The organism is Lachnospiraceae bacterium GAM79, assembly GCA_020735665.1.
Classification (GTDB): Bacteria; Bacillota; Clostridia; order Lachnospirales; family Lachnospiraceae; genus Coprococcus.
Genome location: CP085928.1, coordinates 57,672 through 115,342 on the forward strand (window position 1 = coordinate 57,672; position 57,671 = coordinate 115,342).

Annotated in this window: 61 protein-coding genes, 1 pseudogene and 1 other annotated feature (2 of these 63 cut by a window edge); of the genes and pseudogenes, 57 read left to right on the forward strand and 5 right to left on the reverse strand. The window is 45.3% G+C overall.

The features are described 5' to 3' along the window. From LK416_00250 to LK416_00345, 20 genes are all read left to right on the forward strand, one after another. Positions 1-63 carry the end of a class B sortase gene (locus LK416_00250; protein UEA74643.1) on the forward strand. The gene continues 753 nt to the left of window position 1, outside the view, so only the last 63 of its 816 coding nucleotides appear in the window; its start codon lies off the left edge, out of view; its stop codon occupies positions 61-63. Between the two features lie 233 nt (positions 64-296). Further along, entirely contained in the window at positions 297-1,457 is a 1,161-nt protein-coding gene (gene metK, locus LK416_00255; GenBank protein ID UEA74644.1) for a methionine adenosyltransferase, read from the forward strand. After that, positions 1,457-2,428 carry a DUF3991 domain-containing protein gene (locus LK416_00260; protein ID UEA74645.1) on the forward strand — a complete coding sequence of 324 codons (972 nt, stop codon included), beginning with the start codon at positions 1,457-1,459 and terminating at the stop codon, positions 2,426-2,428. The genes metK and LK416_00260 overlap by 1 nt, the downstream gene beginning before the upstream one ends. Positions 2,429-2,432: 4 nt before the next feature. Continuing rightward, on the forward strand, positions 2,433-3,206 hold the full coding sequence (locus LK416_00265; protein UEA74646.1) for a hypothetical protein: 774 nt from the start codon (positions 2,433-2,435) through the stop codon (positions 3,204-3,206). 66 nt (positions 3,207-3,272) lie between these two features. Continuing rightward, positions 3,273-4,085, forward strand: coding sequence for a site-specific DNA-methyltransferase (locus LK416_00270; GenBank protein UEA74647.1), 813 nt, complete (start codon positions 3,273-3,275; stop codon positions 4,083-4,085). Positions 4,086-4,224: 139 nt separating this feature from the next. Next, the gene (locus LK416_00275; protein UEA74648.1) at positions 4,225-4,557 is read left to right on the forward strand and encodes a hypothetical protein; all 333 of its coding nucleotides are present in this window, start codon (positions 4,225-4,227) and stop codon (positions 4,555-4,557) included. Between the two features lie 142 nt (positions 4,558-4,699). Continuing rightward, on the forward strand, positions 4,700-5,077 hold the full coding sequence (locus tag LK416_00280; GenBank protein ID UEA74649.1) for a DUF3789 domain-containing protein: 378 nt from the start codon (positions 4,700-4,702) through the stop codon (positions 5,075-5,077). A 126-nt stretch (positions 5,078-5,203) separates the two neighbouring features. Continuing rightward, positions 5,204-5,512 (forward strand): plasmid mobilization relaxosome protein MobC, encoded by a 309-nt coding sequence (gene mobC, locus LK416_00285; protein UEA74650.1) that lies wholly within the window; start codon positions 5,204-5,206, stop codon positions 5,510-5,512. Between the two features lie 3 nt (positions 5,513-5,515). Continuing rightward, positions 5,516-6,805, forward strand: coding sequence for a relaxase/mobilization nuclease domain-containing protein (locus LK416_00290; protein ID UEA74651.1), 1,290 nt, complete (start codon positions 5,516-5,518; stop codon positions 6,803-6,805). 5 nt (positions 6,806-6,810) lie between these two features. Continuing rightward, a complete protein-coding gene (locus tag LK416_00295) occupies positions 6,811-7,647 on the forward strand; it encodes a PcfB family protein (protein UEA74652.1) in 837 nt (278 codons plus the stop codon). A 3-nt stretch (positions 7,648-7,650) separates the two neighbouring features. Further along, positions 7,651-8,589: an ssDNA-binding domain-containing protein gene (locus tag LK416_00300; protein UEA74653.1), complete on the forward strand. Its 939-nt coding sequence runs from the start codon at positions 7,651-7,653 to the stop codon at positions 8,587-8,589. Between the two features lie 96 nt (positions 8,590-8,685). Beyond that, positions 8,686-9,000 (forward strand): hypothetical protein, encoded by a 315-nt coding sequence (locus tag LK416_00305; GenBank protein ID UEA74654.1) that lies wholly within the window; start codon positions 8,686-8,688, stop codon positions 8,998-9,000. A 30-nt stretch (positions 9,001-9,030) separates the two neighbouring features. Beyond that, positions 9,031-9,282 (forward strand): DUF4314 domain-containing protein, encoded by a 252-nt coding sequence (locus tag LK416_00310; GenBank protein UEA75932.1) that lies wholly within the window; start codon positions 9,031-9,033, stop codon positions 9,280-9,282. A gap of 23 nt (positions 9,283-9,305) precedes the next feature. Continuing rightward, positions 9,306-11,039: a type IV secretory system conjugative DNA transfer family protein gene (locus tag LK416_00315; protein ID UEA74655.1), complete on the forward strand. Its 1,734-nt coding sequence runs from the start codon at positions 9,306-9,308 to the stop codon at positions 11,037-11,039. After that, complete coding sequence (locus LK416_00320) at positions 11,039-11,413, forward strand: glutamyl-tRNA amidotransferase (protein UEA74656.1); 375 nt, start codon at positions 11,039-11,041, stop codon at positions 11,411-11,413. Before LK416_00315 ends, LK416_00320 begins: the two co-directional genes overlap by 1 nt. 74 nt (positions 11,414-11,487) lie before the next feature. Then, positions 11,488-12,327, forward strand: a complete 840-nt coding sequence (locus LK416_00325; protein UEA74657.1) for a hypothetical protein — start codon at positions 11,488-11,490, stop codon at positions 12,325-12,327. A 12-nt stretch (positions 12,328-12,339) separates the two neighbouring features. Further along, on the forward strand, positions 12,340-12,804 hold the full coding sequence (locus tag LK416_00330) for a DUF4313 domain-containing protein (GenBank protein ID UEA74658.1): 465 nt from the start codon (positions 12,340-12,342) through the stop codon (positions 12,802-12,804). Next, positions 12,785-13,219: a PrgI family protein gene (locus LK416_00335; GenBank protein ID UEA74659.1), complete on the forward strand. Its 435-nt coding sequence runs from the start codon at positions 12,785-12,787 to the stop codon at positions 13,217-13,219. Before LK416_00330 ends, LK416_00335 begins: the two co-directional genes overlap by 20 nt. Further along, positions 13,206-15,542 carry a TraE family protein gene (locus LK416_00340; protein ID UEA74660.1) on the forward strand — a complete coding sequence of 779 codons (2,337 nt, stop codon included), beginning with the start codon at positions 13,206-13,208 and terminating at the stop codon, positions 15,540-15,542. The genes LK416_00335 and LK416_00340 overlap by 14 nt, the downstream gene beginning before the upstream one ends. Before the next feature lie 31 nt (positions 15,543-15,573). After that, positions 15,574-17,505, forward strand: a complete 1,932-nt coding sequence (locus LK416_00345) for a lysozyme family protein (GenBank protein ID UEA74661.1) — start codon at positions 15,574-15,576, stop codon at positions 17,503-17,505. Positions 17,506-17,639: 134 nt separating this feature from the next. Here LK416_00345 and LK416_00350 read toward each other — a convergent pair whose 3' ends face one another. Then, the gene (locus tag LK416_00350) at positions 17,640-17,996 is read right to left on the reverse strand and encodes a helix-turn-helix domain-containing protein (protein UEA74662.1); all 357 of its coding nucleotides are present in this window, start codon (positions 17,994-17,996) and stop codon (positions 17,640-17,642) included. 588 nt (positions 17,997-18,584) lie between these two features. Here LK416_00350 and LK416_00355 point away from each other — a divergent pair. From LK416_00355 to LK416_00460, 22 genes and pseudogenes are all read left to right on the forward strand, one after another. Further along, positions 18,585-19,367 (forward strand): ABC transporter ATP-binding protein, encoded by a 783-nt coding sequence (locus LK416_00355; protein ID UEA74663.1) that lies wholly within the window; start codon positions 18,585-18,587, stop codon positions 19,365-19,367. Further along, entirely contained in the window at positions 19,357-21,507 is a 2,151-nt protein-coding gene (locus LK416_00360; GenBank protein ID UEA74664.1) for an ABC transporter permease, read from the forward strand. Before LK416_00355 ends, LK416_00360 begins: the two co-directional genes overlap by 11 nt. Further along, complete coding sequence (locus LK416_00365; protein UEA74665.1) at positions 21,507-22,220, forward strand: response regulator transcription factor; 714 nt, start codon at positions 21,507-21,509, stop codon at positions 22,218-22,220. Before LK416_00360 ends, LK416_00365 begins: the two co-directional genes overlap by 1 nt. Continuing rightward, positions 22,217-23,308, forward strand: coding sequence for a sensor histidine kinase (locus LK416_00370; protein UEA74666.1), 1,092 nt, complete (start codon positions 22,217-22,219; stop codon positions 23,306-23,308). The genes LK416_00365 and LK416_00370 overlap by 4 nt, the downstream gene beginning before the upstream one ends. Continuing rightward, positions 23,268-23,777: a hypothetical protein gene (locus LK416_00375; GenBank protein ID UEA74667.1), complete on the forward strand. Its 510-nt coding sequence runs from the start codon at positions 23,268-23,270 to the stop codon at positions 23,775-23,777. The genes LK416_00370 and LK416_00375 overlap by 41 nt, the downstream gene beginning before the upstream one ends. A gap of 22 nt (positions 23,778-23,799) precedes the next feature. Continuing rightward, positions 23,800-24,108, forward strand: coding sequence for a hypothetical protein (locus tag LK416_00380; GenBank protein ID UEA74668.1), 309 nt, complete (start codon positions 23,800-23,802; stop codon positions 24,106-24,108). Further along, the gene (locus LK416_00385) at positions 24,068-24,487 is read left to right on the forward strand and encodes a hypothetical protein (GenBank protein UEA74669.1); all 420 of its coding nucleotides are present in this window, start codon (positions 24,068-24,070) and stop codon (positions 24,485-24,487) included. The genes LK416_00380 and LK416_00385 overlap by 41 nt, the downstream gene beginning before the upstream one ends. Before the next feature lie 47 nt (positions 24,488-24,534). Beyond that, the gene (locus LK416_00390) at positions 24,535-24,963 is read left to right on the forward strand and encodes a metal-dependent transcriptional regulator (protein ID UEA75933.1); all 429 of its coding nucleotides are present in this window, start codon (positions 24,535-24,537) and stop codon (positions 24,961-24,963) included. A gap of 30 nt (positions 24,964-24,993) precedes the next feature. Beyond that, positions 24,994-25,713: a winged helix-turn-helix domain-containing protein gene (locus LK416_00395; protein ID UEA74670.1), complete on the forward strand. Its 720-nt coding sequence runs from the start codon at positions 24,994-24,996 to the stop codon at positions 25,711-25,713. A gap of 272 nt (positions 25,714-25,985) precedes the next feature. After that, positions 25,986-26,426 (forward strand): sigma-70 family RNA polymerase sigma factor, encoded by a 441-nt coding sequence (locus tag LK416_00400; GenBank protein UEA74671.1) that lies wholly within the window; start codon positions 25,986-25,988, stop codon positions 26,424-26,426. Positions 26,427-26,482: 56 nt separating this feature from the next. Further along, entirely contained in the window at positions 26,483-26,983 is a 501-nt protein-coding gene (locus tag LK416_00405; GenBank protein UEA74672.1) for a DUF3846 domain-containing protein, read from the forward strand. A 525-nt stretch (positions 26,984-27,508) separates the two neighbouring features. Beyond that, positions 27,509-28,234 carry a DUF4240 domain-containing protein gene (locus LK416_00410; GenBank protein UEA74673.1) on the forward strand — a complete coding sequence of 242 codons (726 nt, stop codon included), beginning with the start codon at positions 27,509-27,511 and terminating at the stop codon, positions 28,232-28,234. A 21-nt stretch (positions 28,235-28,255) separates the two neighbouring features. Next, entirely contained in the window at positions 28,256-30,232 is a 1,977-nt protein-coding gene (locus LK416_00415; protein ID UEA74674.1) for an ATP-dependent DNA helicase, read from the forward strand. Positions 30,233-30,401: 169 nt separating this feature from the next. Further along, complete coding sequence (locus LK416_00420) at positions 30,402-31,520, forward strand: tyrosine-type recombinase/integrase (GenBank protein UEA74675.1); 1,119 nt, start codon at positions 30,402-30,404, stop codon at positions 31,518-31,520. Positions 31,521-31,532: 12 nt separating this feature from the next. Then, complete coding sequence (locus tag LK416_00425) at positions 31,533-33,284, forward strand: site-specific integrase (protein ID UEA74676.1); 1,752 nt, start codon at positions 31,533-31,535, stop codon at positions 33,282-33,284. Next, the gene (locus LK416_00430) at positions 33,277-34,794 is read left to right on the forward strand and encodes a site-specific integrase (GenBank protein UEA74677.1); all 1,518 of its coding nucleotides are present in this window, start codon (positions 33,277-33,279) and stop codon (positions 34,792-34,794) included. Before LK416_00425 ends, LK416_00430 begins: the two co-directional genes overlap by 8 nt. Beyond that, positions 34,760-35,143 (forward strand): DUF6262 family protein, encoded by a 384-nt coding sequence (locus tag LK416_00435; GenBank protein ID UEA74678.1) that lies wholly within the window; start codon positions 34,760-34,762, stop codon positions 35,141-35,143. The genes LK416_00430 and LK416_00435 overlap by 35 nt, the downstream gene beginning before the upstream one ends. A 286-nt stretch (positions 35,144-35,429) precedes the next feature. Next, positions 35,430-35,852 (forward strand): cupin domain-containing protein, encoded by a 423-nt coding sequence (locus tag LK416_00440; protein ID UEA74679.1) that lies wholly within the window; start codon positions 35,430-35,432, stop codon positions 35,850-35,852. 25 nt (positions 35,853-35,877) lie between these two features. Further along, on the forward strand, positions 35,878-36,216 hold the full coding sequence (locus LK416_00445) for a carboxymuconolactone decarboxylase family protein (protein ID UEA74680.1): 339 nt from the start codon (positions 35,878-35,880) through the stop codon (positions 36,214-36,216). Continuing rightward, positions 36,194-36,592 (forward strand): cupin domain-containing protein, encoded by a 399-nt coding sequence (locus LK416_00450; GenBank protein ID UEA74681.1) that lies wholly within the window; start codon positions 36,194-36,196, stop codon positions 36,590-36,592. The genes LK416_00445 and LK416_00450 overlap by 23 nt, the downstream gene beginning before the upstream one ends. A gap of 16 nt (positions 36,593-36,608) precedes the next feature. Further along, positions 36,609-36,932: pseudogene (locus tag LK416_00455) on the forward strand (carboxymuconolactone decarboxylase family protein). A gap of 14 nt (positions 36,933-36,946) precedes the next feature. Then, positions 36,947-37,384 carry a DUF3783 domain-containing protein gene (locus LK416_00460; GenBank protein ID UEA74682.1) on the forward strand — a complete coding sequence of 146 codons (438 nt, stop codon included), beginning with the start codon at positions 36,947-36,949 and terminating at the stop codon, positions 37,382-37,384. 92 nt (positions 37,385-37,476) lie between these two features. On the opposite strand, the gene aguA is transcribed toward LK416_00460, so the two are convergent. The 4 genes from aguA to LK416_00480 all read right to left on the reverse strand — a co-directional run bounded on the left by aguA (position 37,477) and on the right by LK416_00480 (position 41,331). Continuing rightward, on the reverse strand, positions 37,477-38,574 hold the full coding sequence (gene aguA, locus LK416_00465) for an agmatine deiminase (protein ID UEA74683.1): 1,098 nt from the start codon (positions 38,572-38,574) through the stop codon (positions 37,477-37,479). Between the two features lie 205 nt (positions 38,575-38,779). Continuing rightward, positions 38,780-40,072 carry a serpin family protein gene (locus LK416_00470; GenBank protein ID UEA74684.1) on the reverse strand — a complete coding sequence of 431 codons (1,293 nt, stop codon included), beginning with the start codon at positions 40,070-40,072 and terminating at the stop codon, positions 38,780-38,782. A 166-nt stretch (positions 40,073-40,238) separates the two neighbouring features. Further along, entirely contained in the window at positions 40,239-40,859 is a 621-nt protein-coding gene (locus LK416_00475; GenBank protein UEA74685.1) for a hypothetical protein, read from the reverse strand. Then, positions 40,843-41,331 (reverse strand): sigma-70 family RNA polymerase sigma factor, encoded by a 489-nt coding sequence (locus LK416_00480; GenBank protein UEA74686.1) that lies wholly within the window; start codon positions 41,329-41,331, stop codon positions 40,843-40,845. The genes LK416_00475 and LK416_00480 overlap by 17 nt, the downstream gene beginning before the upstream one ends. A 160-nt stretch (positions 41,332-41,491) precedes the next feature. Here LK416_00480 and crcB point away from each other — a divergent pair, with 160 nt between their 5' ends. The 15 genes from crcB to LK416_00555 all read left to right on the forward strand — a co-directional run. Next, a complete protein-coding gene (gene crcB / locus LK416_00485; GenBank protein ID UEA74687.1) occupies positions 41,492-41,854 on the forward strand; it encodes a fluoride efflux transporter CrcB in 363 nt (120 codons plus the stop codon). Positions 41,855-41,896: 42 nt separating this feature from the next. Continuing rightward, on the forward strand, positions 41,897-43,105 hold the full coding sequence (locus tag LK416_00490; protein ID UEA74688.1) for an amidohydrolase: 1,209 nt from the start codon (positions 41,897-41,899) through the stop codon (positions 43,103-43,105). Between the two features lie 544 nt (positions 43,106-43,649). After that, the gene (locus LK416_00495; GenBank protein UEA74689.1) at positions 43,650-44,138 is read left to right on the forward strand and encodes a pyridoxamine 5'-phosphate oxidase family protein; all 489 of its coding nucleotides are present in this window, start codon (positions 43,650-43,652) and stop codon (positions 44,136-44,138) included. 160 nt (positions 44,139-44,298) lie between these two features. Further along, positions 44,299-44,781: an HD domain-containing protein gene (locus LK416_00500; protein ID UEA74690.1), complete on the forward strand. Its 483-nt coding sequence runs from the start codon at positions 44,299-44,301 to the stop codon at positions 44,779-44,781. A gap of 508 nt (positions 44,782-45,289) precedes the next feature. Further along, a complete protein-coding gene (locus LK416_00505) occupies positions 45,290-46,696 on the forward strand; it encodes an amidophosphoribosyltransferase (GenBank protein ID UEA74691.1) in 1,407 nt (468 codons plus the stop codon). Positions 46,697-46,783: 87 nt separating this feature from the next. After that, positions 46,784-47,048, forward strand: a binding site (T-box leader). Between the two features lie 133 nt (positions 47,049-47,181). Next, positions 47,182-48,903 (forward strand): carbon starvation protein A, encoded by a 1,722-nt coding sequence (locus tag LK416_00510; GenBank protein ID UEA74692.1) that lies wholly within the window; start codon positions 47,182-47,184, stop codon positions 48,901-48,903. A gap of 619 nt (positions 48,904-49,522) precedes the next feature. Then, a complete protein-coding gene (locus LK416_00515; protein ID UEA74693.1) occupies positions 49,523-50,086 on the forward strand; it encodes an alpha/beta hydrolase in 564 nt (187 codons plus the stop codon). Between the two features lie 315 nt (positions 50,087-50,401). Then, positions 50,402-50,788, forward strand: a complete 387-nt coding sequence (locus tag LK416_00520; protein UEA74694.1) for a MerR family transcriptional regulator — start codon at positions 50,402-50,404, stop codon at positions 50,786-50,788. Positions 50,789-50,793: 5 nt separating this feature from the next. Next, complete coding sequence (locus LK416_00525; GenBank protein UEA74695.1) at positions 50,794-52,548, forward strand: 1-deoxy-D-xylulose-5-phosphate synthase; 1,755 nt, start codon at positions 50,794-50,796, stop codon at positions 52,546-52,548. A gap of 343 nt (positions 52,549-52,891) precedes the next feature. Further along, a complete protein-coding gene (ahpC, locus tag LK416_00530; GenBank protein ID UEA74696.1) occupies positions 52,892-53,455 on the forward strand; it encodes a peroxiredoxin in 564 nt (187 codons plus the stop codon). A gap of 2 nt (positions 53,456-53,457) precedes the next feature. Beyond that, a complete protein-coding gene (locus tag LK416_00535; GenBank protein UEA74697.1) occupies positions 53,458-55,203 on the forward strand; it encodes an FAD-dependent oxidoreductase in 1,746 nt (581 codons plus the stop codon). Positions 55,204-55,375: 172 nt separating this feature from the next. Next, positions 55,376-55,723 carry a type II toxin-antitoxin system RelE/ParE family toxin gene (locus LK416_00540; protein UEA74698.1) on the forward strand — a complete coding sequence of 116 codons (348 nt, stop codon included), beginning with the start codon at positions 55,376-55,378 and terminating at the stop codon, positions 55,721-55,723. Between the two features lie 5 nt (positions 55,724-55,728). Then, positions 55,729-56,040, forward strand: a complete 312-nt coding sequence (locus tag LK416_00545) for a helix-turn-helix domain-containing protein (protein UEA74699.1) — start codon at positions 55,729-55,731, stop codon at positions 56,038-56,040. 449 nt (positions 56,041-56,489) lie between these two features. Further along, complete coding sequence (locus LK416_00550; protein UEA74700.1) at positions 56,490-57,158, forward strand: response regulator transcription factor; 669 nt, start codon at positions 56,490-56,492, stop codon at positions 57,156-57,158. Between the two features lie 25 nt (positions 57,159-57,183). After that, positions 57,184-57,671, forward strand: partial view of a HAMP domain-containing histidine kinase gene (locus LK416_00555; GenBank protein UEA74701.1) — the 5' portion only. 1,168 nt of this gene lie beyond the right edge of the window; the window shows 488 of its 1,656 coding nt (coding positions 1-488); its start codon is at positions 57,184-57,186; its stop codon lies beyond the right edge, outside the window.

Genomic DNA, 57,671 nt, shown 5'->3' on the forward strand with positions numbered 1-57,671 from the left:
GCCAGGAACATCGTCCTGGCGGTGCCGGTTTCCGGGGCAGTGTGGAGTCAGAAGTGTTCGTAAGTACCCGAAAAGTGCAGAAAATGAGACAAATAATGACCGCACGGGCAGGGATGTGTTCAAAACAGGGGGATTATGAAGGGTGTGCATTGGTAGTATTTAGGTTGAAAAAAGTGTCTGAAAGTACCAGAAAAGTGCAGAATGTGAGACAACTTATAACCCAGATCCGGCAGAAAGTGTTCCAGAAAGGAGCGTTTCCTGCCGTTATTATTTACTTGGAAAGGATGGTAACGATTATGAAACGATTTTATACAGCAGAATCCGTAACAGAAGGACATCCGGATAAGCTCTGCGACCTGATCGCAGACAGCATTCTGGACGCGTGTCTGAAAGAGGACGAAAATTCCAGAGTGGCCTGCGAGGTGCTGGCGACCAAAAGGAACATCATTGTAGCAGGAGAGATCACCAGCCGATTTGAGCCACAGGTGTTTGAAATCATCAAAAAGGTGCTGGAGAGTGCAGGCTATGAAGCAGAGGAAATCCACATGGATGCCCTCATCCACAAACAGAGTCCGGATATCGCCGGGGCAGTGGAGAGATCCAGAGAACGAAGGGCAGGGACTGTTTTTGTTCAGAGCGGACTTGCCAGCGGTACCGGGGATCAGGGCATCATGATTGGCTACGCCTGCGATGAGACACCGCAGCTTATGCCGATGCCAGTGGTTCTGGCGAACCGCATTGTAAGGGAACTGTCTGCAAGCCGTAGAAGCGGATATATCACGGGAATCTTGCCAGATGGAAAGGCGCAGGTGACCGTGGAGTATGAAGATGACAGACCTGCCCGGCTGGATACCGTCATTGTGTCCTGCCAGCATGAAAAGGAAAAATCCCTTCGGAAGCTGGAGCATGAGATCCGGGAGAAAGTGTTACGCCCGGCACTCCGTATGCTGCCACCGGATGAGGATACCAAGATCCTGATTAACCCATCGGGCAGATTTGTGTGCGGAGGTCTGGATGCAGACACCGGACTGACCGGAAGGAAACTAATGGTGGATACCTACGGCAGCCTGGTACCGCATGGCGGCGGTGCATTCTCCGGGAAGGATTGTTCCAAAGTTGACCGTTCCGGGGCATACATGGCCCGTTACATCGCCAAAAACATGGTAGCTGCCGGACTTGCCAGCCGATGCCAGGTGTCCCTTGCCTATGCCATTGGGGTTGCCCAGCCAGTCATGGTGCAGGTGGATACCTTTGGAACGGGAAAGATCTGTGCGGATGACTGCCTCGCCGCAGCGATCCCTCTGGTGTTCGGGCTTACCCCAAGCCAGATCTGTGACACCCTGCACCTGAAGCGGCCAATCTACCGACAGAGTGCGGTGTTCGGGCATTTTGGAAGAAAGGAATTCCCGTGGGAGAAAACGGATAAGGCAGAGCAGCTCCGGGATACCGTGATGTAATGCCGTGGATTCCGGAAGAAGAAATCAAACGTGCAAGGGAGATCACCGCCATTGAATACCTGAAGAAATATCAGCCAAACCGTCTGAAAAAATCTTCAGCCAGAAATGAATGGGAGCTGACAGACCACGACAGCTTTAAGATTAACGAGCAGACCAGCCAGTGGCACTGGAAATCCAGAGATATCGGGGGCACCAGTGCTTTAAATTTCCTGATTCATGTAGACGGGTGTTCTTTTCTGGAGGCAGTGCAAATGCTGAAAGATGAGTATCCCACCTATATCCCTCCTCCAGTGGAAGCAAAGCCAAAGAAGCCATTTGTCCTGCCTACGGCCAGCCCAGACTGCCGCAGGGTGTTCCGCTATCTGAAAGAGCGGGGCATCAGTGGCGAGGTCTTACAGCGGTGTGTTCATTTGGGAATCTTATATGAGAGTCTGCCCTACCACAATGCCGTGTTCATAGGACGGGATGAAAACCAGGTGGCAAGATATGCTTTCCTGCGTGGGATTTACGATGCCAGCGGAAAGTCTTTTAAGATGGAACAGGCCGGAAGTGAAAAGGCATACGCTTTTTGTGTTCCGGCGAAATCGGGATGCAGACGGGTTGCTGTTTATGAAGCCTGTGTGGATGTGCTTGCCCACATGACATTGGAACAGAGACAAGGAAGCCGGGATAAGTACCGTCTGGAGCTTGGCGGGATCAGCGCACCAAAAGAAGGGCAGAGCCAGCGGAGCATGAAAAAGCCGCAGGCATTGGAACATTTTCTGTCCCAGCACCCGGAGATCACCGAGATCGAAGTGTGTACCGACAATGACTTTGCCGGACGGTGGGCGTGTGAACATATCCGAAAAGCCTACGAGGGAAGCTATCGGATCATCGAGAACCTGCCGGAAATCGAAGGGGCAGACTGGGCAGACATGGCAAAAATGGCTGCCCGTACACCGGAGAAACGGCAGAATAGGGAAGCGAGGTGATGCTTTGAAAGATAAAATAGAAGTGGGAATGCTGTCACCTCTGATGGCAGAGTTTATTCCGGACTATTCAGACATTGTGGATCTGGATGATGCGGAGCCATTGGAAGGACCTGACCTGGTGCAGTATCAGACATCCATCGCAGAAAAGGTTGACGAGATCAATCGGCTCGGTATGCCTGACAACCAGCCATGCAACCTGATCGATTATTTTGACCAAAACAAGGACATTAAGGAAAAAGTGGAACGCATTACAATGGCGGTAAAGGAACAGGAGGGCGTTTTATATGGCTGTGCAAACCTGACACTCCGGGAGAATCTGACACCAGAGGAATACCGTGTGGTGGGGCAGTATCTGAGAGGGCAGTACAGCGATGGCTGGGGAGAAAGTCTGGAACAGCGGGAGATCAAGGTAGACGGTGGTGAATTATACTTACATTTCTATGTTGGTGCCGGCTCGGATTTCCAGATACAGGTGAAAGCACCGGAAAACGGTGTGCAGGAAAAGCAGCCGGAACAAAAGCCGTCCCGTCCAGAACTTAAGCTCTTAGGGCATGACGGAAATATTTTCTCAATCCTTGGGGATGCCGCAAGACTGCTTAGACGTGCTGGGATGTCCGAACAGGCCAACGAAATGGCGGATCGTGTCCACAAGAGCAGCAATTACTATGAAGCGCTGGGAATCATCAGCGAATACGTGGAAACCGAGCTGTCGGACCACCGTGAACAGCCCAGAACGCCAAGAAAAGAAACACTGAAAAAAGAGGATACCTGCCGATGAGCAGTTCCATAAAGAAAAGCACTTCCAGAGAAATCTGGAAAATAAGCGACCGAAAGGATGATGCCTATGGGAAATACCCTGAAACTTGAAGATCTTTTAAAACCGGACTGTGTGCCGGATGAGTCTGCCGGAGGGGAGAACTGGCGTATCCTGCATGGAGATACCTTAAAACTGGTCAAAGGATTCCAGCCGGGGATCTTTGATGCAGTTATAACCGATCCGCCCTATGCGTCCGGGGGAACCAAGCAGAACGAACGCAACCGAACTACCAACCAGAAGTACAGCAGCATGAAAGCAGAAAATGCCCTGCCGGATTTTGATGGGGATAATAAAGACCAGCGTTCCTGGACCCACTGGATGGCAGAATGGCTGTACGATGTGCGGAAAGCCTGCAAGAGAGGGGCTCCGATCTGCCTCTTTATTGACTGGAGACAGTACCCGTCCATCACCGATGCCCTCCAGTGGGCAGGGTGGATCTGGAGAGGGACTGCCGTCTGGGACAAGGGGAACTCCCGTCCGCAGAAAGGCAGATTCCGCCAGCAGGCAGAATATATTGTATGGGGAAGCAACGGACCGATGCCGATCAACCGCCCGGTGTCCTGCCTTCCGGGTGTGTTCCGTTATGGGAATCCCCAGAACCGCATCCATGTGACAGAAAAGCCGCTCCAGCTGATGAAGGATGTCATCCAGATCTGTGAGCCGGGCGGCCTGATCTTAGACCCGTTTGCCGGAGCTGGTACTACCATCCTTGCGGCGGCAGAGTCGGGGTTTCAGGCAGTCGGCATTGAAGTGACCGATGCGTATTATAAGCTGGGAAGCGACCGTGTCCGCATTGCACTGGAAGCTGGGGAAGAAGCGGAAAACAAAGAACCACAGTAGCCGGATGTCTGGCAGACATCTGAAAAAGAGAAGAAAAGAATCCAGATGTCCACAAGACATCCACAGAGCGGAATGCTTTGTGGGTGTTTCTTTTTGGAAAAACGCCGGGCAGAGGAAACCTGTCCGGCCAGGAAAGGAGATGGTCGTATTGGAACAGGCACTTGCTTATGTCTGCTGTTCTGCAGAAGAAGGAAAGACCAAAGTACAGCGGTACTGCCGGAAGATCTACGAACTGGGATATGTGCCGATCTGCCCGCAGTACAGCTTTTCCCCATTCCTTGATGACGGGGATGCAGAGGATATGCAGGCCATGCGGAGAATGTCCCACCAGATATTAAGGCGGTGCAGGATGGTGGTTGTCTGCGGAAAAGAGACCACCGGGACGATGAACACGGAGATCAGCATGGCTGACAGACTCCATATCATCTGTACCACACTGGATGGGTTGAGCAAAATCAAGGAAAATGAATGATTCAGAAAAACGACTGGTTCAGAGGGGACGAAACCGGATGCGACTGGTTTTGCAAGCATAGCGTTTGGATATCCAAACGCACTTTGGGGAGAACCCCAATCCCCCATACCGAGCCGTAAACAGACGAAAGGAGAACGAAAAAATGTTGGGATTTATACTTGGCACAATGACCGGAGGAGTAATGGGCGTTTTTGCAATGTGTCTTTTCATAGCTGGAAAACGTGAGGATGAGGCACTGGAGCGGTGCCGGATGAAACCAAAGGAGATCATTGACCACGGCGTGTGCATCTGTTTTGTAAACAGCCAGGGAGAGGAACTGTTCCGTCTGGCAGACGGGGAAAGCCTTGTGCAGAATGCCCCAAATGGAGAGCGGAACGTATCCACCTGCCACTATCTGGATGCCGATTCTGCTATGATTGATGGGAAAAAATGGAACCTCCTGGAATTCGCAAAAGAGATGGAAAAGAGAGGGATCATGTTCGCCCCGATGGAGCTGTGCCAGGTATCGGAAAGGGGGTGAGGCCCATATGAAGAAAAAGATCATTGCTGCAGCGGTAGCCATCGGCGTTCTGGCAGGTTTCCTGATCTGGAAAAATCGTGAAATGTAATGACGCAACCAATAACCCGTTGGAAAGCAGGTGAAGAGATGAGAAAAAGGAACCATGTGATACCAGTCCGCCTCAATGCAAAAGAGCTGCGTTTTCTGGAAGAGCAGGTAGAAAAAAGCGGCCTGTCCCGTGAGGAATACATCCGTTCCATTGTCATGGGTGGCGAAGTCCGGGCAAGACCCTGTGAGCATCATACGGAGCTTTTGCGGAAAATATCCGGTCTGTGCAACAACGCCAATCAGCTTGCCCATGTAGCCAACGGCTGTGGGATGGCCGGGGAAGAGAGTATCCGGGAAATGCTCCGCATGACGAAAGAGACATGGAGGCTGGTCAAAGAGGAATGGTAGCCGATGGCATACACCAGTATCATCCCGGTCAGCCGTCTGGACAATTCCATCACGTACATCCGAAACAAGGATAAGACCACCAAGAAAGGGCAGAGTGCCGGCTCTCTGGAAGAAGCCATCGATTACGCCATGAATCGGGACAAGACGGAGCGTTCCGTTTTTGAGGATGCCATCGGCTGCGTCTGTGAGACTGCCTATCAAGATATGGTAGCTACGAAGAAACGATACCACAAGATGGACGGAGTACAGGGGTACCATCTGGTGCAGAGCTTTGTCAAAGGGGAAGTCACCCCGGAGCTTGCTCACCAGATCGGCATGGAAATGGCAGAAAGGCTCCTTCAGGGAAAATACGAAGCAGTCATCACCACCCATCTGAATACGGAGCATTACCACAACCACATCGTGTTTAATTCCGTGAGCATGGAAGATGGGAAAAAGTACCACAGCAACAGCAGGAGTTACTATGAGGATGTGCGGAAAGCTTCGGATGCCTTATGCCTGAAATACGGCTTATCTGTCATCGAACCGAAAAACGGCAAAGGGAAATCCTATGCACAGTGGATGGCAGAACAGGACGGAAAGCCGACCTGGAGAACCTCGATCCGTCTGGACATCCGGGATGCTGTGGCAGAGAGCTTCACATGGAAACAGTTTCTGGAACAGATGAAGCAGAGGGGATACCAGTGGAAGCTGAACCGGAAGTACATTGCATTAAAAGCACCGGGGATGGAACGGTATATCCGTCTGCGGAGCCTTGGGAAGCATTACTCGGAAGAGAGCATCCGGCAGTGGATCTTGCAGCCCAAGAGCAGGATACCTGCTGGAAAAGAAGGAGATTCCAGATTCCCGAAAAAGAAGTTAAAAGGGATACAGGCCCTGTACTATTCCTATCTGTACCAGATGGGTGCACTAAAGCAGAAGCCGAAAAGGATTTCCCCGGTGCTCCGGGCAGACATCCGAAAACTGGATGCCAGGATCGAGCAGATGGAATTTCTACAGAAGCATCAGATTACTAGCCGTGAAGAGCTACTCGCCTACCGCACATCGTTGGAAGAGAGGGTACAGGCACTCACGAAAGAGCGGAAGCGGCTCTACCGGAGCGAACCGGACAGTGTCAGGATCGGTCAGATCACCGAAGAACTGAAGCCGCTTCGAAAGGATATCCGCATTTGTATCCGGATCGAACAGCAGTCCCAGGAGATGGAAGAAAAGATGCGTCTGGCAGAGCAGATCCAGAGACAGGAAGAAGAACAGACGGAGAAAAACAGAAAACCGAGAACAGAAAGCAGGTGAACAACATGAATTATGGAGGCGATGCGGCGGACCAGATCGTCCGGTATTCCCTAGACGGCGTGGACCACGGGCTCAGGCTTTCGGGTACGCTGGCAAAGCATCTGGCGGTATTTGTTGCCGCCGTATTAAAAGACCAGAAGAAAACGAGGGGCAAGACCAGAATGGTGCGGATGTTAAAGGAGAACAAGCCATTGAAGTTCTTCACTGTGCCATCTGACCGCCTGCGTGAATTCTGCAGTGAGGGCAGGAAACGAGGACTGCTCTATGTGATCATCCGGGATAAAAAGAACCCGGAGATGAGCGAGGTCATGGTCTTTGCCGATGATGCAGCCAAAGTCAACCGTGTCATGGATAAGATGAACCTTGATTTTGTAAGGAGCGAAGTCGGGGAAGCTGTCCATGAGGTAACCGCCGGAATGGAAGCACCGGAAACCGAAGCAGTACAGGAAACTGTGCAGATGCCGGAGGGCGAGGTGCAGTTTGAAATCAGCGATCTGGACGAAGCATTCCAGGTCGGTGACATGGACTTTTCTGAAGAGGAAAAGAACCAGAATCATCCCGAAAAGGAGTTTTCCGAACCGGAAAATTTTATCCCGGTGCAGGAAGAGGGGGAAGAGAATCTGTCCGGCTCTTCCTTGCACAGCAGAAATATTTCTACCGGGCAGGAAAAAGGGACTGATGCAGGGCAGAGGGAACAGGAGCGTCCCAGTGTCCGCCGGGAGCTGGAGAACATCAAACGGGAGAAAGCAGAGGAATCCCAGAAGCGGAGCCGGGAAAAGAACCGTGGACCAAGGAAAACGCAGAAGAAAGCAAGAAAGAAACGAAAGGTGAAAGCGAGGTAGGAGATGGACCTGACAAAATTTTTAGGGCAGGACTCGCAGGAGCAGTCCGCCCAGCGGTTATCGAAAGAAGAATATGCCGCACAGAAAAAGCAGGAGAGGGAAGAAATCTGGGGTATGATCGATGGAAAGGCACAGGAGGTCTTCCAGAATGGGGACTCCTTAAAAGGATTCCTTGATTTTATGGGACAGTGCAAGCCGCAGAGGACAGACAACCTGTTCCTGCTTTATGCACAGAATCCGGAGATCCGGCAGGTCAAGACCTTTGAAAAATGGAAGGAAGAAGGCAAGGTAGTCAAGACCGGAAGCAAGGGATACAACTTCATTGTCGGACAGGAATATGAAAAGGACGGTGTCATCCAGCAGGGGTACTCCATCCAGAAAGCCTATGACATCAGCCAGATCCGTACCAAGCAGCCAGAAGAGGCAGAGCCAAAGCCGATGGACCAGCTGATGGAAGCACTGCTGACCGACAGCGAGGTACGGATTCAGATCGCAGACAATCTGCCGGATAAGGTACAGGCACAGTACATCCCGAATAAGCGGACGATCTATGTCCGAAATGGCATGAGCGAAAATGCAACGTTCCATTCCATCAGCCGGGAGCTGGCCTGTGCATCCCTTGACCATCACGATGGAAGCTACAGCCGGGCAGGGGTATCGGCACAGGCCTATTGTGCGGCGTATGTGACAGCACAGAAATACGGCGTGGATGTCTCCGGTTTTTCCTTTGACAAGGTATGCCAGATGCAGGCATTCGGACAGAAAGATCCGAAAGAACTCCGCTCCTTTATCCAGGATGTAAAGAGTGCAGCCTATTCCATTGGCAAGCAGGTAGACCGCAACCTTGGCAAAAGCGAGCAGGAATTTATGACCGATGAATTTGCCATCCCGGAGGAAAAAACGGAGAAACCTGCCAAGAGTAAAAAGTCTCCGGAACGCTGATAAAAAGGGGCTTTTCCGGCTCTTTTGCAGTAGCTTTCCGGGAGGAAGTGTGGTATGTTGTGGTTGAGAAAAAAGAGGAAAAAAGGAGGCTCGCCTATGACAAGAATGCGATATGTAAAGATGGACCGGATCATGAACCACATGCTGATCCATGCACTCCGGGAAGTGTTCCGGCAGGAAAAAGAACAGGGGCTTCCGGTGGATACCACACGGGATCTGGTTCTGAAGCTGGCAGAGCAGGAAGAGGGAAAGCTCTACCTGACAGAAGCCGAACACAGCAAATCCGTGGAAGCCTTAAACCAGCTCCGGGACACATACCTGAAAAACGGACGCTATTCCGATGGGATCGACAGCGTCCTGTTAAAGATCATGAAATCCAGATACCGCCCATACCGTGGAAGGGGAAGATGAAGAAAGGATGTGGTACAAATATACAGAAATATGACACAAGAAAGAATAGAAGCCATGCGGAGAAGATATCCGCCGGGAACCGAGGTCATGCTTAACAGCATGGAGGGGGAGAGCCACATGCCACCCGGCTTAAAAGGTAAGGTGGATATGGTAGACGATGCAGGGCAGATCCACGTAAACTGGGAGAATGGAAGCAGCCTTGCCCTCGTTCCGGGAGTGGACAGCTTCCACATTACAGACCTGCCAAGAGCAGAGAGGCCCAAACAGCAGCCATCCCGGTAACAAACAGCCGGAAGTCAGACTGGGTGATTTGGCTTGCCGGACTGCCTGTCATCTGGTGGGTAGCAATCCTGCTTGCGGATGCCATCCAGCCGGGCAGGAATCTTTTCGAGCTGATGGAGGTTCTCACAGAAAAGCTGAACCATCCCTTCCAGTTTCATTATACGGAATACACCATCAAGTCGATGCTGGTCTGCACGTTACTTTACGCAGCCGGGATCGGCATTTTTTATTCCAGTCAGAAGAACTACCGCAGAGGGGAAGAACATGGCTCTGCCAGATGGGGCGATGCCCGGCAGATCTGTAAGAAATATAGCAAGAAGCCGTACTCCCAGAACATCCTGCTGACACAGAACTTCCGCATTAGCCTTGACACCCACAAGCACCGCAGATGTCTCAACATTCTCGTAGTGGGAGGCTCCGGTGCAGGAAAATCCAGAGGCTTTGCCCTGCCAAACATCATGCAGTGCTGCTGTTCGATGGTCATCACCGATCCGAAAGCCGAGCTGCTCCGAAAGACAGGCGGTCTGCTGGAAAAGAAAGGATATGAGGTGCGTGTCTTTGACCTCATCAATCCCGACACATCTTTTTGCTACAATCCATTCGAGTATGTCCACGATGACAAAGACGTGCTCCGTCTTATTTCCAATCTGATACAAAACACCACACCCAAAGGTTCCCAGTCCTCCGATCCCTTCTGGGAGAAGAGCGAAACCGCACTGCTTCAGGCACTGATGCTGTATCTGCTCCACGAAGCTCCGCCGGAAGAACAGAACTTCGCCATGATTATGGAGATGTTAGGCTCGGCACAGGTAAAAGAAGAGGACGAGGACTACGAGTCCCCTCTGGACATTTTGTTTGACCGTCTGGAGATGCGGGACCCGGACAGCATTGCCGTCAAGCAGTATCACATTTACAAGCAGGCGGCAGGAAAGACCGCCAAGTCCATCCTGATCAGTGTAGGTGTCCGGCTGGCAGCCTTCAATCTGCCGCAGATTGCCAAGCTGACCAATACTGATGAACTGGATCTTTCCAACATGGGAGAAAGAAAAGTTGCCCTTTTCTGCTGTATCCCGGATGCAGACACCTCTTTGAATTATCTGGTAGGCATGATCTACAGCCAGCTTTTCCAGACGCTTTATTACATGGCAGACCGTGTGCATGGCGGTGCCCTCCCGGTTCCGGTCAACTGCATCATGGATGAGTTTCCAAACGTATCCCTGCCAAATGAGTTTGAGAAGATCCTGGCAACCTGCCGTTCCCGTTCCATTTACTGCAGCATCATCATCCAGAACATGAGCCAGCTAAAGGCTCTGTTCAAGGACTCCTGGGAAAGTCTGGTGGGCAACTGCGATGAGTTTTTGTACCTGGGCGGCAATGAAAAAGAGACACACAAATATGTATCAGAATTACTGGGGAAAGAAACCATAGACACCAACACCTACGGGCAAACCAAAGGAAAATCCGGCAGCTACTCCACCAACTTCCAGCAGAGCGGAAGGGAGCTGTTACAGCCGGATGAAGTCCGTATGCTGGATAACCAGAATGCACTTCTGTTTATCCGCGGGGAGCGGCCCATACTGGATGCCAAGTATGACCTGATGAAGCATCCCAACATCCGGTATACCGAGGACGGAGGTGCCGGCCCGTTCAATTATGCGAAAGCACCGCTGGCGCATGACGATTTTACATTTGACGAAACAAGATATGACGATTACGAACTGCTTCTGGATGAGGACATCATCGGGGAGCTTTTTTGATGGGAGGAATGCCAATGAATTTACTGAAAAATAAGAAACACACAGAAATCAGGAAAGAGACCGCACCGCTAAAGATGAAGAGAGGGCAGAAGAAACTGTTTGCTCTGTATGCAGTCATGGTACTGTCGATCTGCATTGGGGCGACCTGCGTTTATGCCGCAGGCGATCCGCTGACCGTAGTCAATAACCTATCCACGTTTATCTTTTCCCTGATCCGCGCCATTGGCCTGATTCTGCTGGGATTTGGTATCGTGCAGGTCGGTCTGTCCTTAAAGAGCCACGATCCAAGCCAGAGGGCAAACGGATTTTTGACACTGGCAGGCGGTATCATCATTACCTTTGCAAAAGAGATCCTGGACCTAATCATGGGATAGGAGAAGAGTCCAGAAGGGGAGCCATGCGAAATGCCGGCTCCCTGCTCACTTTTGAGGATGGGAGGTGAAACTGTTTGAGTGATAACTGGATCGTACAGAATCTAAATTCTGCCTTGCAGACCTGGAGCGACAAGCTGGCTGAAATCTGGACACTGCTGACGCAAAGCCCGGAGAATTTCAAGGGCGGGGCAATCTGGAGCGTGATGACGAACATCAACGGTGGACTGAAAGCCATCGGGTACGGCCTGCTGGTTCTGTTCTTTGCGGCAGGGCTGGTAAAAACCTGTGGGAGTTTCACGGATATGAAAAAGCCGGAACACGTAGTGAAAGCCTTTATCCGTTTTGCACTGGCACAGGGAGCCGTTATGTCCGGCATGGAGCTTCTGACAGCGATCTTTTCCATTGTGCAGGGCATCGTGACCAACATCATGTCCCACTCCGGGATGGCAGGGGGAACCGTAACGGAACTGCCCTCGGAGATCGTGGACAAGATCGAAGCGGTCGGGATGCTGGAATCTATCCCTTTGTGGATCGTAACTTTATTAGGAAGCCTGCTGATTACGGTATTGTCATTTGTCATGATTCTGACTGTATACGGGAGAATGTTTAAGCTGTATATGTACACAGCCATCGCACCGATTCCATTGGCAACCTTTGCCGGGGAGCCAACCCAGTCTGTAGGAAAGAACTTTATCCGTTCCTACGCCGGGGTATGTCTGGAAGGAGCCATCATCGCACTGGCCTGCATCATCTTTTCGGTGTTTGCATCAAGTCCGCCGGCCATCGGGGACACCAGCCTGTCCGCCGTGACCATTGTCTGGAATTACGTCGGGGAACTGGTATTTAACCTGCTGGTACTGGTCGGGGCAGTCAAGGCATCCGACCGTATCGTAAAAGAAATCATGGGATTATAGGAGGCGAAAAAAATGGAAGAACCAAAGACACTGAGCTACGACTGGCAGTATGGCCGGGAGGAATTATTTCTCAGGGTAGACAGTTACATGAGCGATGACAATCTCTATATCGGGCTTTACCATATGGAAGATGGATACCCGGAAAGCTTTGCAGACCTTACGGTAAACCTGCCTTTTGCTCCGCTGGGCGGTATCAATGAAGCCTATATCGACCACAATTTCAGCAAAGAAAAGCTTCGTTTTATAAAGCAGCATAAGCTGGGAACGATACAGCCGGATACCGCATCCTCCGGTTACTGCATCTTCCAGAGGGTTGCATTCGACCTGAAAAACTGGCAGAGCTTGATCCGGAAGGAACAAAAAGATTTATGGAAAGAAATGGCATCCGGCAAAGGGATGTACCAAAACAGAAACAAAAGAAAAAACAGAGATTACAAAGAGAAAGGTAGGAAACAACATGGAAGTGAAAATGAATAAAGAAATCCGAGACTATCAGGAGTCAATGTTCTGGGGCTTAAGCTTCCGGCAGTGCTTATTTTCGGTACTGGCGATCCTGGCAGCCCTTGGAATCTATTTTGTCACCCGGAAATATGCCGGGGAACAGGTAACCGGATGGCTGTGCGTGCTTGGGGCGGCTCCCTTTGCAGCCTGCGGCTTTTTCCGTTACCACGGCATGACGGCAGAACAGTTCGCATGGGCAGTCATCAAATCCGAACTGCTGTACCCGAAACGGCTGGTATTCAAATCAGAGAACCTGTACTTTTCCTGCATGGAAGAGAGCCTGCGGCTGGGTGAAAAGATGATGGGAAACGGAGCGGAACTTCTGGAAAAGAAGCGGACGAAACAGAAGAAACCAAAGAAGCGAAGAGGAAGGGGTGATGCCTTTGATTAAAACCCTGAGTCAGACACTGAAACAGGACAAGGAAAAATTTAAAGTACCGAAGTCTGTCCAGCAGGCCATCCCGATTCGCAAGATCTGGCCAGATGGTATTTTTCAGGTGGAGAGCAAGTATTCCAGGACATTCCGGTTTACGGATATCAACTATTCCATTGCCAGTAAAGCGGATAAGACGGAAATGTTCCTGGACTACTCTGAACTTTTAAATGCACTGGATTCTGGCTGTACGGCGAAGATCACCCTGAACAATCGTAAGATCAACAAGGAAGAGTTTGAGCAGTCCCTGCTGATCCCGATGAAAGGGGACGGTCTGGACGAGTACCGGAAAGAGTACAATGACATGCTCCTTTCCAAGATCTCCGGTACCAACAACAGTATCTACCAGGAACGCTATCTGACCATCAGCGTCCACAAGAAAAACATCGATGAAGCCAGAACCTATTTCGCACGTGTGGGAACGGACATCATCACCCATCTGGCCAAGCTGTCCTCTATTGGGGAAGAGCTGGATGCAGAGCAGAGGCTACAGATCTTCCGGGACTTTTTCAAGGCAGACGTTCCACAGAGTTTTCCATTTGACATGAAAGCCTTTGCGAAAAAAGGACACAGCTTCAAAGACTGGATCTGCCCGGACACAATGGAATTCCATAACGACCATTTCAAGCTGGGCGAGCAGTACGGCAGAGTCCTTTTTATGGAAGATTACGCCAGCTATGTAAAGGATGAGATGATCTCCGAACTGTGCAGCCTTGGCAGGAACCTGATGCTGTCCATTGATATCATCCCCGTACCGACAGACGAAGCGGTGCGTGAGATCCAGAACCGACTGCTGGGCGTGGAGACAAACGTCACCAACTGGCAGAGACGCCAGAATGCCAACAATAACTTTTCAGCCGTAGTTCCCTATGACATGGAGCTGCAGAGAAAAGAGACCAAGGAAATGCTGGACGATCTGACCACCAGGGATCAGAGGATGATGTTCGGCATCCTGACAATGGTACATATGGCAGACAGCAAGAAACAACTGGACTCCGATACGGAAACCCTGTATTCCATTGCGAGAAAACACCTCTGCCAGATGGCAACTTTGAAGTGGCAACAGGTCGATGGACTGAATACCGTCCTGCCGTATGGCCTGCGGAAAATCGATGCAGTGCGTACCCTTACTACAGAATCCACCGCCGTCCTGATCCCGTTCCATACGCAGGAAATCATGCAGCCGGGAGGCATCTATTATGGGCAGAATGCCGTCAGCAAAAATATGCTGGTGGCAGACCGAAGGAAGCTGTTAAACGGCAACTCTTTCCGACTGGGTGTCAGCGGCTCCGGCAAGAGCTTCTCGGCAAAAGAGGAGATCGTAGACCTTGCCCTTTCCACGGAAGATGACATCCTCATCCTCGATCCGGAGTCGGAGTTTGCTTCTCTGGTGGAAGCCTTAAACGGAGAGGTCATCCGGATCTCGGCAACCTCGGATACCCATCTGAATGCACTGGATATGGATTCTGCCTATGGCAATGACCGAAATCCTCTGATTGAGAAGTCAGAATTTATCCTTTCCCTGTTTGAGCAGCTCGTAGGAGCCGGAAACCTTTCGGCAAAGGAGAAATCCATCCTTGACCGCTGCACCGCAGATGTGTACCGGGATTATATGAGGGGCGGTTACAAAGGGCAGGTGCCGACCTTAAAGGACCTGTACCGACAACTCATGCTCCAGCCGGAGGAAGAAGCCAGAGGGCTGGCTCTGTCTTCGGAACTGTTTATCAATGGCAGTCTGAACACCTTTGCCCAGGAAACCAATGTCAACACGAAGAGCCGTATCATCGACTATGACATCCGGGAGCTGGGCGAACAGCTGATGCCCCTTGGCATGCTGGTCACATTGGATTCGATTTTTAACCGTGTGATCCAGAACTGGAAGAAGGGAAAAACGACATGGATCTTTGCGGATGAGTTTTATCTGCTGTTCCGCTATGAATACAGTGCGGACTTTTTCTACCGCCTGTACAAGCGTATCCGTAAGTATTCCGGATTTGTAACCGGACTTACCCAGAACGTTGAGGAACTTCTGAAATCCGATACCGCCCGCCTGATGCTGGCGAACAGTGAGTTCCTGATCCTTTTGAATCAGGCTACCACCGACCGGGATGAGCTGGCGGCACTTCTGAATATTTCAGACAATCAGTTATCCTACATCACCAATGTGGGTGCCGGCCATGGTCTGATCCGCTGTTCCGGGAATCTGGTGCCGTTTGAAAATTCGTTTCCAAGAAATACAAAACTGTACCGCCTGATGACAACCAAGCCGGGCGAAGCGTAAGAGCGGGACAAGCCGGGACTGGAGGTGAGAGATGAAGGATATCAAAACCAAAGAAGTTACAACAAAACCAAAGACCAAAAATCCTGCCTCCAGAATCCCCAAGGAGCTGATGCGGACGGCCATACTGGAGAGCAAGGAAAAATCCCAGACCATCGCAAATGCCAGGGACAATGACATGGGAGAACAGTCCCCATCCGAATATGCCAGTGGGAAAGTCACATCCGCAGAGGAATGGGCTGCAAGAAAGACAGGCAGAACTGTAACCAGAGCCGGAAAGACAGCCGCACAGACTTCCTACGAGAAGATCAAACAGAGAGCCGCTGGCAAAAAAGAAGCGGAGAAAGAAACCGCCAGAGGAACAGGGGACACACAGACCGCCAATCCTGCCAGCCGGGAAGCTCAGGAAGCACAGATCCGGGAAGTACAGATCCAGGAAGCCCAGCGGCAAAAGGTGGTTTCAGATGCCGTCAAAACGAAAGAGCAGAAGATCCGGGCTGCCAGGGAGACACCAAGAATCCAGAACAGACAGGAAATAGCAGAAATGAAGCAGCTCTCCATCCGAGAACAGAGCCGGAAGAAGGAAGCAAAAGATACAGTAAGGCAGACCGCCATCCGACAGAAACAGCCGGAAACCATTCGGATTAAAGAAAAACCAAGGAAACAGCCGGAGCCGAAAACCATACAGAAGCGTATCATCAAGACGGCTCCCCAGTCTGCGAAGATCAGCGTCCAGCCAGAGCAGAAGCTCCGTGCGGCCAGCTCCAACGCCCTGACAGCCCGGATGCAGAAGCAGATGGAACGAAGGGCAGCGAAACAGGCGGCGAAGAAAGCAGCCTTGCAGACTTCTGATGGAATCCGTCGGATACAGAAAACGGCAAGGGCAGGGGAGAATACATTCAAGGCAGCTAGGGCCGCCGTGGAAGTGGCAGCGAAAACCGTGCAGTCCATGATGGCTGCACTGGGAGCCGCCGGAGCAGTTATCGTTCTTTTATTGGTTATCATGGTTGGAATCATTGGCGGTGCGGCATTTTCAGGAAGCTCAGAGAGCAACGAAGCATTGAGTCAGGAAGTCCTTTCCTATACAACAGCTATCCAGAAATATGCCAACCAGTACGGAATCCCCGAATACGTTTCCGTGATACAGGCAATCATGATGCAGGAATCCGGCGGCCGGGGAACCGATCCCATGCAGAGCAGTGAGTGCCCATACAACACTAGGTACTCCAACAGTCCCAATGCCATCCAGGACGCAGATTACTCCATACAGGTAGGAATCCAGTATTATGCAGACTGCCTGAAGGAAGCCGGATGCACCAGTCCACAGGATATGGATAAGCTGAAACTGTCCCTGCAAGGATATAACTACGGCAACGGATACATAACGTGGGCGATACGGAAGTATGGCGGTTACAGTGCCGAAAATGCCCTGCAGTTCTCCAACGAGCAGGCGGCTTCGCATGGATGGAGTGCCTATGGCGACCCAGAGTACGTCCCACATGTCCTGCGGTATTATTCCAGCGGCGGATTGTTTGCCGGCCTGTTTGGAGGCAGCGGCCAGATCGTATCGGTGGCACTTACCCAGCTTGGAAATGAGGGAGGCCAGAAGTTCTGGTCGTGGTATGGCTTTGACAGCCATGTGGCATGGTGTGCCTGCTTTGCCAGCTGGTGTGGGGATCAGGCAGGACTCATCGAGAGCGGCAAGATGCCAAAATTCTCCCTGTGCGATGATGGAATCGCATGGTTCCAGAGCAAGGGAAAGTGGAAAAGCCGGGGATATTCCCCAGCACCCGGAACCCTGATCTTTTTTGACTGGAACGGGGACGGAACCTCAGACCATGTGGGAATCGTGGAGAAAACCGAAGGCAGTACCGTATACACCGTAGAAGGAAACTCCAGCAATGCCGTGAACCAGAGAAGCTATAATATTAATAACGGAACAATCATGGGATATGGTATACTTTGAAAATAAAAATATAAGTTATAACCTATGAAGAGAAATTTGATATGTACAAGTTGACTTTTTTATTTGATTGAAATTTTAATTTTATATGAAATGAAAAGAACCAGTGAGAGAATCGTTAAATTTCACTCACTGGCTCAATTCGTTTCAAATTTTTCGGACAACTCTGTCAGTTCTTTCACCGTTTCCTGGGTGTGATGCAGCAGGGTGTCACGCATTTCTGGCGGACAGCTGGAATAAAGCATTTTCATCTGATTGACACCCGCATCCTCCAGAGAAACATCTGGATTTATAAGTGTATCTAAAGAGATGTGCAGGACCTTTGCCAATGCTCTCAAAATCAAATAGGAAGGATTCATTTTCCCTTTTTCGATATTGGCGATTTGCTTTACAGAAACATGGCTCAGATCAGAAAGTTCCTGTTGTGTCAGTTCTTTATTCTTTCGGGCTTCCCGCATTTTTTGCCCTAAAGCAGTTAAATCATCAATCGGCATAATCGTTCACCTCAATAATATCGTATCGTTCCGGTTTATGTGATGGAATGACCTTATTATGCCGGTTAATGGGCTTGATTATACCGATTATAAAACTGAGAATACAAATTCCATTAAAGAGTAATGAAGGATGCAAACTTACCTGTATCCGTGACAGCATCCGGCGTGGTCTGAAGCAGCTGGCAAAGTATTTTTAGGGTAGAATAACAGAGGGCGCAAGGTCTCAAAGTGCTTCTGCATAAGACCTTGCGCCCTACCTATTGTAGTAGCCTTAGAGGTGTATTTTGTAAAGCTATCTTTGAGTGAAGAAACATGATCTTTATCAAGAAAATTTGTTTCTTTCGGATATGTTTATATAGTTCCACTTGATAGCCAAAATAATTCATAACTATTACCTTGAAGCGGGCAAGCACATCGGATAGAATAAATATAAAGAAAAGCAGCGGCGATCTGGCACAAACGTCACATCGCCGCCCTTTAGCATTTAGCATAGAAACCTTACATCAACTGTAAGTGGTTTATCTTCCTGCCATGCAGTAAAATATAATCAACAACTAATCAAAAAGCGAAAAGGCAAAAGGTGATAATATGAATTGCAAAGAAAAACTTTTGGAAGTCCGAGATATACACAAGGTATATACGAAAGAGGGTGTTCCTACAAAAGCTCTTAATGGCATTACCTTTGATGTTCTTGATGGCGAATTTTTGGGGATCATGGGCGCAAGCGGATCAGGAAAAACGACCCTGCTAAATTGCATTGCTACGGTTATTAAACCGACCTCCGGGCAAGTCCTGCTTTCCGGCGCAAATGTGAGTTCCTTTGATAGCGAAAAACTGGCTGAGTATCGGGGCAATAAAATAGGCTATCTGTTTCAGGATTTTGCTTTGCTTGACAACTTGACTGGCAGAGAAAATATCCTGCTGCCGCTTTCTATCCATAATGTAGATATATCTGCTGCGGAGAAGAAGTTGAATGACATTGCAGGACTTTTTGGAATCACGGATGTGCTCTCCAAATTTCCGGCGCAGATGTCAGGTGGTCAAAAACAGCGCGTCGCTGCCGCCCGCAGTTTGATTTCCGACCCCGATATTATTTTGGCAGATGAGCCAACTGGGGCATTGGATACAAAGGCAGCGCGGTTGCTTATGGAAAAACTGTGCGAGATCAATCACGGTCGCGGACGCACAATTTTGATGGTAACACACGACCCGAACGCTGCAAGTTTTTGTTCCAGAATCCTATTCATACAGGACGGTGTGATTTTCCATGAGCTGCGCCGGAAAATTCCGACTGAAACACGGGAGGAATTTTATGCGCGTATCTTACAGGTAATGGCACAGATGGGAGGAGGGAGTGCAAATGTTCTTTAACCTTGCGTGGCGAAACTCCAAACGAAACCGTAGTGAGAACCTGATTTATTTTCTTACTATGGTTACAGCTGTAGCCACATTTTATATCGTCCTCTCCCTTGGAAGTCAGGACGTGATGCGCTTCTTGGAGGAAATCGAAAGTGACGCTGTTAATCGACTTCTGACAATGCTAATGCCGACGGTTTATCTTTTTTCGCTGCTGTTTGTATTTTTCCTTGTCATTTTTGCGAACAAATATCAGCTTGAATGTAGGAGCCGGGAATTAGGGCTTTACCTGATGTTTGGAATGACAAAGCGACACTTGTTTATTCAAATCATGGCAGAGGGGCTAATCACATCACTGCTGGCTCTTTTGGGCGGACTGATCTGCGGCGGCTTTTTATCAGAGGTAATCAGCCTTGCTACGGCACGGCTTGTAGGTCGCGGCATAATTGCACATCAGTCAAGTTTTTCTGTGAGCGCTGTTCTCTTGACAACGCTTGGATTTCTAATGATTCAAGTTGTCGCGTTGTTCATCCTTTGTGGAAAACTATTCAACAAAGAAATCCACCAACTCCTTTATGGAGAAATGGCGAAGAAACAGCAAGTTGGAAAAATGAGTGGGAACTTATTTTCCCTCATTCTCGGAGCGGTAGTTTTGACGCTTGCATATTGGGTAATCCTAAAGTATTTCATGGTTGCTGGCGGTATGATGATAATTGTTGCCGTGATATTAGGTATTGTGGGAACAATGCTTTTTATCCGTGGGCTTGCAGGCTTGCTGAGCGCAGCGGCGGCTTCTGTGAAACGCAACACAACACACGGTCTATATATTTTCACTCTGCGGCAGTTACACGAAAATATAGTCCACAAGTATATTTCAATCGGTGTTGCATCTATTTTGATTATGCTCACTATCATGCTCATTGCGGACGGATCAACCCGCATTATGTCGTATGGGAACCAAATGACGCGGGGATCTTCTGTTTACGATTTTACCGTCACGGGCAATGAAGCGACTGTTGAAAAATACCTTTCGGGTAAGCAAATGCAGCCCTATGTGGCTGATTTGAGCCGCATGGAAACAGGAACAATGAAACGCCCAGCTTCCGTGAAAGCGAACTCTTTTATAGATTGGTCCGGGCTGCGTGAACAGGTTGTTTTGAATCTGCCGCCAGAAGTAGAGGATCCCGTCACACAAGGAGCTACAAGCTATGAGTTCAGTCCCAATCAACCAGCCGCGCTTAACCTTTTAGGGTGTATTGATACTACGGGAGCTTCGCCATTTTTAATTCCCGTATCTTCATATAACGAATTGCTGGAAGCAGCTGGAGAAAAAACTATCGTTCTTGGAATCGACGAAGCTGTATTCTATCTTAACCCGGATTTTCAGGGGAGTACAAAAGAAGAAACCACCACCATGTTGAACCAGATTGCGGAGGACGCACGGGCTAATGGTAAAGTCTTGATTTCTATTGACGGACTGCCAATTACGCTTATCCCGTTTGTGCCGATGAAAGGCTTGACTGCGGATGAAAACGTAAAAATCATAACCGCATTGATTGTTTCCGATGAAGTATATTCTGAATATGTAAATCCAGACACCGTTACCGTTTATCACAATTTCTGTATTCCGAGCGAAACTGTGGAAGCTGATGGCCTGATGGTGTCGATTATGGAAGCCCGTGACCTGTTAAAGCCCTCTGGCCTGTACTGCGAAAGCTATTTGGACAATTTCGGACGGCAACTATTTTATGTCATTTCCGGCAGCTACACGACCTTATACATGGGTTTTATGCTTCTAATTATCGCTTGCGCCCTACTTGCCCTGCAATTCCTAACCCAAATGCGAGAAACAAAGGCAAGGTATGCGACACTTTCTATTCTGGGCGCACGACGCGAACAAATGAAGCGTTCCATAAACCAACAGGTGCTATGGTATTTTCTGCTCCCGCTGTTTCCTGCGTGTATCAGCGGTACAGTCGGAATTTGCGCAATGCAGCATTACCTATACTCTAATATGGCAAAACTGCAACAGTCTTATCCTATGCTGCTCGTTATGGCGCTTGTCGTTGTTTGTATGCTTGCATTGTACGGTGTGGCTATTGCGCGGACAGCAAACCGTGAAATCAGCAAATTAAATTGGAAGCCAAATGCTTAATGGGCTTATTCGGGAAGGAGGTGTTCATATTGGCGCAAATTATTGTGGTTGAAGATGATGTATATATGCGGGAAGAATTGATTGATGTGTTGGAAAAAGCGGGATATGACGCTGTTCCTTTGCTTGACTTTGAAAATGCCGTATCACAGATAATGTCTCTTTCCCCGGACTTGATTTTGCTCGACATCAATCTTCCTTTTCACTCCGGCTTTGAAATCTGCAAAGAGGTAAAGGCCAAACAGCTTGGGACTGTGCTGATATTAACTGCAAGAGATAAATTACAGGACGAGCTTCACGCTTTGGGATTAGGGGCGGACGATTACCTAACAAAGCCATGCAACACGGAACGGCTTCTTGCCCGCATTAAAAACCTCTTGCGCCGCAAAGAAGAACAGATGCAGCAGGGATTGCTTAACGGGGGCGGCTTCCTGCTTGATCCAAACACTTTTACGCTCTATGCAGGAAAGAAATCTTATGTTCTTCCGCAGAATGAGGGGAAAATACTTCTCACCCTTTTGAAAAGCAGCCCGAACCTTGTATCAAAGAGCGACCTGTTTCATGTGCTTTGGGGAACAGCGGAGTTTATAGACGAAAATGCGCTGCAAGTCAATTTTACACGACTGCGGAAAACGCTGCGTGAAGTTGGACTTGATGATCGCATTGAAACGGTGCGCGGGCAAGGCTACCGTTTGAAAGAGCAGGTGGAAGTATGAAGAAATTTAATACTCTCTTGACCTATGTATCGTCCAATCGTATTTGGTTGATTACTCTTGGCTGCTTGGATTTGTTCTTTGCGTTTCTGGCATGGGTGGCTTATCCGGGGGATTTTTTGAGCCTTGTGGGGCTAATGATATTTGTATCACTTGCCGCGTTTGTCATCCCCTTTGTCATCTCAATTCATAAACGCAGTAAAATTGATGCCGCTTTTCGGCGCTTTCTGTTAGAGCCGGACGACACAAACGAATACCTGTTGTGTGAAAGTGCCCCCGCGTCAATGCGCCCATATATCCATGAATTAGCCCATCATCTGAGAATGCAAGAGGGGTATGTGAACGAACAGCAGTTAAAGGTTGCCAACTACGAAAGTTATATTGAAAATTGGGTGCATGAAATCAAGAAACCTCTGTCCCTTATGACGCTTCTTTTAGATAATCGAAAGGTTGAGATGTCACCGTTGGTGCATACTCGTATGCTATATGTACGCGACCATGTGCGGCAGAACGTAGAACAGATTTTGTACTTTTCACGTCTTGGGGCGGCTCACAAAGATTGCTATTTTGAACCAATTCTGATCTTAGAGACTTGTCGGGAAGCGGTTGAGGACAATTTATCCTTGCTTGAAGAAGCCCAATTTTCTGTCACATATTCCGGGAACGACTGTAACGTAATTTCTAACAAAAAAGGCTTTATGTTCATTTTGGGACAGATTATTAGCAACAGTGTAAAGTATGCTGTGAAGGACACCGCCCCCGCTATTCAATTTTCAGTAACGGATAATCCAGAAAGCGGGCAGATTACTCTATCCGTCAGCGATAACGGAACAGGTATACCCGCGTCTGATCTGCCGTTTGTTTTTGATAAGGGCTTCACTGGGGACGCAGGAAGCTTTTTAAGCCGCTCCACAGGTATGGGATTATATTTAGTGCAGAAAATGGCAAAAGATTTAGCGATAGATTTACAAATCACATCACAGTTGTCATGCGGAACAACCATTATTCTGATGTTCCCCAAGGTGCAATATCCAGTCAGGAGGTTTGATGATGCAACAGCAGATTCGTACGCAAACACCAAAGAAAAATAAGCCTGCGGCTTCTCTGATTATAAGTTGGCTGATTATCTTGGGCGTATATTTACTTTTGCGCCTTGTCTTTGTTATCTTCGGATTTCATTTGGCACCAGTTGTTTTAGGTGGATGTTTAGCTGTTCTACCTTACATTGCGGGAGCGTTTTATCTTTTTAAGACACCAGCGGCACATCGGGTGGGAGGTTGTGTGTTAGGAATTTTACTGCCGTCCATTGTAGAAAAACTCGTTCTTTATTTTTTGGGTGCGTCCCTTTACGGAATACCTCTGGCAGATGTCAGCGGAGTAATGAGCAGAATTGCAGCGAATGAGCCGTTCACACACATTTTTTCTAATCCGGCAGCACGCTATATTCTTAATCTATCATTTTTTGGATGGCAGTACATTGTCGGCAGTATTGTCGTATGTGCAATTCTGATTTTAGGCATGATGGGTATTCAAAAAAGAAAATCATGTTCTCGAACGTAAGGAAAACTGAGGGGATTTGTAAATGAGCAGAAAAATAGTGATGACACTCGTGTGCATCCTTGTATTGGGTCTATCTGGGTGTGGAGATACACTCACTCTTAATCAATACAATACGAGTGAAATTTGGTATATAGCATATACAGACATTGATACAGTTTGTGAGAGCAATGAATTAACCGCAGATGGCTCCAGCATTTTACATTCTGAGGAAGATTATCTTCTGCTTTCATATGTAGTTGACAGCAATATTGAAATTACAAAAGAGCTAAAGGATGGGGGGGTGGGACCATTTGATCCTGACAAACCCTCAATGGATAGATCGCTTTGGTGATCCCAGCAAGTTAAAACCTGTGGAATATGGCAGTTTGGCAAATAGCATGCAGGAATTTTTAGATGTTCAAATGCCTATATTGACTGCTGATGGAAATGTATTGCCTGATGGAGTGGGACTATATCAATATGATGGAGAGACATTATTGGCATTTCCGGTGCATGTGGCGTTGGGCGCAGCAGAGCCGATAGAAGCAAAAAATCCATTGATTATCCTTGTGGATAAACCGGCACAAAGTCTTAAAGCGAGTAGCTGTATGTTGCCGCTGACTTCAAGCGGAAATGTCCTGTTTGCAGAAGGAGAGAAACTTCAAGAGTCATTTGACGAGAGCAAACTAATTGACTATGGATCGATTGAAGAGTTTCAGATGAATCATTAAAGTGAATCTGAAATGTGGAAAACAGTAGCTTAGTATAACAGAAATAGCTGCCGCACGACGGCAAAAGAAAAAAAGCCGTCGTACAGCAGCTAGAATCCGTGCTTATACTTCAAAAGAAACTCGGTATGGTGCGTTCCGTGGATGTTGCCCGGTACATGGAAGTTTCAAAACCCAGCGTATGTTACGCAGTAGGAACTTTACGAGAGGGCGGTTTTTTGACAACAGACGAAAACCATTATATACACCTGACCGACCTTGGCCGGGATGTGGCCGAAAAAATTTACGAACGCCATTGCTTTTTTACTTATCAACTTATAGCCGTTGGAGTTAATCCACAAACTGCAGAAGTGGATGCTTGTCGCATGGAACATGCAGTCAGTGATGAAAGTTTTCAAAAACTGAAAGAGCATGCGATGAGAGGGATTGCTGCACAAAAAATTGACAATACATTTGATAATTTTCCTGTGAAGAAATAGAAAATGTTGCTTTGCTAAAATAGATTAAATATGAAAGACACAAAATACAAGATATTAGCATATTTTGACAATCAATCATATCGAAAACTATTCAATGAGGTAAACTCAGATTATGCAGAAAATCTACAAATTTTACTGCATAATTTGAGTTTATTTTCTTATGATGTGCTTATAATAGGAGTGATCCTTTATAAAGAGAACATAAGTAATATTATATCTGCTATTAGAAAAATAACGCAGATACCAATTATTATTTTGACGGATGCTTCCTCTTTATTGTGTATGTCATGGAAAAAAGAATTAATATACGCTGGTGCAGATTGTGTAATGGATATAAATAGCACTATAGAAGAAGTAGATCTGCAGATTTTTTCATTGGCACGACGAAATAATAAACAAAAAATAACTCAAAAGCAATCCGAAACGATGATTGATAAGGGAAAACTTGTAATGGATCATAAGAAACATAAAGTATTTTGGAATAATGTAGCGTTACATTTAACACGACAAGAATATAATTTTTTATACTTATTAGCGGTGACACCGATGAGAGTATACACATTTGAACAGATTTACCAGCTCGTATGGAAAGATTATTCTGTTGGTGATATTAAAAATATCATCTGGTGTCTGGTAAAGCGATTGAGAAAAAAGTTGAATGTCGTTGAAGACGGTGCCGGGAATTGCATTGTCAGTGTCAGGGATATAGGTTACAAATTTGAATTGAATAATGAAAACGAACAGCAGTAAGGCGAATAATCCGTAAAAAGATTGTTCGTCTTATTTTATTTGTGCTGGAAAGAAGGTGATAAAAATTGACCGTCAATTGACAGGTTTCTGACCGTTAACTGACAGGTGCATCCGATACACTGTGCCTTTGTAAAGATATGATTACAAAGGAGATCCGTGTTTGCAGGGAAACAGCAGAGATGCCGGACATTCCTGTGGACAGGAAGAACGAGCCAGATCACCGCCACACTCCGATTTGATTTCACAAAAATTCAGATCGGAGGAAAAGATAAGTGGCTTATAACAAAGCAAAAGAAGAATATAGATGGAACCAGTGGAAAGCAGAGGAAGAGAAGATCCTGCGTGAACAGGGCGTGGATGAAGAGACGATCCAGAAGCTTCGGGAGTATGACTGGGACGATTTCAATGCAGAGCGGAGATTCCGGGAACACCAGACCTCGCTTCTGGACTGTATGGAACTGCTCCTGGAAGAAAAAGAAACCAAAGAGTCCCAGCCGGAGAGCGTAGAAGCCCTGCTGGATACCGTGGAGAACGAAGAACTGCTTCAGATCCTGTTATCAACTGATAAGAAAACTCTTCAGATGATTGTCCTGAAGATGATGGGATATGCACCAAAAGAGATCAGTCATCACATGGAACTGCCGGAGCAGACTGTTTATACAAGACTGCGGAGGTTACGGGAGAAAATCAAAAAGTCCATGAAATTTGAATAAAACAAAAGGCTCTCATCGGCTGATTATCAGAACGAATAGACAGGAGGATTGATACGATGGATGAGAAAGAAGTGTCCGAAATGCAGGAAGAAATGATGATGGTACTGGTAGTCGAGCCGATGAAAGCACCCTATGTCAAAAGCATCCCCAATGAGCTGGAAGATCTGCAGCAGGCAGTAGGCGGTGACATTGAGATGACTTATCCGTTTGAGGATGAGGTTGGAATTCTTTTAAACGGCAATGGAAAATTTGAGGGGTTGCCGTTAAATCGGGCATTGTACGATGACCGAGGACAGGTCTATGATGCCATTGCCGGAACATTCCTTGTGGTAGGACTGACAGAAGATGATTTTACTTCGCTGACACCGGAGCAGATTGAAAAGTTTAAAGAAAAATATCAGTCACCGGAAGTTTTCACCCTGTTTAACGGGGAACTTCATGTGATGAAGATGCCACCGCAGGAACAAAAAGAGCAGAAGGAAAGTCGGAAGAAGGATGCACAGCAGAAGAATCCGGCAAAAGGAAAAAAGAAAAACAGATCCGGGGAAGCACGATAAAAAATTTTTCTGTGAAGTGAATAAAAAAATACACTGCCATCGGCTAGTAAGCAGAGGGACATCCCTCGGCTGTTCTTTGGCAAGTGAATATCGGCACTACAGGTACGTTCCCAACCGTAGAAGCGTGACAGTATGAGCGCCATGATTAAGTATAGGGTAAAGATTCTTAGACTTGGAGCGAGAAAGCATAGCTGTGAATAAGGCGGTGGCAGCCTTTCGCCAGGATCACGGACGGGGGATAATGATACACGTTACCAGCCAGAGAGCGGAAGATGGACTCCGGGTTGTAATCAGAAAGACCCCTAGGACATCTGTGAGCGGCGGCAGGCCAGCCGCCCGCCTGTAGTGTCCCCTTTCCCAGAAGAAATACAGGGATAGTTCCGGGGGTGCGAGGTCAAATGCGGAACAGCAAGATAAAAAAGAAATCAATGAAGAAGTGTGTCGTTGATATCAGATACCATGCGGCTGTGGGAGACTACAGCCGTATTCTTGTGGTATTAACGTCACATCAAGGGGAGAGAACAGATGGAAGAAACAAAAAGAAGTGGAATGAGCAAGGATCAATTCTGGAATCTGATTGAAAAAGCAAAGGAAGTGTGCGGCACCGATCTGGATGCTTCGGCAGTGTGGATCAAGCAGCAGCTCTTCTATATGACACCGGAGGATGTCCTCCAATTCCACAATCTTGTTTACAGTTACCGGGATGTGGCTTATAAGTACGGCTTATGGACAGCGGCAGGTATTATGATGGAAGCAGGGTGCAGTGATGACAGTTTTTCCGATTTTCGGATGTGGCTGATCGCCCAGGGAAAAGAAGTTTATCTGAATGCCTTAAAAGATCCGGATTCCCTTTCCGGCGTGACTCCGTATGGGTACTGTAGTTTTGAAGCGTTGGGATACATCTCATCGCAGGTCTACAGTGCCATGAAAGGGAAAAATATCTATCAGGACAGTACGGCAAGAATGCAGATGGAATGTTATGAGCAGGTGATCCGGGATGTTGTGTACCATCCCATGATCGAGTATCCGCTGGAATTACCGGAAGCAATGGTGGTATATCCGAAACTCTGTGAATGCCATTTGTCCGAGCAGGTAAGGAAAGCTCCTCAGAAAGTAAGGACATGGAATGTTTCCCGGACGGATATCCGAAGGATGATGGCAAGAGGGAATGCTGCCATAAAGAAAATGCAGGAACAGGGACAGAATACACCGGAAGCGACCAGACCCGTCCGTAAGGGTACGGTAAGATAAGCTTTCTGGCAAGGAGAAGTAATGTGTTATAAAAATGAATATCAGAAAAGGGCACATGGCGAAGTGGAACAGATCTTTCGGGAGCTTCTCCCGAAAGCCGGGCTTCATGTAAGGGAAGAACAGATCCGTCTCTGCCATGAAATGCTGGATGCCCTTATGAAAAATGAAATCACGCTCTGTGATGCAGGAGTCGGCATCGGAAAGACCTATGCCTATCTGACAGCCTGCATCCTGATGCGGAAATATAGTGTACTGCATTCCGGTTATTCGGGATGTGACAGGCGGTCTGTAGTGGTATCCACTTCCAGTATCGCCTTACAGAAAGCCATCATAGAGGAATATGTTCCTTTCTTATCGGACGTACTGTTAAAAGCAGATCTGCTTCAGGGAGAGTTAAAAGCGGTCGTCCGCAAGGGAAAGGAACATTTTGTATGCGATTACAGGCTGGCCCAGAGATTAGAGGCAGTCCGGGACAAGAATAAAAATCAGGCACAGATGGAGGCATTGAAGTCCCTCCGGCATAACTTTGATTTAGATTCCGTACATAACCTGAGCGGTTTTGACCGCAGGCTGGTGTGCGTACCGAAATTCTGCCCCAGGGAATGTCCGGGGAAAGCAGGATGCCGTTATCAGAAGCATCTGGATATTTCCAGGAAAGAGGATATTTTTTTACAGATTTGCAATCACAATTATCTTCTGGCAGATGCCATGCACCGGGCAAATGGGTACCGTCCGCTTCTGGCAGATTACAGGGCTCTGGTCGTGGATGAGGCCCATAAACTCCCGGAAGCCGCCAGCCAGATGTATGGAAGAAGCATTGGAAGGGAAGATGTGCAGGAGATTGCTTACTTTTTAGTCAGAGAGCATAAAGGCACGGATGGAAAACGGCTGCTGGAAGGGGTTTCCGCTCTTCAGATGGAGATTCGAAAGCACCGGAAAGATGGCATCGAGGACATGGCTGGAAAAGAAAGTTTTTATTTTCCGCCGGGAGCTGGCACAGCCTTAGCCCAGATGCAGGAAAGACTTCAGCTTATGATCAAAAGGCTCGCCGGGAATATTCCTTACTGGACTTTCCGGCGGCTGGAAGAGATGGAAGAGCTGTTCGGCTGGTTTTTAAAGAACGACAAACGGTATATTTTGTTTTTACAGCAGGACAGCCGGGGACATTTAACCTTTATGGCAGTCAACCGGGAGATCCCGAAGTATCTGGACGCCACCTTATGGAGCCGGGGATTTCCGGCAATCTTAACCAGCGGCACCTTAAAAGCCGGGAACGGTTTTGCAAGGACCAGACAGATGACCGGGCTGGAAAAAGAAACAGGTGTCCGGGAGTGTGTGGCAGAATCCCCATTCTGCTACCAGGAGAACTGTCTGCTTTACATCCCGGAGCATTTAAAACCAAGAAAAAAGGGGAGCCGGGAAGAGGCCGAGCAGCTTGCCGGGCAGATCCGTGATCTGGTGTGTTCCACTTACGGGCATACGCTGGTACTGTTCACATCTTATACCCTGATGGGAAATGTGCAGCAGCTTTTGCGGGATCAGATCCCGTTTCCGATGGTGCAGGTATGGAGAAACTCCCAGGAAGAGATCGCCCGGTTTAAGAAGATGGAGAATGCCGTGTTGTTCGCAGCCGGCTCCTGCTGGGAGGGTGTGGACTTTCCGGGTGACATGGTATCGTCCCTGATTATCGTAAAACTACCGTTTTCTGTTCCGGACCCTATCCATGAAGCCCAGAGGGAGCAGTACCGATCGCTAAAATCCTACATCCAGACCATCGTGGTGCCAGATATGCAGAAGAAGTTGCGTCAGGGATTTGGCCGGGCAATTCGCACGGAGCAGGACACCTGCGTTGTGTCTATTTTAGATCACCGTGCCACGAAAAAAGGCAGGTATCGGAGTGATGTTCTGGAAGCACTGCCAAAGTGCCAGATGGCAGAACGGATCGAAGAAGTAGAAGATTTTATCCGAAGCCGGAAAGTGGAGCGTTACTACAGCTGAGAGCATCCGTGGCGTTGTTGGTTCTGCCCAGATCCGGGTAGCAGACAGGACAAAAAGTTTAGTGGTATTTCAGGGGCGGTTTGGAGCGAATTGGTAGTATTGGTGATAGCTTTATCGGCATGAGTTGGGTATACTGTGTATAGCGTTAGAGGAAAGGAAGTGAGCAGAAATGAGAAGATATGAGCTGGAAACAGAAAGAGAAGGCTCCACCGTTTATTTCTTTATCAGAGATGTGGAAACACTGGATATCGTCCTGCTTCCAACCAAATATCTGATGCACAAGATACGGAGGAAATGTTCACCGAATACGGTGCGGCGCTCCGCACTTGCAATCCTGTACTATCTGGAATACATCCATGAAAAGAAAAAGGAATTGACAGACGTATATCAAATGCCTTATGTTGAACAGACAAATCACTTTGTGGAATTTTTATACTGGCTGAAAGCCGGGAAGCATACCAGAGATAAAAATCACAGATCTCCAAACAATGGAACCTGCAACGCATACTTAAGAGATGTGTTCAGGTTCTATCTTTTTATAGAAGAAGAGTACCAGCAGTTCGGGGAGCTGAAAGTCCTGTCCTATAATTATTTTGTAGCCGTGGATGCAGTAGGCGTAAAGAAAAGCATACGATCAAAGAGTTTCAAAGGCTATTTAAAAGAGGAAGAGCATAAGGCGAGAGCAGCAAAGAAAGATGAAATTGTGGAAATCTTGAAAGCGTGTACCAATATAAGAGATCGGCTTCTCATGCTGCTTCTGGCAGAGACAGGCTACCGAATCGGTGAGATCTTAGGAATTGATTACAGTAAGGACATTGATTATCAGAACCACATAATCCGGGTATATTTCCGTGAGGACAATGAAAATGGAGCGAGAGCAAAGAATGCAGAATACCGAAGTGCGAAGATCAGCAAAGATACCTTCGGCTTTTTAAATCTGTATATCGCAGAGTACCGAAAACTACTTCAGCACCAGACAAGCCTGTTTGTGAATATTTCCGGGGATAATATCGGAAAACCAATGAACGTGGAAGCAGTATACTCTATGCTAAAAAGAATGGATAAGAAAACAGGGATTAAGATCACGCCTCATATGCTCCGGCATTACTTTGGAAATGAGCGGAGAAAAGCAGGATGGTCGCTGGAACTGATACAGCTGGCCTATGGACACCGCCACATCCAGACAACCATCAATTATCTGGACATTGTGGATGATGAACTGCTGGATGCCAGCCAGGAATTCTACGAGAAACACTCCTCCCTGTATGGGATTGAGGAATTGCTATAGGAGGTGGTTTTTATGCCTGCGTTTTTACAGTCTTTTATAGAGGCAGAACAAGAACGGAGCAGGCGGATTGAGCAGCTACGAAAAGAAATCCGGGAGTTTGCAAAAGAGGAAGCAGGAAGTTCCATTACAGAACAGATTCTGCTGTTTCTGGCAGATGAGATGGTAGAACATCTTTCGGAAATAGATTATGAACTGCGAATGAAATTTGAATTATATATAACACCGCTGATAAAGCGAAATTACATTTACCGATATACCGGAACGTTCGACCGGATACGGCAGGCGTACATCCGGGAACGGATGAAAACTCCGGCTGGACAGAGGGAATGTGAATGGAAATATAAAAATGAAATACTTTTTGTTCCATACCACTCAGATCCTGTAATCGTAAAGAGTGTGGAAACGGTACGGTGTCGGAGTAACATGGTCTGGAATTTTAAAGCGGCAGCCAGTGAGAAACTGAAACGTCAGATTTTTACCGTGCTGGAATATATTCTGGAGAATTATGAAATTTCCAGACTGAGGGAATATAAACTGACCGGGTTACAGCTTTTTTACGAATTTTGCATCCGGGAGCAGATTACAGATATCCAGCTTCTGGAGCTGGAACAGGAAACAGCATTTCAGGACTACCTGAAGCAGAAAGTCGAGAAAGAGCAACGGCGAAAACGACTGAAGAGCATTGTGGAAACTGCCCGTAAAGTGATTTTTATAGAAACTGATGAAACAAGATGGGATGCTACCATCTGGTATTTAGAGCGGTTTCGTATTGCCAAAGAAAGAATAAACCAGAGTGACAGTATAGAAAAAATATCATTTCAGGAAGTTCTACAGCCCAAGAATCGATTGCTGCTTCAGGAATATATGAAGTACGAAATTGGAATCGGAGAACTGGCGCTCAGTACGGTGTACGAAAGATTCCGAACCATTCGAAATTTTTTGCAGGAGATCAGCGAACTGGAAGTTACCAAGTGTGATGCCAGCCTGATTGATGTATATTTAAAGAATTTGCAGAATGGTGCTATGGGAGCAAAGACATTTAATACCAATGTTTCGGGAATACAGTTTTTTATGAAATTTCTGGAAGTAAAGGGGTATATAAAAAAGGTTCCGTTTTATGCATCGTATTACTTGGAAAAACAGATCCCAGTCCACCATGACAGAAGTGTGGAAGAGGATGTGTATATGGAAATTATCCAAAACCTCTCACAGTTTCCTGAACACCTGAGAATGATGTTTTTACATCTCTGGTGTGTGGGACTCCGGATCAGTGAGGTCTGCACCTTAAAAGGGGATGCGTATTATATCCAGAATGGTGACTGCTGGATGAAGGTCTACCAGGTGAAAATGAAAAATTATAAAAGGGTTCCCATTCCGGTAACATTGTATCGTCTGATGCAGGTTTATCTGAAAAAACACCCTACCGAAAAAGAAGCATACATTTTTCGGAATCGGAAAGGTGGAGCATTTTCCAAAAGCACCTTCATGGGGCAGATGAAAAAATACTGCTCCCAGATAGGCATACAGAATGGAGAATATATTTTTAAGTCTCATGATTACCGACATACCGTAGCAACCAATTTTTATGAGCATGGCGTATCAATCCAAAGCATCCGGGACTATCTGGGACATATGTTTGAGGAAATGACCATGCAGTATATAGATTATATGCCAAGAAAAATTGCTAAAGAAAATGACGCATACTTTGAGGAAGAGGAAAACAGCCTGCTTGCCTGTATGCAGAAAGGAGAGAAGCATGGATAATAAACTGAAATTCCAACAACTGGAATGTTATAAGCTGGCTACCGATGAGCAAAAGGAAAAGCTGAATAAGGAACAATATTTTGATCTGGATAAACTGCCGGGAAACCAGCTTCAGACAGAATTTGTCGAATACATTTACTACCGTGGAACGCAGGTATCCATCCTGACCATAAAAAGGGAAAGGCATTATTTTAACAGCTTATGTGAATTTTTTCAGAAGTCATCCCATCAGGAAAACAGCCTGCTTGACAGAGAAAAAGACTTCTGGATAAAGCAGTTGAAAATGTGGATGATACAAAACGGTAGGGCTTTGACGAAGCATAAAGTGACGAACATTCAGACTGAATCGGTGGAAAAAGCTGCCCTGATCCGGTATTTTGAAAGCCTTCTGGAATTTACACTGGACCGATCAGAAACCAATGAGCTGGCAAAGGATATCTGGCATCTGGAAAGGCTTCCGCTTATCCTGCGGACAAATCCGATTGTCAACCATAAGACACTAAATTTCAGAGGAATCCGGCAACCAGATATTCGGGAAGAAGTAAAAAAAGCAATTTACCATCATCTGAAAACCGAAGCCCTTGGCAGTATAAAACGTGAACTGTCCGCCATGAATAAATTTTCAAAGTATTTGGATGAAAAGCATTCCAAGATCAGCACCTGCGAAGAGATTGACCGGGAGATCATAGAACAATTTTTAATCAACATCAAGGTAGAATCAAACGGAGGGAATGGCATCCGGGATGACCTGCTAAAGCTTCGAAATGTGCTGGAAACAATCGGAAAAATTTATGATTTTCCACATCTTACAAAACTGTTTTTAAAATCTGATTTTCCGCCAGAACGGAAAGCAGAATTCAAATCTTATTCGGACAGTGAGCTGAAAAGACTGAATGCCCAGATTGTAAAAATGGAAGAGCAGATAGCAAGGGCAATGATCATCCACCAGATGCTTGGAACCAGAATTTCCGACACGCTGACCTTGCGGAAAGACTGCCTTTATAAACATGACCGTCAGGATATGATTATCATATACCAGCCGAAAACAAGAAGATATGAAAAACCGATCAGCCGGGAGCTGGCACAGCTGATTGGAAAGGCAGTCAGTTATGCAAATGAGCATTATCCTGAAAGCATTTATATCTTTGCGGACGAGAACAAACCGGAGAGACCAATCAGTTACCAAACCTTGCAGGATAAAGTGCTTCGAATGATCTATGAAAAAGATATCCGAGATGACAGCGGGAAATTATTCGGATTTGGAACGCATATGTTCCGGCACTGTTATGGGGTAAAGCTGACAGAACTCCATGTGGATGATTGGACCATAGCAAAGCTCCTGGGTCATAAAGGAGTGAAAAGCGTCCAGTACTACCGGAAAATGAGCAATCAGCGACTGGCAGATGAGACAAGGGAAGTAAGAAATCTTATGTCACAGATTATCTTAGCAAATCTGGACGGATGGGGAGAAGAATATGAGCAAATACGACAAGATTCTGGAATTGAATAAAAGAAAGAGCGAAGAAAAAGTGGAACGGGCAGTCCTGACAATACGGACAATGGTGTTGGAGAGAGAAAAGGTGTCCGTACCAGCACTGATGCAAAAGACTGGTTTATCTAGAGGATTCTTTTACAAGAATCCGATTGTAAGAGGTGAGATTGATGCAGCAATGGAACAGCAGGCTGGTATGGTGGATCCAAGGAGAAACATTATCAGTCAGGCGATGGAAGCGGAAATGAATCTGCTCCGGCAACAGCTACAGAAACTGAAAAGCGAAAATGAGAATCTAATAAAGGAAAACCAGAAGTTAAAAAAAGCACTATCCAAGAAAGAGTTGAATCTTATCAAACAGATTTAAGCTATATCATAATGCAAAGTAGGTCTGCCAGAATACAGCAGATCTGTTTTGCATTGTGATATAGAAACAGATTATGCTTAAAAGGCATTAAGCAACCCATAATAATGGGTATTGGACATAGAAAGCAATATGGGAGTATGATGATACCGATAAGAAATAGAGTGTACCTGAAATGCAAACTGTCACAGAAAAATTATGAACTTTATGTAAAAAGTTGCAAAATCTATTGACCTAGAGCTTACTTCAGGTTGTACCATAAAATAAAAAGAGCAAGGAGGAATTTTTTATGGATATCGAACAGATGAAAAAAGACTTAGGTGGAGGTAACGTATTTCCAATCGGTGAAGAAAACGTAGCATTCGCAAAGTATTTTACAGGTGAATGCTATTTGAATATGCTTACAACAGAGAGAGTACCAGTTGGTCTGGTTACTTTCGCTCCGGGAACAATCAATGCATACCACATCCATCATAAAGGTGGACAGATCCTTCTGGTTACTGGTGGAAGAGGATGGTACCAGGAAGAAGGAAAACCAGCTCGTGAATTGAAAGCTGGAGATGTAGTAAATATTTCACCAGAAGTAAAACACTGGCACGGGGCAGCGAAAGACAGCTGGTTCCAGCATCTGGCTGTTGAAGTTCCAGCAGAGGGAGCTTCCAACGAATGGCTGGAGTTTTTACCGGAAGAAGAGTATAACAAATTACCATAAATAAGAAAGATGGAGGTTTGATATCATGGCAAAGATCACACAGATAGCAGGAAGAAATGCTCTGGGAACATTTGCACCAGATTTTGCACATTTTAACGATGACATTCTTTTCGGAGAGAACTGGAATAACGAAGATATTGATTTAAAAACAAGAAGTATCATCACAGTTGTAGCACTGATGGCACAGGGAATCACAGATTCCTCTTTGAAATTCCATTTACAGAATGCAAAGGATCATGGGGTAACACAGAAAGAGATCGCAGCAATCATCACTCACGTAGCATTCTATGCAGGCTGGCCAAAAGGCTGGGCAGTCTTTAATCTTGCAAAAGAGGTTTGGAATGAGGACGAAGCAGAGAAATAACCTGGCAGAAACTGCTCGTCATGAAAGGGTCGCACAAAACACAGACGTGTATGCCGTTAAAGCCCGTAACTATAAGGGATTGCGGAGGGGTAGTCCAGTTTTATGCCGTAACAATTGGCATATCCATCACGCAACAAAGGGCGGTGGACAGCTTCTGATCTGCACAGCCGGAGAGGGCTGGTATCAGGAAGAAGGAAAAGAGGCAGTCAGTCTTGCACCGGGAACTGTAATTACGATTCCGGCAGAGGTAAAGCACTGGCATGGTGCAAAGAAGGATAGCTGGTTTTCCCATATCGCAGTAGAAGTACCGGGGGAGAATTGCAGTAATGAATGGTGCGAACCGATTACAGATGAAGAATATAATAAGTTAGCATAGGAAAGGTGGATCTATCATGGCAGTAAAGCAGACAGCAGGAAGAACACAGCTTGGAGAATTTGCTCCAAAGTTTGCAGAATTAAATGATGATGTATTATTTGGTGAGGTATGGAGCAGAGAAGATAAACTGTCCCTCAGAGACAGATCTCTTGTAACCGTAGTTGCATTGATGGCGCAGGGACTTACAGACGAATCTTTTCGTTATCACCTGATGAGTGCAAAGGCAAATGGAATCACGCAGGAAGAAATTGCTGAGATCGTTACACATGCAGCATTTTACTGTGGATGGCCAAAGGCATGGGCAGTATTCCGTATGGCAAAAGAAGTCTGGGCAGAAGATAAGTAGGAGACGGCATGGAAAAGTTAGTATTAATACATGTAGATGACATCGAATATCACAAGATACAGAATATTGCGAGCCGGATGAAGATCACTGTAGACCGGATACCGGAAGAAATAGTGACAGCGAATTATAAGTTGGGCGAGCTTGTAAATGGAGTCTATAAAAACACCGCAGATACGATAGATGGAACTGGTCGGGAACAGGAAAATGTGACAGGACATTCTTCAGAGACAGGGGCGGTGAACGCACAGGCAAAGAGCCGTGCAGACAGCTTAATTCTGGTATGCAATCTGAAAGAAAAACGGCTGGATAAGATGTTGTTTGAGCTTCGTCATGCTGAGGTGAAGGTTATGTATAAAGCCATTCTGACACCAAGCAATCAGAACTGGACAGTTCCGATGCTGATGCAGGAGCTTTGCAGAGAAAGATTTGCAATGATGAGAAAGTAAAAAAGAATCGTACAGGGATGAATTTGATTCTCCTGTACGATTATTTTTTATAATACGATTTTAATGTTTGCAGATAAAGTTTCATGCGTCGTTTATGCTTTTGGCTGCTGCTGGGTGATACAGTGGATGTTACCGCCGCCGTAAGCAATTTCTTCGGTACGGACACCGACAACCTTACGTTCCGGGAACATGGACTGCACCTGACGGATTGCAAGAGCGTCATTTTCGTCACCGTACTGTGGCAGGATGATGCCGCCATTTACGATCAGGAAATTCAGATAAGAGGCGATCGCAAGGTCACCGGTTTTTCTTGGAGCGCTTCCGGGAACTGCATCGACTGTTTCCATGCCCTTCAGATAAACCGGAGCTTGGGTTGTACAGAGCTTATGGACGATCAGCTTCCTGCCTTTGGCATCTACAGCATTTGACAGGGTGTGGTAAGCGGCCTGTGCTTCTTTATAGAATGGGTCAGTCGGATCATCCGTATAGATGCAGGCAACTTCACCGGGACGGACGAAGCAGGCGACATCATCGATATGTCCATTTGTCTCGTCGGGATCGATGCCGTCCTTGATCCAGATGATCGTATCGACATTCAGATAATCTTTTAATTTCTGCTCGATCTGAGCTTTTGTGAGATGAGGATTTCTTCCCTTTGACAGCAGGCACATCTCGGTGGTGATCAGTGTACCTTCTCCATCGACATGAAAAGAGCCGCCCTCTAATACGAAATCATCGGTTCGGTAAGAATCAATCTGTTCCAGTTCGCAGATCTTGGATGCGATCTGATCATCCTTATCCCATGGAAAATACAATCCGTCGACCAGTCCGCCCCAGGCATTGAAGGACCAGTCACAGGCGCGGATTTCGCCTTTATCATTTATCAGAAAAGATGGTCCCATATCTCTGCACCATGCATCGTTGCTGCTCATTTCAATGATCCGTACGCCGGCAGGCAGCATGGCTTTTGCATGTTCATATTGTGCGGCAGATACGCACATTGTAACAGGTTCGAATTCTGAGATTGCAGCAGCTACATTTGCAAATGTTTTTTGTGCCGGTTTCGCACCGGCTCTCCAGTTGTCGGTTCGTTCCGGCCAGATCATAAAGATCTGCTTTTGTTCTTCAAATTCTCCCGGCATACGGAAACCGTCAGCCTTTGGGGTCGAGTTTGTAATAAGTTTCGCCATTCCTGTATCCTCCTTGTATCGTAAATAAAATATCCATAGCGTGTTTGAAAAATCATCTCTTGCAGGCAGGAGATTTTTCAGTCTTATATTTGATAAAACAAAAAACGGAGCAACTCATTTTCTGAATTGCTCCGTTGCATGTGTCTGTATTTATTTCTTATTACGATAGCACAGAGATTATTGAAAATCAATATGGAATTGGATCTTACAGATCATTTACCCGTCCCATGAACAGGATCATTCCGGTATCCTGATCTTCAATGACATAGACAAATGGCTGGTCAACGATGAAGTTATAGGTTTCTTCCGGTGGCATCATAGCAGTTTCCTTTATTATGATATCCGTCTCCGCGGCAGCCTTTGTTCCGTTTTCATCAACGATCACTTTTGCTTTGTGAGAAACGGAAGATACCGCGATGCCATCTGCGATCTTTGAGAAATCAGCAAAAGCATATGCAGACCGGATTCCAAGTCTGTTCAGGATATCATCCAGACCGTTGATACTCTGTTCATCTGTGAATTTTGGAAGTTGAATGGTCTCTATCTCAGGAGAATCAGCATTATCCAGAGAGTCGATAAGTGCCTGTTTCTCATCACTGCTTAAAGCATCGAACAGGTTGGTGATCGTATCGCCTTCTTTAGATGGAAGGAATACTTTCATTACAACAGAATCACCATCGTAAGGAAGTACGATTCCTTTTATCGATCCGTTATCCGCATAAGAGAATCGTTCATCGTACAGATGCATCATTGGTACGGTAGAATCTCCGCTGGTTCCGTGGAAAGTATCATCGTATGTGTTATCCTCTGTAAATGGTGTCTGCCATTTTCCTTCAAAGTAAACTGCATTAATGAGCATCATAACAGTATTTGTCGGAAGTTCATTCATGATGGATGGGATCATCTGATTTGTATGTTCATTTACCCAGTTGTTTACATCCTTCACAACCTGATCGGCATGATCCGTAAAATCGGCTTCATATATCTCACCATGGTAATAGGTCTTGGCCGGAAGCAGAAAATCATCTGAGATATTAGACGCCCAGTCTTTTCCGGTGGTCATCCAGATGGAATTTGCAGTATTTACATATGTCTGCTTGGACCAGTCTTTGTTCAGATAGCTTTGCATTTCTGTATTCCAGGTTGAAAGATCTTTGATGCCAAGTGTTGATTCCAGTTCCGTTTTCGTTTCGCCCCCGGCACCCTGATCGAGCATGGACAGTGCGCTGGAAATACTGTAAGGGGAATAAAAACAGTTGCTGTCTTTTGGAAGTGCATCATACAGGTCAAATGCAAAATTGTTGACACCGTTTTTAAGTTCCTCATAGGAATCGACGGGCGCCGGTTTTGCTCCGACTGCGATGTCACTTCCGAGTTCCTTTGATGCTAAAAGTTTTTGTTTGGTGACGCTGCCGCCATTATTATCTGCGTTTCCGCATCCTGCAAGACTTGTGCACAGACATGCACCAAGTAATAAGCTGATTATCTGTTTATTCATAAAAAATCCTCCATTTCTTTCGTGGTTAGATATGAATAATACTAACATATATCAGTGAATAAGAATATTCAAAAATATATATAGTCTTATCAATGTCCGGTTTATTTGCTTCTTTAATTTACATACGAAAGAAAATGGAGGATTTATGGAATTATTTTAAAAATTTTTATTCTTCGGTCACGGAATAGGTGGCAGCTTCATCTGATAAGGATTCCGCATCTACACCGAGATCTTTTTCCGCATTTACAAACCATGCCGGAGTATCGGAAGATACATTCATGTTGTTGAAGATATAAGTACCATCTGCATCAAACAGATATTCGGCATAGCCATAATCATCGGCAGTTCCGCCTATGACGATCACATGTGTGATATGATCGGCATCCGTGTAATCATATCGGAAGTAGGTATCTGTACTGCATTTGTCTGTGATATCGGTCTGCTGTCCGTTCAGGGTGAAATACAGTCTTCCGGCTTTCGCGGTGACATAGGTTTGATCGGTTGATTCGATACGGAAAGACATGGTAGCGTCTTCTGCATCGCATTCGACCTTCGTACCATTTGCAGTAGAGAATACCTTATGCACCCAGGTGCTTCCGGTTGCTGCCAGACAGATGCCATTTGACAGACAGAAGATGGCTGCCAGTCCGGCAACTGCGTAGGAAAGTCTGCGTGTGATCGTGTGGATCCGCAGCTTCTTTGAGCGTTCCGGGGTGATGTTGATGACTGCATCTGAGTGGATCATGTCAAATGTTTTCTTATAGCGTTCTTTATTCTGATTGTTCATAGTCCCAAGCCTCCTTTAGGGTGTCGCGAAGCACGGTACGTCCGCGGTTTAACCGGACCTTTACGTTGCTTTCGCTGATCTTTAGAATGTCTGCAATTTCCTTAATGGAATAGTCTTCATAATAAAACAGATGGATCACTGTCCGGTATTTTTCCGGCAGCTTCATGACTGTTTCAAATAATTCCTGGCTTTCAGTATCAGAAAAATTCAGTTGTTCCATATAATCTTCCAATGATGTCCGGTTCCTGTGCCAGAAGGTGCGAAGCATATTTTTTGACTGATTGATCGTAACCCGGATCAGCCATGCCCGGATATGCATTTCATCGTTAAAATCCACGGCACCTGAATGATAGCGTAGAAATGTTTCCTGAACAACATCTTCGGCATCCTCCCGGTTCTGACAAATGGAAAATGCAATGCGGAACAGATTGTCCTGATACATTTGTATAACAGTTTGTGTTGGTAATCGCATAGTCACATCCTCTTTTCTTGTGTTAAAAGGCCTTTCAATAATAACACAATTCATCCGGTTTAAAGGTTACAAAAATACAAAATTATACTTGCATAAAATTTGTATTGTTTTATCATTTGATAGTGTAGGTATGAAATGACAGAAAGAGAGAAAAGATAAAATGGTAAAATGTTTGTTAGTTGGCGTTGGAGGCGGCATAGGTGCAATTCTTCGATATTTGATTGGTTTAATACCGGTGGGAGCACAAAACAACTTTCCGATAAAAACATTATTGATTAATGTAATAGGAGCATTTGTTATTGGCTTAATTTCTGTGTTGGCAGAAAAGTATCAGGTATCACCACTTCTGGTTTTGACATTAAAGACGGGAGTGTGCGGTGGATTTACGACGTTTTCTACATTTGCACTGGAAACAGATCAATTAATACAGAGCGGGAATTACGGATTTACGATACTTTATATAGGATTAAGTGTGATATTAAGTGTTGCTGCGGTATTTGCTGCACAAATACTTATGAAGTAACGATGAAACGATGAAGATTTATGGGAATAGAGGGCTGACGATATGGATAAGAGAGAGCAATATATAGATAAACAGATTATAGAGCAAATAATGGAACTGCGAAAGCAGCTCCACCGGATCCCGGAGCATTCCATGCAGGAAGTAAAGACAAAACAGTTGCTGATGGATTTCTTAAAATCGCATACAGCATTAGAGATCGTAGATTGTGGGGCATGGTTTTATGCGGTGAAAAGAGCATATGATCGGGTAACCACAGAAAATGATAAAACATTCCATGTGAGTGAAGTGGCTGTGGAAATACCAGAGCAAATGACGGAATATAAGCCACCGATTGCATTCCGGGCAGATATGGATGCGGTATGTGGCAAAGATGGAAAGCCGGGACATTTCTGTGGACATGATGGACACAGCAGTGTGCTATGTGGACTTGGCTTGTATCTGGACAGCAGAAAAGATCCGTTGGCACAGGATGTATATCTGATCTTCCAGCCGGCAGAGGAGATTGGAAAGGGTGCAGAGCTTTGCAGAAGCCTGATCAAAGAAAAGCATATCGGAGAAATCTATGGCTTTCATAATATACCGGGGAAGCCGCTTGGAACGGTACTTGTGAAGGATGGAACATTTGCATGTGCTTCAACGGGCTTAGAGATCCACATGACAGGAACGCCGAGCCATGCAGCATATCCGGAAGCTGGCAGAAATCCTGGATATGCACTTGCCGGACTTCTGCTTCAGATTGAAGAACTGACAAAGCAGTTTAATGAGACGAAGGGATTTGTCCGCATGACTTTGATTGGGATGAAACTTGGAAGTGAGAACTACGGTGTAGCGGCATCGGACGGGTATCTGAGACTTACCGTTCGAAGCGGAGGTGAACAGGTATTTCGTGAGTATCTGGCAGAGATCCGTAAGCTGGCAGAGGTTATGGCACAGAAGGAAGCTCTGGAACTTTCGATAAAGGAGATTGAACGGTTTCCATCTACGGATAATCATGCGGAACAGGTGCAGAAGATCCGGGCGTGTGCGGCTTCTCACCAGATTCCATATATAGAGCTGCCTGAGCCGATGCGCTGGTCGGAGGACTTTGGCTGGTACTTGCAGGAGACAAAGGGCGCATTTTTCGGCATTGGTGATGGAGAGGATTATGTCCAGCTTCACACGGAACATTTTGAATTTCCCGATTCCATACTTGAAACCGCAGTTACTATGTTTGCCGGGTTGTGTGTTGACATAAAAGAGGGGGAATGTTAATATAATATCAAAAGATGCTACCGATAGACGGTTAGCCTTGATAATGTTTTGGTCACAAAAAGGACCGCTCACAGTTTACCGGGCTGGGCGGTTTTTTTGTGCCTATTTATTGCTCTTAGAACCAACGGTATAACCAAGAGCAAAGCAAGTAATGCATAAGCTGATAATGGCTATAAAAAGCTCCGTTGTAAGCATAAGCACCGACCTCCTCAACAGATTTCCATAAATGGATTTCTATGTAAACACAGGCTATAACTCCTGTGGAGAAGACTGACCGCCTACCGAATAGGGTAGCACCGTGATTATTATATCAAACAAATGTTCTGCATGCAACTTTAAATAATTATAAATGCTCACTTGTCAGATAACATAAAGCTGGTATATAATGAAAAAAGAGCAGAGAGGTTCGACGATGTGCGAATTCTCTGTTTTTTTACTTTATAGGAAAGTACGCCCTATTCATAAGTCTATTGTTGATGATTGAGGGATGGGAAATAAGTCTTTAATAATAATTTAAGCCCAATGTGGCTAAAAGGAGAACATAATGAACAGACCAATGAGAAGACAAAAACGTGAAGTTACAGATCCGGTGAAGATCGAGCAGATCATAAAGAAAGCAGGCGTGGTTCATCTTGGGATGGTGGATGAGGGAAAGGCATACATCGTTCCATTGCATTATGGATATATTTATAAGGATGGAGGACTTACGTTATATATGCATGGCGCAACGGAAGGACGCAAATATGACGTGATCGCAGCTAATCCAAATGTATTTATCGAGATTGATACAGATATGGTACTGACCGGTGGTGGTGAAGTTCCATGTGAATATGGTGCATATTATGCTTGCGTGATGGGTGAAGGAACTGCCAGTATTCTGACCGATGTTGATGAGAAGGTTATGGGACTGGAGCTTCTTATGAAGAACCAGACAGGGAGAGATTTTATCATTACAGAGTCAATGACAAAATCAGTAAATGTGATCAAAGTTGTTATTCCCGAATTATCGGTAAAAATGAATCAAAAAAAATGAAAAGAACATTAAGAAAAAGTAATAGTTTACCACATATAAATTGTGCTATCATGGGTAAGAATAAATAGCCGGTTTGAGAAAAAAGCAAGGAATTGGAAAATAGTTGGCAGTAGTTGAATGATGTAAGAGACAGAGATTAGGGAATTCAGGAGAATCCAAAATGGAAGCGAATCGTATCGAAGAAAAAATATATAAATATGGTGCGGATATCCTGGCATCAGAGGGTATGCAGAAAGAAAAAACATTTGTGCAACATGGTTCAATAACCTGTTACGATCATTCCCTGCGGGTGGCGGAGAAAAGTCTGGAGCTTGCAGAGAAATGTTCCGCATATATTGATGAACGGTCGCTGGTGCGTGGAGCACTGCTTCATGATTATTTCTTGTATGACTGGCATGAGAAGGATGGCGGACATCGGCTGCATGGTTTTTTTCATGCAGAACGAGCCTTGCATAATGCCAGACGGGATTTCAATTTGAACTTCATTGAGCGGGATATCATCCGAAAGCATATGTTCCCACTCAACATAACACCTCCAAAGTTCCGGGAGAGCTGGATCGTAACATGGGCGGATAAGTTGTGTGCCGCCGAAGAAACCACCAGAGCCCTTCGCCTTGCCTTTACAAAAACTGCCCGTGGCTGATCATAATACAGCATGCTATATATAGCTATAAAATAACATTGCGCTCGATAAAAAAAGAACAATATCATACACATTTTTATAAGCTGTTTGCAGCCCGATAAATGTATGATGTTGTCTTTTTTTTATTACGTTTTTTGATAGAAATTATTGATTTATGTAAGTACATCCTATAAAATAAAAAAGGTTTTGTAAAAAACGAAGATTTATCACAATAAAAATAGAATCGAATATAACGATATAGGGAAGCGTGAGACAGGCGGTTTTATCTGATTTCTATATGTAGACAGAGCGTATTTCATCTATATTTTTCTGTAACAGACCTCTTTTTACGCCGGTCCTTAGCGATCTGCGATTAGCAGAGAGCTTAGTACCGTTGCGTAAAAATAGAACGCAAGTGTTTTGTGGAAGAAAGAATATAGAGGGAATTCGCTCGTCCGTATTGGAAATAAAACCGCCGTCCGTAGGCGTTATATCGGTTCAGGAGTTTTAGAAAAGCGAGGAAAAGGCAATGGGCGGATTTTTTGGCGTAGCATCAAAGCAGGATTGTGTATTTGATTTGTTCTTTGGTATCGACTACCATTCACATCTGGGAACAAGACGAGGCGGAATGGCAGTATATGGAGAAGACGGATTTAATCGTGCGATCCACAATATTGAGAATGCACCATTTCGTACAAAATTTGACAAAGATGTTCAGGAAATGAGTGGTCATATGGGAATCGGATGTATCTCTGATTACGAACCGCAGCCATTGATCGTACGTTCTCATCATGGCACTTATGCACTTACAACAGTCAGTAAGATTAATAACACAGGTGAACTTACAAAGAAGCTGTTCGAGAATGGACATTCCCACTTCTTAGAAATGAGCGGCGGCGATATCAATGCAACGGAGCTGATCGCAGCACTGATCAATCAGAAGGAAAATCTGATCGAAGGAATTCAGTTTGCGCTTGATTCTATCGATGGTTCTGTATCCATTCTGTTGATGAATCAGGCGGGAATCTATGCAGCCCGTGACAAATACGGCAGAACTCCGGTTGTCATCGGTAAGAAAGAAGATGCCTATTGTATAACCTTTGAGAATTTTGCATATAAAAATCTTGGATATAAGGACTATAAGGAACTTGGACCGGGAGAGATCGCTGTCGTGACAGACAAGAACTGTATCACGTTGGTCAATCCGAATAAAGAAATGAAGATCTGTACCTTCCTCTGGGTATATTATGGTTATCCATCCAGTTCCTATGAGGGCACAAGTGTAGAGCAGATGCGGTATAATTGTGGTAAGGCGATGGCGAAGCGTGATAATGTAAAGCCGGATATCGTAGCCGGGGTACCGGATTCCGGTATTGCTCATGCAATCGGCTACGCAAATGAATCAGGAATCCCATTTTCCAGACCATTTATCAAATATACACCGACCTGGCCACGTTCCTTCATGCCAACGATCCAGAGTAAGAGAAATCTGATCGCAAAGATGAAGCTGTTAGCAGTGGATGAGCTGATCCGTGATAAGAGCCTTCTGCTGATCGATGATTCGATCGTACGTGGAACCCAGCTTCGTGAAACAACTGAATTCTTATATGAGAGTGGTGCGAAGGAAGTACATATCCGTCCGGCCTGCCCTCCGTTATTATACGGATGTAAATATCTGAATTTCTCCCGTTCATCATCAGAAATGGATCTGATCACCCGTCGTGTGATCGATCGTCTGGAGAATGGAAATGTAACCGATGAGGTATTACAGGAGTATGCAGATCCGGAATCTGAGAAATACGAAACAATGGTTGAGGAGATCCGTAAGGAACTGAACTTTACATCATTGCGTTTCAATCGCTTGGACGATATGCTGGAATCCGTTGGAATCGATAAGTGCAAGCTGTGTACTTATTGTTGGGATGGTAAAGAATAGGGAAAAATCATTCAGAAAAAGTCAAAAAAATTTAAAATCGCTCTTGACAACAAAAAAACAGAGTGCTAAATTAGCAGTTAACAAAGAGCAAATGCAACGAACAGAATACGATCATTAAAAAAGGAGTATTTCAGAGAGCCGTCGGGTGGTGTGAGACGGTGTATGTTTTAGTGATTATCCTCTGCGAGCAGTGCACTGAATTCCAGATATGGACATTAGGTGTCACCGGTTTTCTACCGTTACAAAGAAACTTATTTCTACAGTGTGAGCTTATGAGATGAGGTTGAGTGGTCATTTTTTTGAATGGCAAATAAAGTGGTAACGCGGAAGTTTAATGGCTTTCGTCTTTATGAAATTACATGAAGACGAAAGCTTTTTTTAATTTATAGGAAAGGTCGTCCTATAAAAGATATGTTTTTGTATAAACTCTTTGTGAACATACTATAATCAAGTATCTGCCACATGGCGGAAGGAAGGAGAATGATATGAATAGTTTGGTAATTATTCTTATCGCAGTAGTAGTTTTAGGAGCTGGCTATCTGGGTTACGGAAGATGGCTTGCTAAGAAATGGGGCATAGATGCAAATGCAAAGACCCCGGCCGTTGCAAATGAAGATGGAAAGGATTATGTACCATCATCAAAGCTTACAGTATTTGCACATCAGTTTTCATCCATCGCAGGTGCGGGACCTGTACAGGGACCAATCATTGCGGCAATGTTTGGATGGGTACCGGTTTTACTCTGGCTGCTTGTCGGAGGCGTATTCTTCGGTGCAGTGCAGGATTTCGGTTCTCTGTATGCATCCGTTAAAAATGAGGGTAAGTCCATCGGACTTGTTATTGAGAAGTACATAGGCAAGGCAGGAAGAAGATTCTTCTCGCTGTTCTGCTGGCTCTTTACACTTCTTGTTATTGCAGCCTTTACATCTATGGTTTCATCAACATTTAACGGATTTACAACAGGTGCTGACGGAGCAGTAACAAAGAACTTTAACGGCGCAGCAGCCGCTACAGTATCTATGTTATTCATTGTTGTCGCTATGGTGCTCGGTGTTGTTATGAAGACCTGCAAGAATATGAAGGAGTGGGTGAAAGCAATCGTAGCTATCGCCCTCATCGTTGCAATGTTTGCAGTAGGTATGAAGCTTCCTTGGTACTTAAACGGTGACCAGTGGAACTACGTTATCATGGCATATCTGTTCCTTGCATCCGTACTTCCTATGTGGTTACTTATGCAGCCAAGAGATTACATGACAACATTCATGCTTGTTGGTATGTTGGTTGGAGCATTTGTCGGTGTTCTGGTTGGACATCCGAATATGGGACTGAACGCTTTCAATGGTTTCACAATTGTATCGTCAACAGGTGCTAAGAGTTATCTGTTCCCAACACTGTTTGTAACGATCGCCTGTGGTGCGGTTTCCGGTTTCCACAGCCTTGTTTCATCAGGAACATCATCGAAGACGATCAGAAATGAAAAAGATATGTTATTTGTAGGTTATGGCGCAATGATCCTTGAGACACTCCTCGGTGTTATCTCATTGATCGTAGTTGGTGCAGTAGCAGTTGGAGGAAAAGCACCGGAAGGACTTACACCATTCCAGATCTTCTCACAGGGTATCGCAGGTTTCCTTGAGAAGTTCGGACTTCCAAATTCAGTAGCGAATGTATTCATGACCATGTGTGTATCAGCACTTGCTCTTACATCACTTGATTCAGTCGCACGTATCGGACGCATGTCATTCCAGGAGCTGTTCATGGGAGATACTACAGATCCATCCCAGATGCCTGTATGGCAGAAGATTCTTACAAATAAGTATTTAGCTACAGTTATAACATTGTTCTTTGGTTACCTTCTCTGCAAGGGTGGATATTCAAATGTATGGCCACTCTTCGGATCAGCAAACCAGATGCTTGCAGCACTTGTACTGATCGGTGTAGCAGTATTCCTCAAGGCAACAAGCAGAAAGCATGCAATGCTTTATCCACCAATGCTTATAATGCTTGCTGTAACATTTACAGCTATCGTTCTCAACGTAATCGGAAATATCCAGAAGTTCCAGGCCGGAACCGGTACATTCCTTGTTGAAGGACTTCAGCTCATTGTTGCAGTATTCCTTATCGTACTTGGTATCATTGTAGCAATTACATGTATCAGAAAACTTGTTCTTATGAAGAATGAGAAGACTGCTGAAAAGGAAGCATAAAATAATATTCAAATAAAAAAACAATAAACGTAAAATAAATAATAATTCTAAATCGTAAAAAATAATATTCATTAAAAACTGTGGCGTGGAAGATATACAGATATCCTCCCACCACAGTTTTTGCGTTATAGAGAGGTATATAATACAAACAATATAATCAGGAAATTCTTTATATGATATTGGATAATTATTTTTTAAAAGTAAGAGCTGTCCTTAAAATACTATGGAATTGACAATCTTTATCAAAACGCGTATGTTTAATTAAATGTTAGTTTATAACTGGATAAAATCAGTTCAAGATAAAAGCAAATAAATCGTCTATTTAAGCAGATAGAGTTTATAATAAAACATGGCACGGGAATTAGCGGTTACCAGTGTGTTTAGCTGAATTATAGCGAGCATTTCGTAAATGAGGAACACACTAGCAGCGAATGCGGTGTGCTGTTTGAGCCCGAAGGGCGAGTTGCACAAAGAGCATGAGCGGATAAGCGGGTGTGACGAATAGAAAGCGGAGCGTATTTGCTAAATGCACTGGTAACCGCTAAATTCCCGTGCCATGTTTTATCACAAGAGTAGTGGTTAAATAGACGATTTAGCGAAAAAAACAGGAGGTATGAAGATGAAGCTGGTAGTATGTTTTCCGGGAATCGGCTATCACTGCGACAAGCCACTGTTATATTATGGCAGGCGTGTAGCAGAATCCATAGGATATAAAGAATATAAGAACGTAGAATATGTGAATCGGATCGGAAATGTCAAAGGTGATCCGGTAAAAATGCAGGCAGCATTTGAAGACCTGTACGGACAGACAGAGGAAATATTAAAAGATATAGATTTTTCCGGGTATGACAGCATTTTATTCTTATCAAAAAGTGTAGGAACGATCATTGCGACTACTTATGCAGAAAGACATAAGATACCATGCAGGCATGTGCTGTATACTCCGCTTGAGGCGACATTTGACAATTGTTCAGATAATCTGTCGGGGAGAGCGATAGCATTTACGGGAACGGCAGATCCGTGGGTGGAGAGCACCGCTGCAATTACAGATCGGTGTCAAAAAGCAGGGATTCCGGTTCATGTGATAGAGGAAGCAAATCATTCCTTAGAGACAGCCAATGTATGGAAGAATCTGAAGAATCTGGAAGACATCATGAAGCTGACGGCAGAATTTATTAAATAATGTGTATTGTTTATTGTGATATATGCCACTGCCGCCTGTATAGCCTGCAGAATCATAGCGAGCATTTCGTAATGAGGAACACGCTGGCAGCGAATGCGGGTGCCTGTCTGAGCCCGAAGGGCGAGTTGCACAGGAGCATGAGCGGATAGGCACGTGTGACGAGTAGAAAGCGTAGCGTATTCTGCAGGCTATACAGGCGGCAGTGGCATATATCACAATAAACATTTCATCTATAGACTGACAAAAAATATCTTGACTTTGAGCGAACTCTAAGTGTTATAGTAAGGAAAAATCAAATGAAGGATGGTGGCGCAGATGACGATCAAGGAAGTAAGTGAGAAATTTGGTATCTCACAGGATACCCTTCGGTATTATGAGCGCGTAGGACTGATTCCACCGGTTACAAGAACTCCGAGTGGAAACAGAGATTATCAGGAATCGGATCTTGGCTGGGTAGAAAATGCAGTTTGTATGCGGAATGCCGGCGTTCCGATCGAGGCATTGATTGAATATGTGAAACTGTATCAGATGGGAGATACGACGTTTGAAGCAAGACGGCAGCTATTGCAGGAGCAGTATGATGCATTGCGGGAGCAGAAAGAACAGATCGAGGCGACCATGAAGCGGCTTGCCTATAAGGTATCGCGCTATGAGAAAGCGGTACAGACCGGCGTATTGTCATGGGATAAGGAGGATTGTTAGAAATTATGTATATTGAACAGATTAACGGACCTGAAGATGTAAAAAAATTGAATATAGAAGAAATGACAGCGATGGCAGCAGAGATGCGACAGGCATTACTGGTTCGTGCAAGTAAGCATGGCGGACATTTTGGACCGAATTTTGGTATGGTAGAAGCAACGATCGCGATGCATTATGTATTTGAGTCGCCAAAGGACAAGATCGTATATGATGTATCCCACCAGAGCTATCCGCATAAGATGCTGACAGGCAGAAAGGATGCTTATCTCTACGAAGAACATTACGATGATGTATCCGGATATACAAATCCAAAAGAAAGTGAGCATGATTTCTTTGAGATCGGACATACATCTACATCTGTCAGTCTTGCCTGTGGCCTTGCGAAAGCCAGAGATCTGAAAAAGGAAGACAGCAACGTGATCGCTGTGATCGGTGATGGTTCATTAAGCGGTGGCGAGGCATTGGAAGGTCTTGACTATGCGGCTGAGCTTGGTGGCAATCTGATCATTGTTGTAAATGATAATGATATGTCGATCGCTGAGAATCATGGTGGTTTATATCAGAATCTGAAACTGCTTCGTGAGACAAATGGGCAGGCAGAATGTAATCTGTTCCGTGCAATGGGACTTGATTATGTATATGTAGATAAAGGAAATGATATTGCTGCATTGATCGCAGCATTTGAATCTGTAAAAGACAGTAAGAAACCGGTTGTCGTGCATATTAAAACTTTAAAAGGAAAAGGCTATGCACCGGCAGAACAGAATAAGGAACAGTGGCATTGGTGTATGCCATTTGACCTTGAAACAGGAAAGTCTTTGATGGAATTTGACGGAGAAGATTATTCCGACGTAACCAGAGATTATCTCTTAAAGAAAATGAAGGAAGATCTATCTGTAGTTACGATCACATCGGCAACACCTACCGTTATGGGATTTACAGAGGATAAGAGAAAAGAAGCGGGCAGTCAGTTTATTGATGTAGGTATCGCAGAGGAGACAGCGGTTGCACTGGCATCCGGTATTGCGGCAAATGGCGGCAAGCCTGTATATGGTGTATACAGTTCATTTATCCAGCGGACATATGATCAGTTGACACAGGATCTGTGTATCAATAACAACCCTGCAACGATCGTTGTATTTGCGGGATCTGTATATGGAATGAATGATGTGACACATCTTGGATTACAGGATATTCCGATGCTTACAAGTATTCCGGGGCTTGTGTATCTGGCACCGACAACCAAAGAGGAATATCTGGCAATGCTTGACTGGAGCGTGGAGCAGACAGAGCATCCGGTTGCGATCAAGCTTCCGGGAGCTGCGATGGTATCGGACGGAAAGGCTGTAACAAAGGATTTCAGTCAGTTAAATAAATACGAAGTAACTAAAAAGGGAAGCAAGATTGCTGTTATCGGTGCAGGTACTTTCTATCAGCTTGGAACAGATGTGGCAGCACTGATCGAGGAGCAGACAGGAGTTGCGCCAACCATCATTAACCCACTGTATGTTTCCGGTATGGATGAAGAACTTCTGAATGATCTGAAGAAAGATCATGATATCGTGATCACGTTAGAGGATGGTTATCTGGAAGGCGGCTTCGGTCAGAGAATCGCCGGCTTCTATGGTGATTCTGATATGAAGGTTCTGAATTACGGTTTAAAGAAATTCTTCTATGACCGCTACGATGTAAATGAAGTATTAAAAGAAAATCATCTGACAGCAGAACAGATTACAGAAGATGTGAAACGTATTTTATAGATGTTTAAATAGTAAAATGTTCATACTATGTAGAGTATTATTATAAAACAGATAGTCTTGTTTCTATCAGTCAACAGTCTCTATTGATATAACATCAGTGCAATTTCGTTATGAGATGCACATTGCCAGTAAATACGGGTGCTTGTTCGAGCCGGAGGCGAGTTAGCACAGGAGTATTTACGAATAGGGCATGTGCAACGAATAGAAATTACAATGAGTTATTCAATGGAGATTGTTGGCTGACAGAGGTAAAGGATATCTGTTTTTTTATGTAGCAACAGTATAAAAAATCGCTTACAGGTAATATTAATCAGAAATAATGTTTGATAAAGGAGATTAAACAATGTCGATGATTAACAGAGAAGTAAGCGATTTTTTTGTGCATGCATATCAAAATGGTGAATTTAAAACGGTAACCAGAGACGACATATTAGGCGGATGGAGTGTATTTTTCTTCTATCCCGCAGATTTTACATTTGTCTGCCCGACGGAGTTGTCAGATCTGCAGGATAAATATGAGGATTTCAAGGCTGTCGGGTGTGAGGTTTATTCCATATCAACAGATACGCATTTTGTGCATAAGGCATGGCATGATACATCGGAAAAGATTGAAAAGATCACGTTTCCGATGTTGGCAGATCCAAATCATGAATTATGTGAAGATTTTGAAGTGATGATCGAATCAGATGGGATGGCTGAACGTGGCAGCTTCATCATCAATCCGGAAGGGCGAATTGTCTCCTATGAAGTCAGTGCAGGCAATGTCGGACGAAATGCAGATGAACTGTTTCGTAAATTGCAGGCATGCCAGTTTGTTGCGGAGCATGGAGACGAGGTCTGCCCTGCCAAATGGCAGCCGGGAGAAGCTACGCTGCGTCCAAGTCTGGATCTTGTAGGGAGATTGTAAGAATGAAGGATGAAAATATGTATGATGTGGTGATTGCAGGCGCGGGACCGGCGGGGCTTACAGCAGCTATTTATCTGGCGAGAGCCTGTTACCGGGTGCTTGTTGTCGAGAAAGAGAAGATTGGCGGACAGATCACGATAACAGAAGAGGTGGTGAACTATCCGGGAATAGAGAAAACAGATGGAAAATCCCTGACCGCTGCTATGTACAGGCAGGCAGAGAATTTTGGTGCAGAATTCCTGATGGCAGAGGTTGAAAAGCTGGATGTAGATGGAGAATATAAAATCGTGCATACAAATAAGGGCGACTTTTCCTGTTATGGAATTCTGTTCGCAACCGGAGCGCATCCGAGAATGATCGGATTTGAGGGGGAGAAACGGTTTAAAGGACGGGGCGTAGCTTATTGCGCAACTTGTGATGGAGAGTTCTTCACCGGCAAGGAAATATTTGTTGTGGGTGGCGGTTATGCCGCTGCGGAGGAAAGTGTATTCCTTACCAAGTATGCCAGCCATGTGACGATATTGATCCGGGGCGAAGATTTTTCCTGTCCTAAATCATCGGCGGATAAAGCCAGCGCAAATGAAAAAATTACGGTGCTTACCAGTACTGAGATCGTCCGCGCGGAGGGTGAAGATGTCCTGACAACACTGGTGTATAAAAATGTGAAAACAGGGGAAGAAAGTGTATATCATGCGCCAAAAGGAGATACGTTTGGTATTTTCGTATTTGCCGGATACGAGCCGGAGACTTCGTTGCTGCAGGGAAAAGCAGAGATTGATGAAAAGGGATATGTAATTACGGATACTTCCAGACAGACCAGTATATCGGGTGTTTATGCGGCTGGCGATGTCTGCCAGAAAAATCTTCGTCAGGTAGTGACGGCAGTCGGTGATGGTGCAGTTGCAGCGACAGAGCTTGAACGGTATGTGGCAGCCATGCAGAAAAAGAATGGAGCAAAGCCATCACGGAATTTGCAGGGAAATAAACAATCAAAGGAAAAGAATGTTACACAGGAGAAAAAGCGTGAAGGAATGCAGCCTGTGGTCGCTGAAAATACCGGATATGAAATGCATAAAACTGGACAACAGAAACAGCCGGAAGCAGAAGATTCATTGTCGGACGAGTTCTTTGATGAAGAGACGGAAAAGCAGTTAGATGAGGTCTTTGACCGCATGGCGCATCCGCTGATCCTGAAATTATATCTGAATCAGAAGCAGGAGTCAGTGCAGCTAAAACAATATATGGAAGCTATGAGCAGACGAACCGAAAAGCTCAGTGTAATCGTAGCAGAGGAAGGGGCAGGCGGGGATTCTGTTCCGGCAAACGAACGACCATTTGTCAGGATTTTGGGAGAAGACGGAAGTGATACCGGGCTTGGCTTCCATGGTGTACCGGGTGGACATGAATTCACTTCTTTTGTGATTGGCTTATATAATGCTGCCGGACCGGGACAAGAAGTGGATGCACAGATAATGGAGCGTATTCATGCGATCAAAAAGCCGCTTCATATCAAGATTCTTGTAACACTTGCCTGTTCCATGTGCCCCGATCTTGTCATCGCAGCACAGAAAATAGCCGCAGAAAATCCACAGGTTACAGCAGAGATTTACGATGTGATGCTATATCCATCTTATCAGAAACGCTATAAGGTTATGAGCGTACCGTGCCTTGTTGTGAATGATGAACATGTGGCATTTGGAAGAAAGACATTACCGGAGCTATTAGACTATCTGGATGAGATTTTATAAAATAATAGAGCATCTCTTTACTGGATATATATTCGGTAAAGGGATGCTCCTTTTATTTTGAATAATTTGTGATCGTGTAAAATAGGATATTAGACAAAACAGATTAAATAAAAAGATTGACACCCTACAAAATAGGGTATACTATTTAAAAAAAGGAGGGATGAATTAACGAATGATAAGAACATTTATTGAAATACCATTATTTACAAAACGGTGGAAAGAAATAGGGCTTGGGGAAGATGAGTTACGAGCATTGCAAATTATGCTATTAAAAAATCCAGAATCAGGACCGGTAATGGAAGGGACTGGTGGAATACGTAAGGTACGGTTCCCATTAGAAAATAGAGGAAAGAGTGGTAGTGTTCGTGTATGTTATACGGATTTTGCAGAATATGAAGTTACCTATCTAATAACTGCATTTGAAAAGAAAAGTCAGGAAAATCTGACAAATGAAGAAAAAAATGTACTTAAGAAGTTGGTAAAATCTTTGAAAGAGGAAACGGCAAAGAATAGGAGATGATTTCTATGGGTTCATTATTTGATGATTTAAAACAGGGATTGGAAGAAGCAATAGAGTATGAAAAAGGACAGGGAAAAGCTCGCGTAAAAACATATATGATAATGCCAGTGAAGGAATATTCAAATACAGAAATTCGTGAGATCAGGATGCGGGCAGGAATGACACAGGGAGTTTTTGCATCTTATATGGGTGTTTCGAAGAAAACAGTAGAGGCATGGGAGTGTGGCAGAACACACCCAACCGGACCAGCGTTTCGTTTGCTTGATATCTTAGCTTCCGAAGATCTGGATGAAACAGAATTTGTAGTAGCAAAATAATAAGAAGAAAAAATAAAAAGAACGTCCTTCTGCCTGGTATCAATGTTCATTAATATAACATCAGTGAGATTTCGTTGTGCGGTGCACATAACCAGATCAGAGTAAGCTACACTAAGCTCAAACTACGCTAATGCTTGTTTTCACTAAGTGTACTTACATGGCACGCACTAACCTCAGACTTCGCGTTAACGCTCGTCTTCACTAAGTGCTCCGCTCAGCCGCAGGCGAGTTAGCACAGGAGTATTTACGAATAAGTTATGTGCAACAAACAGAAATCGTAACGAGTTATATAATGGGCATTGATACCAGGCAGAAGGACGTTCTTTTCGTTTTGAAAACTTACATTTGTGTACAACAGGATACAAATAGGATATAATTGCCATGTATGATAGGTTCAGAATCTAAGATATCGAGAGATTAAAAAATGAATTCTGGAAATGGGGAGCGCTATGAGTTACAACATTTTACTGGTAGAAGATGAAGCAGGAATTGCAGAGGGCATCATGGATTACATGAAAGAGAGTGAGATCACATTTACCTGGGCGGCGGACGGAGACGAGGCACTTGCTCTGGTGTACGAACATGAATATGATCTGGCACTTTTAGATGTGATGCTGCCGGGGGCAGATGGATTTGAGATATGCAGAGCCATCCGGGCAAAGAGTTACGTTCCGATCATTTTTCTGACCGCCAGAGGCAGAGAAGAAGACCGGCTTTATGGGTACGATCTCGGTTGTGATGATTACGTTGTGAAACCATTTTCCATGGCAGAGCTTCAGGCGAAGATCCAGTCATTTTTGCGTAGGTCGAAAGGCTTGTGGACGAAGAATCAGGTGATCCAGGTGGGAGACATCAAGATGTATCCGGACAGACTGCTTGTTGAGGCAGCAGGAGAAGAGGTCCGGCTTGCACCAAAAGAATATGCGATGCTCAAATACCTGATGGAGCATAAGGGCATGATCGTGACAAGGGATGATATGCTTGTCCGGTTATGGGGGTATGATTACGATGGTGGTGACCGTGTGGTTGACAACCATGTAAAGAAGCTTCGCAAAGCACTTGGTGACAGCGGCAAACTGATAAAGACTGTATTTGCAAAAGGATATCGGATGGAGTAATCAGATCAGAGAGGTGGACTATCATATGAAGAAAAAAGAAAAGAAATATTATGGAAAAAAGAAGAAGTTTTATTCCTTCTTTTTAAAGATTTTTATTCCGTTTATTATTGTAACATCGATACTTGGGGGTATCATTACAGCATTTCTAAACCTGACATTTCAGAATAATATATCGAGCAATGTGCAGGCTGCAGAAAAGACGATCCGTCAGGCAGGCATAAAATACTGGAATATTTATCAGACGGAGCTTGAAGAACAAAAAGACGCAGATTACGAGTTCCAGACACCGTATGATCATTATATTGGAAATATGATATATTTGAATAATCTGTCAATGGCTGCGTTAAATGACAGTGAGGTGGTCAATATGCAGGGATTTATTCATCTGTATCAGAAGGACGATGCCGGTAATCTGACAGAGATCACGGATCAGAAGGATAAGGTATTTCTTCAAATCAATGATACATCTGAGAACAAATATATGCTGTATTGTGATAATGATATATTTGAAGC

What these genes read in the sequence shown, in the direction of transcription:
- metK (UEA74644.1), top strand. Translation starts at nt 297, where the DNA reads ATGAAACGATTTTATACAGCAGAATCCGTAACAGAAGGACATCCGGAT.
- LK416_00260 (UEA74645.1), top strand. Translation starts at nt 1,457, where the DNA reads ATGCCGTGGATTCCGGAAGAAGAAATCAAACGTGCAAGGGAGATCACC.
- LK416_00270 (UEA74647.1), top strand. Translation starts at nt 3,273, where the DNA reads ATGGGAAATACCCTGAAACTTGAAGATCTTTTAAAACCGGACTGTGTG.
- LK416_00275 (UEA74648.1), top strand. Translation starts at nt 4,225, where the DNA reads ATGGTCGTATTGGAACAGGCACTTGCTTATGTCTGCTGTTCTGCAGAA.
- LK416_00280 (UEA74649.1), top strand. Translation starts at nt 4,700, where the DNA reads ATGTTGGGATTTATACTTGGCACAATGACCGGAGGAGTAATGGGCGTT.
- mobC (UEA74650.1), top strand. Translation starts at nt 5,204, where the DNA reads ATGAGAAAAAGGAACCATGTGATACCAGTCCGCCTCAATGCAAAAGAG.
- LK416_00290 (UEA74651.1), top strand. Translation starts at nt 5,516, where the DNA reads ATGGCATACACCAGTATCATCCCGGTCAGCCGTCTGGACAATTCCATC.
- LK416_00295 (UEA74652.1), top strand. Translation starts at nt 6,811, where the DNA reads ATGAATTATGGAGGCGATGCGGCGGACCAGATCGTCCGGTATTCCCTA.
- LK416_00300 (UEA74653.1), top strand. Translation starts at nt 7,651, where the DNA reads ATGGACCTGACAAAATTTTTAGGGCAGGACTCGCAGGAGCAGTCCGCC.
- LK416_00305 (UEA74654.1), top strand. Translation starts at nt 8,686, where the DNA reads ATGACAAGAATGCGATATGTAAAGATGGACCGGATCATGAACCACATG.
- LK416_00310 (UEA75932.1), top strand. Translation starts at nt 9,031, where the DNA reads ATGACACAAGAAAGAATAGAAGCCATGCGGAGAAGATATCCGCCGGGA.
- LK416_00320 (UEA74656.1), top strand. Translation starts at nt 11,039, where the DNA reads ATGGGAGGAATGCCAATGAATTTACTGAAAAATAAGAAACACACAGAA.
- LK416_00330 (UEA74658.1), top strand. Translation starts at nt 12,340, where the DNA reads ATGGAAGAACCAAAGACACTGAGCTACGACTGGCAGTATGGCCGGGAG.
- LK416_00335 (UEA74659.1), top strand. Translation starts at nt 12,785, where the DNA reads ATGGAAGTGAAAATGAATAAAGAAATCCGAGACTATCAGGAGTCAATG.
- LK416_00340 (UEA74660.1), top strand. Translation starts at nt 13,206, where the DNA reads ATGCCTTTGATTAAAACCCTGAGTCAGACACTGAAACAGGACAAGGAA.
- LK416_00345 (UEA74661.1), top strand. Translation starts at nt 15,574, where the DNA reads ATGAAGGATATCAAAACCAAAGAAGTTACAACAAAACCAAAGACCAAA.
- LK416_00350 (UEA74662.1), bottom strand. Translation starts at nt 17,996, where the DNA reads ATGCCGATTGATGATTTAACTGCTTTAGGGCAAAAAATGCGGGAAGCC.
- LK416_00355 (UEA74663.1), top strand. Translation starts at nt 18,585, where the DNA reads ATGAATTGCAAAGAAAAACTTTTGGAAGTCCGAGATATACACAAGGTA.
- LK416_00360 (UEA74664.1), top strand. Translation starts at nt 19,357, where the DNA reads ATGTTCTTTAACCTTGCGTGGCGAAACTCCAAACGAAACCGTAGTGAG.
- LK416_00365 (UEA74665.1), top strand. Translation starts at nt 21,507, where the DNA reads ATGGGCTTATTCGGGAAGGAGGTGTTCATATTGGCGCAAATTATTGTG.
- LK416_00370 (UEA74666.1), top strand. Translation starts at nt 22,217, where the DNA reads ATGAAGAAATTTAATACTCTCTTGACCTATGTATCGTCCAATCGTATT.
- LK416_00375 (UEA74667.1), top strand. Translation starts at nt 23,268, where the DNA reads ATGCAACAGCAGATTCGTACGCAAACACCAAAGAAAAATAAGCCTGCG.
- LK416_00380 (UEA74668.1), top strand. Translation starts at nt 23,800, where the DNA reads ATGAGCAGAAAAATAGTGATGACACTCGTGTGCATCCTTGTATTGGGT.
- LK416_00395 (UEA74670.1), top strand. Translation starts at nt 24,994, where the DNA reads ATGAAAGACACAAAATACAAGATATTAGCATATTTTGACAATCAATCA.
- LK416_00405 (UEA74672.1), top strand. Translation starts at nt 26,483, where the DNA reads ATGGATGAGAAAGAAGTGTCCGAAATGCAGGAAGAAATGATGATGGTA.
- LK416_00410 (UEA74673.1), top strand. Translation starts at nt 27,509, where the DNA reads ATGGAAGAAACAAAAAGAAGTGGAATGAGCAAGGATCAATTCTGGAAT.
- LK416_00415 (UEA74674.1), top strand. Translation starts at nt 28,256, where the DNA reads ATGTGTTATAAAAATGAATATCAGAAAAGGGCACATGGCGAAGTGGAA.
- LK416_00420 (UEA74675.1), top strand. Translation starts at nt 30,402, where the DNA reads ATGAGAAGATATGAGCTGGAAACAGAAAGAGAAGGCTCCACCGTTTAT.
- LK416_00425 (UEA74676.1), top strand. Translation starts at nt 31,533, where the DNA reads ATGCCTGCGTTTTTACAGTCTTTTATAGAGGCAGAACAAGAACGGAGC.
- LK416_00430 (UEA74677.1), top strand. Translation starts at nt 33,277, where the DNA reads ATGGATAATAAACTGAAATTCCAACAACTGGAATGTTATAAGCTGGCT.
- LK416_00435 (UEA74678.1), top strand. Translation starts at nt 34,760, where the DNA reads ATGAGCAAATACGACAAGATTCTGGAATTGAATAAAAGAAAGAGCGAA.
- LK416_00440 (UEA74679.1), top strand. Translation starts at nt 35,430, where the DNA reads ATGGATATCGAACAGATGAAAAAAGACTTAGGTGGAGGTAACGTATTT.
- LK416_00445 (UEA74680.1), top strand. Translation starts at nt 35,878, where the DNA reads ATGGCAAAGATCACACAGATAGCAGGAAGAAATGCTCTGGGAACATTT.
- LK416_00450 (UEA74681.1), top strand. Translation starts at nt 36,194, where the DNA reads ATGAGGACGAAGCAGAGAAATAACCTGGCAGAAACTGCTCGTCATGAA.
- LK416_00460 (UEA74682.1), top strand. Translation starts at nt 36,947, where the DNA reads ATGGAAAAGTTAGTATTAATACATGTAGATGACATCGAATATCACAAG.
- aguA (UEA74683.1), bottom strand. Translation starts at nt 38,574, where the DNA reads ATGGCGAAACTTATTACAAACTCGACCCCAAAGGCTGACGGTTTCCGT.
- LK416_00470 (UEA74684.1), bottom strand. Translation starts at nt 40,072, where the DNA reads ATGAATAAACAGATAATCAGCTTATTACTTGGTGCATGTCTGTGCACA.
- LK416_00475 (UEA74685.1), bottom strand. Translation starts at nt 40,859, where the DNA reads ATGAACAATCAGAATAAAGAACGCTATAAGAAAACATTTGACATGATC.
- LK416_00480 (UEA74686.1), bottom strand. Translation starts at nt 41,331, where the DNA reads ATGCGATTACCAACACAAACTGTTATACAAATGTATCAGGACAATCTG.
- crcB (UEA74687.1), top strand. Translation starts at nt 41,492, where the DNA reads ATGGTAAAATGTTTGTTAGTTGGCGTTGGAGGCGGCATAGGTGCAATT.
- LK416_00490 (UEA74688.1), top strand. Translation starts at nt 41,897, where the DNA reads ATGGATAAGAGAGAGCAATATATAGATAAACAGATTATAGAGCAAATA.
- LK416_00495 (UEA74689.1), top strand. Translation starts at nt 43,650, where the DNA reads ATGAACAGACCAATGAGAAGACAAAAACGTGAAGTTACAGATCCGGTG.
- LK416_00500 (UEA74690.1), top strand. Translation starts at nt 44,299, where the DNA reads ATGGAAGCGAATCGTATCGAAGAAAAAATATATAAATATGGTGCGGAT.
- LK416_00505 (UEA74691.1), top strand. Translation starts at nt 45,290, where the DNA reads ATGGGCGGATTTTTTGGCGTAGCATCAAAGCAGGATTGTGTATTTGAT.
- LK416_00510 (UEA74692.1), top strand. Translation starts at nt 47,182, where the DNA reads ATGAATAGTTTGGTAATTATTCTTATCGCAGTAGTAGTTTTAGGAGCT.
- LK416_00515 (UEA74693.1), top strand. Translation starts at nt 49,523, where the DNA reads ATGAAGCTGGTAGTATGTTTTCCGGGAATCGGCTATCACTGCGACAAG.
- LK416_00520 (UEA74694.1), top strand. Translation starts at nt 50,402, where the DNA reads ATGACGATCAAGGAAGTAAGTGAGAAATTTGGTATCTCACAGGATACC.
- LK416_00525 (UEA74695.1), top strand. Translation starts at nt 50,794, where the DNA reads ATGTATATTGAACAGATTAACGGACCTGAAGATGTAAAAAAATTGAAT.
- ahpC (UEA74696.1), top strand. Translation starts at nt 52,892, where the DNA reads ATGTCGATGATTAACAGAGAAGTAAGCGATTTTTTTGTGCATGCATAT.
- LK416_00535 (UEA74697.1), top strand. Translation starts at nt 53,458, where the DNA reads ATGAAGGATGAAAATATGTATGATGTGGTGATTGCAGGCGCGGGACCG.
- LK416_00540 (UEA74698.1), top strand. Translation starts at nt 55,376, where the DNA reads ATGATAAGAACATTTATTGAAATACCATTATTTACAAAACGGTGGAAA.
- LK416_00545 (UEA74699.1), top strand. Translation starts at nt 55,729, where the DNA reads ATGGGTTCATTATTTGATGATTTAAAACAGGGATTGGAAGAAGCAATA.
- LK416_00550 (UEA74700.1), top strand. Translation starts at nt 56,490, where the DNA reads ATGAGTTACAACATTTTACTGGTAGAAGATGAAGCAGGAATTGCAGAG.